This is a genomic window from Schaedlerella sp. (assembly GCF_056796775.1).
Map to the genome: position 1 here is coordinate 1 of NZ_JBQIKP010000006.1, position 57671 is coordinate 57671.

The following is a 57671-nucleotide window of genomic DNA, read 5'->3' on the forward strand; positions in this document are numbered from 1 at the left end:
CTTTCTAAGCTTACGGTGTTTAAAATATCCATATAATATTCAATTAAAATACAGTAACCATGCGGGTTTCAGCAGTTGATGCCGTTATTCCGTGAATAATTCAGGTATAAGGAGACAAAAATATAAAATTTTTATAAACTCAAAACAGGTAAGAAAATACAACACTTCCATACATTTCAGAAATGCCCTGAACGCCACTATTTATGCGGTGTCCAGAGCATTTTTTACTTAATCCCTTGCAAAATTCAGGATATAGCGTGATTTGGCTGGTCTGTCAACAGTTTTTTCAATAATTCTATTTTTGTACGGAAAATAACATCATGAAGCCTGCGAAGTGTTTGAAAATACAGGCGTTCCTAGTAGTTAAGATGTAAGTATGATTGCTTTTTTAAAGGAAACTTAGTATAATATGAATGTGGCAGTATGGGTAATCGGTATAAAAGATCTATAGAGGTGATTGAATGGCTAAATTGGCTAATTTTATTTATTGCATAAGTGCAGACAGAGTTCCAGCAAATGATGGAAAAGGCGTTAGTATAAATGCAATGGGGGTTATGACTGCATTAACACCAGAATTTCTTCCGGGAACTTTTACTTTTTCTGTTATTTTTTCCGTGCTGGATATTGATGTTTCTGTAGATAATTCTATACGGATTGTTTTTTCAAAAGATGGAGAAGAAGCTGATCTGGTTAATACTGGCATTATTATGTTGCCTCCTATGCCAGAGCCGGATGAAGTTGAACTGCCAAAGGAATATAAAGGGGTATATATGAGCATGGATTTCCGTAATGTTGTTTTTGAAACAGAAGGCTTATATAACACAACCGTATTTTTTAACAGTCAATTAATAGGATCCAGTTCTATCTATGTCAAAGGAAAAAGGTAAATAAGATGAATGATGGGAACTTGATTACATTATCAAAAGTGGATGCGAAATCGAATAATCATGTTGAGAGGAAATCATTTACCAATGTGGGTATAGCTACTTCTGTTGCTTTTGCGCTTTTTGTTGGAACGACTGCATTGAAGAGTACGGCAGATTTAGACGCATTATTTGGATATGATTTTATAATGCCTTCATACATACAATATATTAACTTGAATACGAAAAAAGGGCATATAAATATGTATGTTGATAAAACAATAGACTTAATGAAGGTGGGAAATCTTAATAAGATAGAGAAAATGGCAGCGTTTGATGATGATTGGAATGGAACAGGAGGGAGTATTTTTTCGAAAAAGGCTATTAAGCTTTTTAAAATGATTATTGAGATGCTTGAAAAACAGCCGGAGATTGCGCCGACAGGACGTAATAGTTTGTTGATGCAATATGAATTGGACGATAAAAGTCTGCTCGTTTTTGAAGTTAGCGAAGAAAAAACAGAAAAAGTATATATACCGAAAGGCGATTATTCTATGGCACAAATGGAGTTGTTTACAGAGAATACAGGTTACAGGATAAAGGAGTGTGTGGAAAAATTTTATGGACTTGAATAATATTGCAGACTCAGAAATATTATATCGCATGGTTAAAAAATCTGATCCAAATGGTTTTATAAATGGAAAACCAACGGCTGCTTTATTTATGGATAAAAGTGGTGCATCTGTGGATCGTGACGGAGGAAGGTCAGAAGAAGAGATTATTGAAAATTTCAAGTGGCGGTTTAGAAAAAAGGATGATTATAAAACTTCGGTAAAAATAAGTGCCCGACAATGTAGAAATTCCGATACGTTTCCTAACCCGATTGGAAATCATAAAAACCCATATCATGCAGAAATATGGGATTCGGAAGATGAGCGGGTGATTAGTCTGTTTAAAGCGATGAAACTGGCGCAGCTATGCCGTGAAGTATAGATTTGATATGATTTCAAAGAAAGGACTTGACTTCCCCGCATCCTATGTGTTACAATTTTTCTGCGAATGGAAGTAGGTCTTTTTTTTATGCCTAAATTTGATGGCTTCGCAACCATCAGTAACATGTAGTGAATCAAGGGAGCATCCGGGGATTTTGGGCCGCGTCGGTCTTGGCGGCGGAGTCCTGAGAGGTGTTCTGAGAAAAAGCGAGGTGGAAGTTGTGCGCACAAGAATTACATTGGAATGTACGGAATGCAAGAACCGCAATTACAACATGACCAAGGATAAGAAAACACATCCGGAACGCATGGAGACCAAGAAGTACTGTAAGTTCTGCAGATCCCACACACTGCACAAAGAGACGAAATAGTCATTTTGGAAGGAAGTGGATGCTATGAGCGGAAAGACAGAAAAAACTCAGAAGAAAAGCTGGTTCAAAGGACTTCAGACAGAGTTTAAGAAGGTCATCTGGCCGGATAAGAATGCGTTAGTGAAGCAGACGACGGCAGTTGTGACTGTTTCCGTATTATTGGGTGTGATCATCACAGTGATCGACACGATCATGAAGTACGGGATTGACCTTTTGGTAAAGTGAGAAGCTTTTGTAGCTGTCTTCGGCAGATACGAAGCCATAACGGAAAGGTGATTTTATGTCAGAGGCAAGATGGTATGTGGTTCATACCTATTCCGGGTATGAGAACAAGGTAAAAGCAAACATTGACAAGACAATCGAAAACCGTCATCTGGAAGATCAGATCCTGGAAGTCCGGGTTCCCCTGGAGGAAGTGCTGGAACAGAAGAATGGCGTTCAGAAGGTCAGCATGAAGAAGCTGTTTCCGGGTTATGTCATGATCCATATGTATATGAATGACGATACCTGGTATGTTGTCCGCAATACCCGCGGCGTGACAGGGTTTGTCGGTCCCGGATCCAAGCCGGTCCCCTTAGAGGAGGACGAGATGGAGAGGTTCGGCATCCGTCAGGAAGTGAAGGTCAGCTTTGAGCAGGGCGACGCCGTGATTGTACTCAACGGGGCCTGGGAAGGCACCGTGGGCGTGGTGCAGAGCGTCAACGAGCAGAAGGAGAGCCTGTCGATCAATGTGGAACTGTTTGGCCGTGAGACACCGGTCGAACTCAGCTTTTCAGAAGTCAAGAAGATGGAATAAGAAGTGGGAGGGATTTTATCCCGCCAATACCACAAGGAGGTAATGAAAAATGGCAAAAAAAGTAGAAGGTTATATTAAGTTACAGATTCCGGCCGGCAAGGCAACTCCTGCACCGCCGGTAGGCCCTGCGCTTGGACAGCATGGCGTCAATATCGTTGAATTTACAAAGCAGTTCAATGCAAGGACAGCAGACCAGGGTGACCTCATCATCCCGGTTGTCATTACTGTATACAGTGACAGAAGCTTCAGCTTCGTTACAAAGACTCCTCCGGCAGCGGTCCTGATCAAAAAGGCATGCAACATCAAGTCCGGTTCAGGTGTTCCGAACAAGACCAAGGTTGCGAAGATCACGAAGGCCCAGGTAGAAGAGATTGCCAAGACAAAGATGCCTGACCTGAATGCCGCGTCATTGGAAGCTGCTATGAGTATGATCGAGGGAACCTGCCGTTCTATGGGCGTAACCGTAGAGTAAGCGCGTCTGCGGGCACTATACCCTGGTAACGAAGAAGAAATCAGTGGGAGGGGTTCGATCCCGCCAATACCACAAGGAGGTTATATAGAATGAAACGAGGAAAGAAATATATCGAAGCTGCAAAACAGATCCAGAGAGGCAATCTTTACGAGAAGGCAGAGGCTATTTCTCTGGTAAAGAAAGCAGCAGTTGCAAAATTTGATGAGACAATCGAAGCTCATATCAGAACCGGATGTGACGGCCGTCATGCTGACCAGCAGATCCGTGGCGCGGTTGTTCTGCCTCATGGAACAGGTAAGACTGTCCGTATCCTTGTATTTGCTAAGGACGCAAAGGCTGACGAGGCTCAGGCAGCAGGCGCTGACTATGTAGGCGGACAGGAACTGGTTCCGAAGATCCAGAACGAAGGCTGGCTGGATTTTGACGTAGTGGTTGCTACACCGGATATGATGGGTGTTGTTGGACGTCTTGGACGTGTGCTTGGACCGAAGGGCCTTATGCCGAACCCGAAGGCAGGTACCGTAACAATGGATGTTACAAAGGCGATCAACGATATCAAGGCTGGTAAGATTGAGTACAGATTGGACAAGACGAACATTATCCATGTGCCGATCGGTAAGGCTTCCTTTACCGAGGAGCAGTTAGCGGACAACTTCCAGACGCTTGTTGATGCAATTATAAAAGCAAGACCCGCAGCAGTAAAGGGACAGTTCTTAAAGAGCGTGACACTCACCTCCACGATGGGCCCTGGCATCAAGGTCAATCCGATGCGGCTGCAGTAAATTTGATAAAATTAAATAAAATGAGTTGACATCCCCCGGAATCGGTGTTATTATAATCAGGCAATTAGCTGCCGAAGACAGTAGGTGCCGCAAGGCATAAGCAGACCAACGCCTACCGAGGAATGCGAGATTCATTGAATTGGATTTTACCTCTGTGTCTTTGTGTACACAGAGGTTTTTATATACCATCGTATGCAGAAGGGCTGCCATGTCGGACTTTCTGTATTTACCCTGTATAATCCACTTTCCTTGTGGCAGTGCTTTTATAAATATATAAGGAGGTGCACCAGAACGTGGCAAAAGTTGAGTTAAAACAACCAGTTGTAGATGCTATCGCTGAGGAGATCAAGGATGCCCAGTCCGTAGTGCTTGTTGACTACCGCGGATTGACTGTGGCTCAGGATACGGAACTCCGTAAGCAGCTCAGAGAAGCCGGCATAGTATACAAGGTCTACAAGAATACTATGATGAAAAGGGCATTTGAGGGAACCGAGTTCGCAGGTCTGGATGATTGTCTGAAAGGACCCAGCGCGATTGCGATCTCCAAGGATGACGCGACAGCTCCGGCAAGGATCATCTGCAATTTCGCTAAGACCGCAGACAAGCTGGAACTGAAAGGCGGCGTAGTAGAGGGCAATGTATACGATGTCGCGGGACTGACAGAGCTGTCCAAGATTCCGTCAAGAGAAGTTCTTCTTTCCAGACTGCTTGGAAGCATGCAGTCACCGATCACGAACTTCGCGCGTGTCATCAAGCAGATTGCTGAGAAGGATGGCGAGACGGCAGAAGCTCCGGCTGAGACCGCAGAGGCTCCGGCAGAAGCAGCAGAATGATCAGAGTTTCATGCCCATAGAGTGTTGAATGGAAGCTGCGCCCGCGGGAATCGGCCGGTGCAGACGGCAGTATAGGACTGATGACAGATTGATATTAATATAAAAAATGGAGGATATGACAATGGCTAAATTGACAACAGCTGAAATGATCGAAGCGATCAAAGAATTATCAGTATTAGAACTGAATGAATTAGTAAAAGCATGTGAAGAAGAATTTGGTGTATCTGCGGCAGCAGGCGTTGTAGTTGCGGCAGCAGGCGGGGAAGGAGCAGCGGCAGCAGAAGAGAAGGACGAATTTGATGTAGAGCTTGTATCTGCAGGCGCATCTAAGGTTAAGGTTATCAAGGCTGTACGTGAGATCACAGGCCTTGGTCTGAAGGAAGCGAAGGAACTGGTTGACGGCGCTCCGAAGGTAGTGAAGGAAGCAGTTTCCAAGGCAGAAGCAGAAGAGATCAAGGCGAAGCTCGAAGGCGAAGGCGCAGAAGTAAACCTGAAATAATTGCTGCTGGCAATTATTTTCCACCTGTACGGTTGCAATCCGAGATATCTGTTCTATGCAACTTGTTGCAATAAAACAGATATTTCGGATTAGCAACCTACGCATAAATGAGCAAAATGCGGCTGCATTGCAGACGCAAGAGTGCGATAGCGTGGATTTTGCGAATGGATGCGTAGGTTGGATGATCTTTAGATCATCCAACCGTACAGATGGATTATTTTCCGTATGACAGAGATGATCTAATGAGGACCGCAGATGAAGAACGTTCGTCTGCGGTTCTCTGTTCTAACCCGCTTCTAATACCACATAAATCACAATTTGTCAAGAACTTTTTGAAAATGTGTTGACACCAAAAACCCATTTGTGTTATAGTTAAAAATGCGCTATTATGGATAGATATACCGTTTGCCACATATTTCCATTTCAGGGAATTGATGTACAGGCGGAATCTTGTTTCATGAATTGCCGCAGAACAGAGTGTAAATTAATGAGCTATGGTTACTGAAATATATTTTTAAGATGCGCTCTAAGGGGAATATACAGGGTAACTCGCAGCCCGGCAACGAATATTTTTGTTACATGTCACACTTCGAGCAATCACCACGCTGACTGGTCAGAAGGATGCACATAGAAGCTGGCATTTTCGCGCAGCCTTTACGGAGATATTCAGAAAACGAATAAGGAGTGAAACGTCCATGGAGAAAAACAGAATTCGTCCCATCACTAACGGAAAAAGTTCACGCATGAGCTATTCCAGGCAGAAAGAAGTATTGCAGATGCCGAATTTAATCGAAGTTCAGAAGGATTCGTATCAGTGGTTCCTGACAGACGGATTAAAAGAGGTATTCAGCGATATTTCTCCGATTGCTGACTACAGCGGTCACCTGAGTCTGGAATTTGTTGATTTCAGATTGTGCGAGAATGAAGTAAAGTACACGATCGAAGAGTGCAAAGAGCGGGATGCGACCTATGCCGCGCCTTTGAAGGTAAGAGTCAGACTTTACAACAAAGAGAATGACGAGATCAACGAACATGAAATCTTCATGGGAGATCTGCCCCTGATGACCAAGACAGGAACCTTCGTGATCAACGGGGCGGAGCGTGTTATCGTAAGCCAGCTTGTCCGTTCTCCCGGCATTTATTACGGGATTGCTCACGATAAGCTTGGTAAACGGCTGTTCTCCTCCACCGTGATCCCGAACCGCGGGGCATGGCTGGAATATGAGACCGACTCCAATGACGTATTTTATGTCCGCGTAGACCGGACAAGGAAGGTGCCGATCACTGTGCTGATCCGTGCCCTTGGGATCGGGACCAATCCGGAGATCTTAGACCTTTTCGGAGAGGAACCGAAGATTCTTGCCAGCTTTAGCAAAGACACTGCTGAGAACTATCAGGAGGGTCTGTTAGAGTTATACAAAAAGATCCGTCCCGGCGAGCCGCTTGCGGTGGACAGCGCGGAAAGCCTGATCACCAGCATGTTTTTTGACGCAAGGCGTTATGACCTCGCCAAGGTAGGACGTTACAAATTCAATAAAAAGCTGATGCTTAAGAACCGTGTCAAGGGACAGACCCTGGCAGAGACCGTGGTCAGCCCGGTGACGGGAGAGGTGATCGCTGAGGCAGGCACGGTGATCACCCGCGAGATCGCGGATGCCATCCAGAATTCCGCTGCTCCGTACCTGTGGGTGAACGGAGAGGACAGCTCCCGCAATATCAAGATCCTTTCCAATATGATGGTGGACCTGCAGGCCATCGTAGACATTGACCCGAAGGAAGTGGGCGTGACGGAGCAGGTATATTACCCGGTTCTGGAAGGGCTTTTGGAGGAGAGCGCGGGAGACATTGACGAGCTGAAGGTCCTGATCAAGCGCGACCTGCACGATCTGATCCCGAAGCACATTACCAAGGAAGATATCCTTGCTTCTATTAATTATAACATGCATCTGGAGTACGGCATGGGCAATGACGATGACATTGACCACCTGGGCAACCGGCGTATCCGCGCGGTTGGGGAACTGCTCCAGAATCAGTACAGGATCGGACTGTCCAGATTGGAGAGGGTAGTCCGGGAGCGTATGACGACACAGGATCAGGAGGGGATTTCACCCCAGTCGCTGATCAATATCAAGCCGGTGACAGCCGCGGTAAAGGAGTTCTTCGGTTCCTCCCAGCTGTCCCAGTTCATGGATCAGAACAACCCGCTGGGTGAGCTGACACATAAGAGACGTCTTTCCGCGCTGGGACCGGGCGGTCTGTCCCGTGAGCGTGCCGGATTCGAGGTCCGTGACGTACATTACTCCCATTATGGAAGGATGTGCCCCATTGAGACGCCTGAAGGACCCAACATCGGACTGATCAACTCTCTTGCATGCTATGCAAGGATCAATCAGTACGGCTTCGTGGAGGCTCCTTATCGTGTCATTGACAAGACCAATCCGGAGAATCCGGTGGTCACAGACGAAGTGGTTTACATGACTGCGGATGAAGAAGACAATTATCATGTGGCACAGGCCAATGAGGCGTTGGACACGGAAGGACATTTTGTCCGGAAAAATGTATCCGGCCGTTACAGGGAAGAGACTCAGGAATACGAGAGAAGCAAGTTCGACTTCATGGACGTATCCCCGAAGATGGTGTTCTCCGTGGCTACGGCGCTCATTCCTTTCCTGGAAAATGACGATGCCAACCGTGCGCTGATGGGTTCCAACATGCAGCGTCAGGCGGTGCCGCTGCTTACCACGGAAGCTCCGGTGGTCGGTACCGGTATGGAAGTGAAGTCCGCGGTGGACTCCGGTGTCTGTGTGGTTGCGGAGAACGCGGGCGTGGTAGAACGTTCCACATCCAAGGAGATCACGGTCCGCTCCGACGACGGAAGCAAGAAGACCTATAAGCTGATGAAGTTCCAGCGAAGCAACCAGAGTAACTGCTACAACCAGAGACCCATTGTCAATAAGGGCGAGCGGGTGGAAGAGGGACAGGTGATCGCAGACGGTCCGTCCACCTCCAACGGCGAGATGGCTCTCGGCAAGAACCCCTTGATCGGATTCATGACATGGGAAGGCTACAACTATGAGGATGCCGTTCTGCTGAGCGAGCGTCTGGTACAGGATGATGTATATACTTCCGTCCATATTGAGGAATATGAGGCGGAGGCCAGAGATACCAAGCTGGGACCGGAAGAGATCACGAGAGATATTCCCGGTGTCGGCGATGAGGCTTTGAAGGATCTGGACGAACGGGGAATCATCCGGATCGGCGCTGAGGTCCGTGCCGGGGATATCCTGGTAGGAAAGGTGACTCCGAAGGGAGAGACAGAGCTGACTGCGGAGGAGCGGCTCCTGCGTGCGATCTTCGGAGAGAAGGCGCGTGAAGTCAGGGATACTTCCCTGAAGGTGCCTCACGGAGAATACGGAATCGTTGTGGATGCCAAGGTATTTACCAGGGATAACGGCGATGAGCTGTCCCCGGGCGTGAACCAGTCCGTGCGTATCTACATCGCGCAGAAGAGAAAGATCTCCGTAGGAGATAAGATGGCAGGCCGTCACGGCAACAAGGGTGTGGTTTCCCGCGTGCTGCCGGTGGAGGATATGCCGTATCTGCCCAACGGACGTCCCCTGGATATTGTGCTGAACCCCCTGGGCGTGCCGTCCCGTATGAATATCGGGCAGGTTCTGGAGATTCACCTGAGCCTGGCTGCAAAAGCCCTCGGATTCAATATTTCCACACCGGTCTTCGACGGGGCCAACGAGGTGGACATCATGGACACGCTGGATCTGGCAAATGATTATGTCAATCTGGAGTGGGAAGAATTTGAGAAAAAGCATAAGGAAGAGCTGCTTCCGGAGGTTTTGAAATATCTGTATGAGAACCGGGATTATCGGGAGCTGTGGCATGGCGTACCCCTTTCCAGGGACGGAAAAGTGCGCTTGCGCGACGGACGGACGGGAGAGTATTTTGACAGTCCGGTTACCATCGGACACATGCATTATCTGAAGCTACATCATCTGGTAGATGATAAGATCCACGCGCGTTCCACAGGTCCCTACTCTCTGGTGACCCAGCAGCCGCTGGGAGGAAAAGCCCAGTTCGGCGGACAGCGTTTCGGAGAGATGGAGGTATGGGCGCTGGAGGCTTACGGCGCATCCTATACACTGCAGGAGATCCTGACCGTGAAGTCGGATGATGTAGTAGGGCGTGTGAAGACCTACGAGGCAATCATCAAGGGTGAGAATATCCCGGAACCGGGGATTCCCGAGTCCTTCAAGGTACTGTTAAAGGAACTGCAGTCCCTGGCACTGGACGTACGCGTGCTGCGCGACGACAATGTCGAGGTGGAGATCATGGAGACGGTGGACTATGGAGAAACCAATCTGAATTCCATTATCGAAGGAGACAGAAGATACGATGACGATGAATCTTATGGAGAGCATGGTTATACGGAACAGGAATTCGTGGACGGAGAACTGGAAGATGTAGATATGGAACCGGATGACAGTGAATTCGATGACGATGCGGAGATGGAATTTGACGAGTATTATGATGACGATATGGAATAGGAGGAGCCAACTATATGCCAACGAATAATGAACAACAACACGAACCGTTAACATTTGACGCAATCAAGATCGGCCTGGCTTCACCGGAAAAAATCATGGAGTGGTCCAGAGGCGAGGTGACCAAGCCCGAGACCATCAACTACAGGACGCTGAAACCGGAAAAGGACGGACTGTTCTGCGAGAGGATCTTTGGACCCAGCAAGGACTGGGAGTGCCACTGCGGAAAGTATAAAAAGATTCGCTACAAGGGTGTTATCTGTGACCGATGCGGCGTAGAAGTGACCAAGTCCGCTGTCCGCCGTGAGCGTATGGGGCATATCGCGCTGGCTGCGCCGGTATCCCACATCTGGTATTTTAAGGGGATCCCCAGCCGGATGGGATTGATCCTGGATATCTCTCCGCGTACATTGGAGCGGGTGCTGTATTTTGCGTCCTATATCGTGTTGGATAAAGGCGAGTCGGACCTGCAGTATAAGCAGGTGCTCTCCGAGGCGGAATACCAGGAACAGCGTGAAAGGTGGGGATATAAGGGGTTCCGTGTAGGCATGGGCGCTGAGGCCATTCAGGAGCTTCTTCAGGCCATTGACCTGGAAAAGGAATATGCGGAGCTGCAGGCTTCCCTGGAGAATACTTCAGGCCAGAAGCGGGCGCGTATCGTGAAGCGTCTGGAAGTGATCGAAGCCTTCCGGGAATCCGGAAATAAGCCGGAGTGGATGATCCTGAATATGATCCCGGTCATTCCGCCGGATCTGCGTCCCATGGTACAGCTGGACGGCGGGCGGTTCGCGACCTCCGACCTGAATGACCTGTACCGCAGGATTATCAACCGGAACAACCGTCTGAGAAGGCTTTTAGAACTGGGCGCGCCGGATATCATTGTACGCAACGAGAAGCGTATGCTCCAGGAAGCGGTGGACGCGCTGATCGACAACGGCCGCCGGGGACGTCCAGTGACAGGTCCCGGAAACCGGGCCTTGAAGTCACTTTCCGATATGTTAAAGGGAAAGAACGGCCGGTTCCGTCAGAACCTGTTAGGAAAGCGTGTAGACTACTCGGGACGTTCTGTTATCGTCGTAGGGCCGGAATTGAAGATCTATCAGTGCGGCCTTCCCAAGGAGATGGCGATCGAGCTGTTTAAGCCCTTTGTTATGAAGGAGCTTGTGGCAAATGGAACTGCCCATAATATCAAAAATGCGAAGAAGATGGTGGAGCGTCTCCAGCCGGAGGTGTGGGATGTGCTTGAAGAAGTGATCAAGGAGCATCCGGTCATGCTGAACCGTGCCCCTACCCTGCATAGACTTGGGATTCAGGCATTTGAGCCGATCCTGGTAGAGGGTAAGGCGATCAAGCTGCATCCATTGGTATGTACCGCGTACAACGCCGATTTCGATGGAGACCAGATGGCAGTCCATGTTCCGCTGTCCGTGGAAGCGCAGGCGGAATGCCGTTTCCTGCTGCTTTCCCCGAATAACCTGTTAAAGCCTTCCGACGGCGGTCCTGTGGCGGTTCCGTCTCAGGATATGGTACTCGGGATCTATTATCTGACCCAGGAGAGGCCGGGAGCCAAAGGCGAGGGCATGATCTTTAAGAGCGTCAATGAAGCGATCCTGGCCTATGAGAATGGATATATCACACTGCACTCCAGGATTAAGGTGCGTGTGAAGAAGAACATGGAGGATGGCACCCAGAAGCAGGGCATGATCGACGCGACACTGGGACGTCTGCTGTTTAATGAGATCATTCCCCAGGATCTGGGCTTTGTGGACCGGGAAGCAGAAGGAAACCAACTGCTTCTGGAGATTGATTTCCATGTAGGCAAGAAGCAGCTCAAGCAGATCCTGGAAAAGGTCATCAATACCCATGGCGCGACACAGACTGCAGAGGTGCTGGACAATGTGAAATCTATCGGCTATAAGTATTCCACTAGGGCGGCCATGACCGTATCCATTTCCGATATGACCGTGCCGCCGGAGAAGCCGCAGATGATCCGGGACGCGCAGGATACGGTGGACCGGATCACAAAGAACTACAAGCGTGGTCTGATCACGGAGGAAGAGCGTTACAAGGAAGTGGTGGAGACCTGGAAGAATACCGATGACAAGCTGACGGAAGCGCTGCTCGGAGGACTGGATAAGTACAACAACATCTATATGATGGCGGATTCCGGAGCCCGTGGTTCCGATAAGCAAATCAAGCAGCTTGCAGGCATGCGCGGGCTGATGGCCGATACGACAGGACGGACCATTGAGCTGCCGATCAAGTCCAACTTCCGTGAAGGTCTGGACGTATTGGAGTACTTTATGTCCGCCCACGGCGCTCGGAAGGGTCTGTCTGATACAGCTCTCCGTACCGCCGATTCCGGGTATCTGACGAGACGTCTGGTAGACGTATCACAGGAGCTGATCATCCACGACAGCGACTGTATCAACGAGGAAGAAAAAGAGATTCCGGGCATGTATGTAAAAGCATTCATGGATGGAAACGAAGAGATCGAAAGTCTGCAGGAGCGTATTACAGGTCGTTTCTCCTGTTATGACATCAAGGATAAGGAAGGCAATGTTCTTGTAAAGGCGAATCATATGATTACTCCGCGGCGCGCGGAGCGTGTCATGAAAAGAGGCGTGGATGAAAAGGGAAATCCGCTGGAGTGCGTGAAGATCCGTACGATCCTGACCTGCAAGTGCAAGGACGGTGTTTGCTCCAAGTGCTATGGCGCCAACATGGCGACCGGAGAAGCGGTCCAGGTCGGTGAGGCTGTCGGCATCATTGCGGCGCAGTCGATCGGAGAACCGGGTACACAGCTTACCATGCGTACCTTCCATACAGGAGGTGTGGCCGGTGACGATATCACACAGGGTCTTCCCCGTGTCGAGGAGCTGTTTGAGGCCAGAAAGCCGAAGGGTCTTGCGATCATTACGGAATTTGCGGGAACGGCGATTCTGAGCGATACGAAGAAGAAGCGTGAGGTTATTGTGACCAACGATCAGACAGGAGAATCCAAGGCGTACCTGATCCCATACGGCTCCAGGATCAAGGTTCAGGACGGACAGGTGCTTGAAGCCGGCGATGAGCTGACAGAAGGTAGTGTAAACCCACACGATATCCTGAAGATCAAAGGTCTGCGCGCGGCGCAGGATTATCTGCTGCGTGAAGTGCAGCGTGTATACCGTCTGCAGGGTGTGGATATCAATGATAAGCATATTGAGGTCATTGTGCGCCAGATGCTGAAAAAGATCCGTGTGGAGGAAAGAGGAGATACCGAATTCCTGCCGGGCAGCATGGTCGATGTACTGGAGTTCAATGAAGTGAATGAAATGCTGGAAGCAGAAGGCAAGACTGCCGCGACCGGGGAACAGATCATGCTCGGTATCACCAAGGCATCCCTGGCGACAGATTCCTTCCTGTCCGCAGCTTCCTTCCAGGAGACTACGAAGGTTCTGACGGAAGCGGCGATCAAGGGTAAGGTGGACCACCTGATCGGTCTGAAAGAGAATGTCATCATCGGAAAGCATATTCCGGCCGGAACCGGTATGAAGAAGTACCGGGATGTACATCTGAATACAGATAACAAGCCGGATGATGAGATCGACTTCGACGAGGACGAACTGCTGGACGATCTGGAAGAAGGCATGGATTCGGAAGCGGATGTAGATGCAGATGCGGACGCAGAGGGAGCCGAAGCAGATTTTGACGATCTGGATGAGGACGCAGCCGAAGCAGAGCTGGATGATCTGGAAGAAGCCGAAGCGGAACTGGATGACCTGAAAGAAGCCGAAGTAGGGCCGGATAACCTGGAAGAAGCTGAAGCAGATGCGGAGCCGGATGATACAGGCGAAGTGGAAGCAGACGCAGAAGAACCGGATACACTGGAATAAAGGAATAAAGGAATAAAGAACGGGCGGTCAGGTGAGTACACCTGCCGCCCGCTTTTTAAATTTCAATCTCCCGTTCAATCTCGCCACCGTTTTTGTAGACCTGCAGTACATGCTGTATCCGCTCATTGGGACTCAGCAGCGTGCTGATTGAACCGTCATGGTTGAGGGTATCGATCAGCAGGGCAATATATTTACTCATATCGCAGTCAATATAATAGGGCTTTGACAGCAGATTCGGAGTGCGGTAGATCAGATTCGTTGTCAGGACCCCGTGGATCAGACCCTCCTCGTAGGCTTTATCAAAACGGTCCAGACCATTCGTAAACAGTCCAAAGGTAGCGGCAGCAAAGATCCGGTTTGCCTTCCGGCGCTTTAACTCCTTTGCGACCTCTATGATACTGTCTCCCGAAGAGATCATATCATCAATGATGATGACGTCTTTTCCCTCCACGGAGCTGCCCAGAAATTCATGAGCCACGATCGGATTCCGCCCGTTGACAATACGGGTATAATCACGCCGTTTATAGAACATCCCCATATCCAGCCCCAGTACATTTGCCAGATAGATGGCGCGGTGCGTACCACCTTCGTCAGGGCTGATGGCCATCATGTGATCGCTGTCGATCTGCAGGTTCTTGACCGTGCCCAGAAGGCTCTTGATGAATTGATAGGTGGGGGAGACCGTCTCAAATCCGTTCAGCGGGATTGCGTTCTGCACACGCGGATCATGAGCGTCAAAGGTAATGATATTGTCCACGCCCATGCGTACCAGCTCCTGCAGGGCAAGGGCACAGTCCAGAGACTCCCTTCCATTGCGCTTATGCTGACGGCTCTCATAGAGGAACGGCATGATGATATTGATCCGCCTGCTCTTGCCGCCGATGGCCGCGATCACCCGCTTCAGATTCTGAAAATGGTCGTCCGGTGACATATGGTTTACATTGCCCGTGAGGGAATAGGTGACATTATAATTCAGAACGTCTACCATCAGGTACAGGTCCTTTCCGCGGACCGATTCCGTGATGATCCCTTTGGCTTCACCCGAACCAAACCGGGGAACATTCGTATTGATAATATAGTTGTCTCTTACATATCCGTTGAAAACCACATCTCCGATATGTTGGTTCTCACTTTCCTTTCTCCACTTCACAAGATACTTGTTGACTTGCTCACCGAGCTCCTCACAGCCGGTAATGGGAATCAGCCCCAGTGCACCTACCGGGATGTTCTCCAGGTTACGTTCGCTTCGACGCAGCATTACACTTCCTCCCTGTTCATCAGTTTTTTCTTGATCCGGATATCATCACCGATCAATTTCAGCATAATATAGTTGCTTGTAATTCTGGAAAAAGACCTTTCCGTATATAAGTCGGCAAGGGAATCCAGAGATAGATTGGTTGAGATGACCGTGGACTTTTTGTTCAGCAGCCTTTCGTTGACGCAGGTAAAAAGCTGAGACGCAATGAAGGAATTGGTGAATTCCGTTCCCAGGTCATCTATGATCAGCAGATCACAGTCAAAGGCATAATGCCGGATGTTCTGTGCATCTGTATCATCTTTGTGAAACGTACTGTGTGCAAACATATTAAACAACGCAGGCGCAGAATAATAGATTACGGAAAAGCCGGCATCCATCAATTCTTTTGCGATACAGTTGGACAGAAACGTCTTCCCCACGCCTACGCTGCCGTACAAAAAGAGACTTTTGTGCTCCTGATCAAAGGTTCGGATAAAATCCTTACAGACCGCAAGCGCATCCTTCATGACCGACAGAGAGGAGCGCCCGGACTTGGGGTCAATATAATTATCAGAATAGTATTTCATGGAAAAAGAATTAAAATTCTCGGTTTTGAGAATTTCCTTCAGGTTGGACTGCTCATAAAGGAGACGGCTGGCAGCCGCCTTAAAGCAGCGGCACTTCTGATTGTCGATATAGCCCGTATCCCTGCACTGGGAACACTCATAGGAGGGCTCCAGATAATCGGAAGGGAAGCCGCAGGACTGCAGCAGCTCATCCTTCTGCTTCCTGAGGATCGCAAGCTCGCTCTTTAAGGACTCCACCGCATGGTCGTCTCCGTTGAGCAGCCTCTTCCCATACTGGACGGAAAGGATGGAAATCGACTCATCCAGAGACTGAAATTCCGGAGACCTTGTATACACCTCAGCATAATGTCTGGCAAGGGTATCACGGCTGCGGAGCTGCTTCTGCTCGTATTCCCTCATGATCGCCTGGTACTGTGAATTTTTTAATCCCACGACAAACTCCTTTTAGGAACTGCAAATAAAGATACCCGGGCCGATAAAATCTGCCGCGGTTTTTCCACAGTTCCTTAATTGCTGTTTAATAGTTGCGCCTCCAAAGAGTCCATATCATAAGTGCGTCTCTCGAAATTATTCAGATTCTTTGTGACACTTTTAGGACTGGGGGCAGATGATTTTTTCGCGGCTTTTTCCTTTCGAAACGCAGCATCCAGATTATCGATGTCTTTTAAATGATGTACCTTTCCGTCATGCCATTTTGCCAGGATCGTATCCGCGTATTCAAAGCTGGGCTGGTGGATCGCGGCGATTGTGCGGCTGCATGCCTCCTGGATGATATCCAGTGTAAAGCCGAACTCATCCGTCCATTTTTGGATATATGTAACCTCTGAAACGGCGGGGCCGCGGTTCTTGATACCGAACGCATTGAGGACGGTATAGCAGTTCTTGTTATAATTCATGGAGCGCTGGCGGGCCTGGGCTACGGTCTCGATCCCGTCATCGGCCCAGGAAAGGGCGACCTTCTGAATATAGTGCATGTTCTTATGGCCGTTCTCCGCACAGGTCTCAAGCAGATATTCCACCAGATCGGCGGACATGCCCAAGGTATCATAAAAATACGTGATGGCGTCTGTGTCCGACTTGGTCAGAGTCTTGCCGAGATACTGTTCTGCAATAAAAAGCAGGGACTTCAGTTCCTTCTGTGCCTTAAAGGAATCCAGCGGGATTGCTTTTGCAGGTCTGGTGTCTGCCGCGGGACTGCCCGAGGAAGGAAGCGCATCGGGAAGAGGATCGGCCATTGCCTTGTCCGAAACAGGACCGGCGCTGCCGTCCGGGTTGTCCTCTGCCGCGGGGGCTGCTGCTGTGACCGCTCCTGCCTTTTTTTCTTCTTCTGCCGGAGCGGACAGAGAAGGCTGACTGCTTTTTTTCCGGACCTCGGTCTCTGCTGCCCTGCCTTCAGTTTCTCTGCCGAGACTTAAGACGCCAGCGGCTTCCCAATAACGGAACGCCCGCATGATGTCCTTTTCCGTATGGTTCAGGCAGTCGGCGATCTTGGATACCGTAAGCGTCGAAGAGGGATCCTCAAGATGACGCAGTAAAAACAGGTAGACCTTTACAAATTCACCGTTTGCCTGAGCCAGATGGTGATCTATGAAGTCGTTGGAGACCATGGTTGCGTTTGCCTGGAGCTTATTTTTGAGTTTTAAAGTTTTCATTTGCCCTTCCTACCTCTTAAATTCTTAAGATTCTTCGCCGATGTTTAGTATAGGTATTATAGCATTTTAACCCGGCAGGAAAAAGCATTTTTTTTCCTCATTTTCAACCTTTATGTCGATAACTCTGTGTGAAAACTGTGGATAACTCTTATTTCAGCAGGTCTTCTCCAATATCTACAACGTTTCCGGCTCCCATAGTTATCAACAAATCTCCGGAAACGCACTGTGCTTTTACGAATTCTTCAATCTCAGAAAAGGAAGGAAAATAGTGTGCGTCCGTTCCCAGCTTCCGGACCTCCTCGGCCAGATCCTTTGAGGAAATGCCCAGGGTGTCGGTCTCTCTTGCGGCATAGATATCCGCCAGCACCAGATGGTCCGTGTGGGACAGAGCCTCCGCAAATTCGTGGAAGAAGGCCTTGGTCCGGGTATAGGTATGGGGCTGGAAGATACACCAGAGCGACTTATGGGGATAATACTTCGCGGCCTTCAGGGTAGCCTGGATCTCCGTGGGATGATGCGCGTAGTCGTCAATGATCGTGATTCCGTCCAGCGTTCCCTTATACTCAAAACGGCGGTCTGTTCCGGTAAAGGACAGAAGACCCTTCTGAATGGACTCCATGGGGACATCCAGAAGCTCGGCGGTGGCAATGGAAGCCAGCGCGTTGGACACGTTGTGGTCGCCGGTCACAGAAAGCTGGATCCGTGTGACGGTCTCGCCATATTTTACAAGATCAAAGGAAACCCGCCCTTTTTCGTCGTGGAGGATGTTGGCGGCGCTGTAATCGTAATCCGGAGAACTTCCGTAGGTCGCTACATGGCATTCCAGATCCCGGTAGATCTCCGGGTAATCCGTGATGTCTCCGTTAATCACCAGAGTTCCGTCAGGAGGCAGCAGAGCGGCAAACTGATGGAAGGAATGCCGGATATCCTCCAGATCCTTGAAAAAGTCCAGATGGTCTTCTTCGATATTTAAGATCACTCCGATCTTCGGGAAAAAATTCAGGAAGCTGTTGGTATACTCACAGGCTTCGGTAATGAAGGTGCCCGAATTTCCGACCCGGATGTTGCCGCCGATGGCCTGCAGGATGCCGCCTACGGAGATGGTGGGGTCAAGGTTCCCCTCCAGAAGGATATGGGAGATCATGGAAGTCGTGGTGGTCTTTCCATGAGTTCCCGATACTGCGATGGGGGTGTCATAATTTTTCATGAGCTGTCCTAACAGCTCCGCGCGGGTGAGCATGGGGATCTTTCTGGCAACGGCCTCGATCAGCTCCCCGTTGTCCCGGCTGATCGCCGCCGTGTAGACCACGCAGTCGATGCCGTCGATGATGTTGGAGGCTTTCTGTCCATAAAAGATCTGAGCGCCGCTCTCTTCCAGCTGCTGTGTAAGCGCGGATTCCCTGGCGTCAGAACCGGATATGGTGAAGCCGTTCTGCAGGAGGATCCTGGCAAGGCCGCTCATGCTGATGCCCCCGATCCCGATAAAATGAATGTGGATTGGTTTCGTGAAATCAATCTTATACATATCTATTTTCCTTTCCTGACGAAACGATGATACATCGTTTAGAATACTTATAAATAAGGTTCAAATTGATTCTGCCTTATTTATTATACTATATATGATAAAAATTGAAAGAAGTTCTTTTTGTTTATTTCCAACAAAAAGAGAATATTTAGTTAGAAAAAATTGTAAAATCTGTGTACTTAACAATGAAATGATGCTATAATAAAATAGAATAACTAGAAATGGAGGTGACGGCATGATTAAAAAGGAAATGATCGCCATGCTGCTTGCGGGCGGACAGGGCAGCAGACTCGGAGTTCTTACCGCAAAGGTGGCAAAACCCGCAGTGTCTTTCGGCGGCAAGTACCGTATTATTGATTTTCCGTTGAGCAACTGCATCAATTCAGGAGTGGATACGGTAGGAGTCCTGACACAATATCAGCCGCTGCGGTTGAATACACATATAGGGATTGGGATTCCGTGGGATCTGGACCGGAATATAGGCGGGGTTTCGATTCTTCCTCCATATGAAAAGAGTGTGAACAGTGAATGGTATACAGGGACTGCCAATGCCATTTACCAGAATCTGGACTATATGGAAAGCTACCATCCGGATTACGTGCTGATTCTTTCCGGAGACCATATTTATAAGATGGATTATGAAGTGATGCTTGCCGCCCATAAGGCCAACAAGGCGGATGTGACGATCGCGGCGATGCCGGTGCCTATGGAGGAGGCGGGACGCTTCGGGATCCTGGTGACGGACAGAGAGGGACGGATCAGCAGATTTGAAGAAAAGCCGGAGAGGCCCAGCAGTAACCTGGCATCCATGGGAATTTATATTTTCAGCTGGCCGGTTTTGAAGGAAGCGCTGATCCGGCTTTCCAGCCAGCCGAACTGTGACTTCGGGAAGCATATCATTCCTTACTGCGGCGCAAAGGGAATGCGGATGTTTGCCTATGAGTACAACGGATATTGGAAGGATGTAGGGACGCTTGGTTCTTACTGGGAAGCCAATATGGAGCTGATCGATATTATACCGGAATTCAACCTCTATGAGGAATTCTGGAAGATCTATACCAACTGCATGAATCTTCCGCCGCAGTACATATCTCCGGAGGGCGTTGTGGACAAGTGTATTATCAGCAATGGCTCCGAGATTTTCGGAGAAGTACATTCTTCGGTGCTGGGCGCGGGAGTGAGCGTAGGAAAGGGAAGTGTCATCCGGGACTCGATCATCATGCGGGATGTGGTCATCGGGGAGGACTGTGTGATCGAAAAGGCGATCATCGCAGAGAATACGGTGATCGGCAGCAATGTTGTGATCGGGGTCGGGAGCGATGTGCCCAACCGCGCGCGGCCGGACATTTACAACGGAGGGCTGGCAACGATCGGAGAAAATTCCCGTATCCCTTCCGACGTACAGATCGGAAAGAATACGGCGATCAGCGGCGCGACGGCTGCGGCGGATTATCTGAACGGGATACTGGAGAGCGGTGAGACATTGATAAAGGCAGGTGATCGTGTATGAGAGCAGTAGGGATTATTCTGGCGGGAGGCAACAACAGACGGATGCAGGCACTGACGGCGAAGCGCGCGGTTGCGGCGATGCCGATCGCATCCAGCTACCGGGCCATTGATTTTGCGCTGAGCAACATGACGAACTCCCACGTTCAGAGAGTCGCGGTGCTGACACAGTATAATGCGCGGTCGCTGGACGAGCATTTGAATTCTGCCAAGTGGTGGGATTTTGGAAGAAAGCAGGGCGGCCTGTATATTTTTACACCGACCATTACGGCGGAGAATGGCTACTGGTACAGGGGGACAGCGGATGCCATTTACCAGAACCTGGACTTCCTGAGGCGGTGTCATGAGCCGTATGTGATCATCGCTTCCGGCGATGCGGTTTATAAGCTGGATTACAATAAGGTATTGGAATACCATATTGCAAAGAAGGCGGACATTACGGTGGTGGTGAAGGATCTGGAGGACGGCGACGACGCGACACGTTTCGGCACCGTGCGGATGAATGAATCGGCCCGGATCCAGGAATTTGAAGAGAAGCCGATGGTGGCCAGTTCGCAGACCATTTCCACAGGCATCTATGTGATGCGGAGGAGGCTTCTTATTGATCTGGTGGAGCACTGCGCAGAGGAAGAGCATTATGATTTTGTGACGGATATCCTGATCCGTTATAAGAATCTGAAAAAAATCTACGGGTATAAGCTGAGCGGTTATTGGAATAATATTTCCAGGATAGACGCGTATTATCAGACGAATATGGATTTCCTGAGACCGGAGGTTCGAAAGTATTTTTTCCGGGAGCTTCCGGCGGTGTATTCCAAGGTGAGCGACCTGCCGCCTGTAAAATACAACCCGGGCGCGGCGGTGAAGAACTGCCTGATCGGGAGCGGGAGCATCATCAACGGTACGGTTGAAAATTCCGTGCTGTTTAAGAAGGTATTTGTGGGGAATAACTGTGTGATCAAAAATTCGATCATCCTCAATGATGTTTATCTGGGAGATCATACATATATTGAGAACTGTGTCGTGGAAAGCCGGGGAACGATCCGCGCGAATACAAGGCATGTAGGAGAGGGTGAGATCAAAGTAGTTGTGGAACGGAACGAGAGGTATCTGATATAAAATCAGAATGAGACGCCGGGGACCTCCCGGACGGGGGAGTATAAAAAGTGCAGTCTGGCTGGCGGCTTTTGGGAGATCTGGCGGATGAACCACAGGTTCCGCCGGATGTGGATCTTGATTTTTGCCGGCCTGCAGATATAAAAATAATAAGAGATGAAGGTGTGTTAAAAAAGTCTTTTCGGTACGGATGATGGGATGAATGGACAGGCTTGCGAAGGGCTGTACCGGGGAATGCAGACAGAGAAAGGAGACTGGATATGCAGATCACAGATGTGCGTGTACGAAAAGTGGCGAAGGAAGGAAAATTAAAAGCGGTTGTTTCAATTACGATTGATGATGAATTTGTAGTTCATGATATTAAAGTGATTGAAGGAGAGAAGGGATTGTTTATTGCAATGCCGAGCAAAAAAGCGATGGATGGGGAATACAGGGATATTGCACACCCGATTAACTCTGACACGAGAGAGCGGATACAGGAAATGATTTTGGAAAAATATCAGGAGACTGCAGGGGGAGAGGAAGAAGTATCGTAATGGTTTATGAGGAACTATTGTAAATGACAGCAGCACCTGGCTGGTGAAAGAAACAGCCAGGTGCTGTTTTTATATGCTGCCGGCTGCAGAACTGCTGCCGTTTAGAACGGCAGCAGCGGCGTATGGGAAAAGGACAGCGGTTCTCCGGTCGCGGGATGGCAGAAGGATAATTTTACCGCATAAAGCCGGAGCGGTCCGGATATGGAACGGGTCTGTCCGGGGGACGTCGGCGTATATTTTGTATCCCCGGCAATGGGGCAGCCGATGTGCGCCATCTGGACACGGATCTGATGGTGGCGCCCGGTGTCCAGAATGATCTCGGCCAGGGCCAGGGAATCCCGGGTTCGGAGAACATGATAATGAAGCCGCGCGGGTTTGGCACCCGGCGTATCGGAGGTACAGACGCGGGAGGTGTTGGTCCGCCCGTCTTTTACCAGATAGTCTTCCAGGTCCGCTTCCGTTTGCTCAGGAACAGCACTTAAAACAGCGAGATAGTGCTTTCCGAAGCCGGAGGCCTGGAGCTGGCGGCTGAGCGATTTTGCGGCCGCGGGAGTTTTGGCAAATACAAGAAGCCCCTCCACGGGCTGATCCAGACGGTGGATCAGGGCAAGATAGGGTTCTCCGCTTTTGGCCTGACGGCTGTGCAGATGATTTTTCAGGATGCTTACCATATCGGGCGTACTGATCTGCCGGCTCTGCGTGGGGACGCCTGCGGGCTTGATACAGACAAGGATATGCCGATCTTCAAATAGGATTTCCGGTTTCATGGACATAGTCTCCTTAAAAAATTATAAATATCTTATTACTATCGTAGTATTTTACCGCAAAATTCAGGATTGCATTTAACTGGCTGTTTACATTGCGCTGTGTAGTAGGCTTCAAACCGTCCTGAATAAGCCTGTTTTGCCATTTCCGGATATCAGCCGGGGAAATCTCATTGATAGGCTTATTTTTGAAATAGGGCAGTATTCTGTGGCTTATATAACGCCTTTTTACTTCAATGGTGGACTCTTTCAGCCGTGAGCGGATATCTTCCAAGTACAGGTCATAGAGCGCCTGGAAAGTCATGTCAGGGTTTCCGGACTGTTTTTCTAGGAAAGAGCGCTCCCAGTCCTTCGCTTCACGCTGCAGCTTGAAGCCACGCTTCATCTTCTGGCGGCGGGTTCCTGTCCAGTCCACGTAATAGAATTTGCAGTACCAGGTACCGGTCTTTTCATCTTTATAAGCTGGCATTTTATCATCTTCCTTTCATTCCTGCACGTGGCGGTGCCTTTTGAAATGAATGGATTTTGGTTTGACAATGCGCATATTATTAGATATAATATATTTGACAAGAGAGCCGAAAGCTAGAGTACACCTAGCCGCCGGGAAAATAATTTGTTACATGAAGTAGCGCCTTATCTTACCAGGACGAGGGCGCTACTTTTTGCGTTTGATGTAAATAACAAGAGTTATAACAGCGCAAAGCATAATTACAAATGTGAATAAGTCTCCATATGTAACCATAAGCACCAGCCCCCTTTCTTTCGTCCGGTGGCTGACGTAATCGCCCATTCGGCTCCCTTGGCAGATATACTATTTTCAATGTGCGGATCCGGGAACAAATATGATCCGATATTTCAGTGTTGAAGGGACAGGGAGGATCTGATTAGACCCAGCCTCCTAAATGGAGGGAACCACGGCCCTGAATCAGGGCCCCATCCGGAAATTATGAGGGTCGTCCTATGAGTGCCACCTCACCACAGAAAAATCCCTGCGTCAATTTCCCGATTTGAAATCGGGAAAACAGGTACCATTTTAAATGGGCCATGCAGATTTTTGCAAGAGTAACATCAAATGCTATCTGGCCAGACTGAATAATTTTAAGAGTGTCTCTCCTTCCATTTACAAATCCCTTACTTCCCTAATAAAAGGAAATTGGTTATCTTTCTGAACGCAAAATCTGGCTACCAGCCTGTGCGCTCTTTTTATCTGCATACCAGACTGAAAATAAAGCAAGTGATGTTCCCGAGCAAAAAAACGATTGCTATGCAGAGAATCCTGAGTTTTATCACTGCAACCTCTCTTTTTCTCTTTCGGTACGATTCCTTTTTATACGCAGTGAATCCTCCCCCTCCTGTTCATCTTCCGGAAGCTTAAAATTGATTATCAACCCGTACTCATCAACAAATGCCTTCCTCATAAATTCAAACCCAGCTCGAATATCGAGCGTGCCGTTTACTTTTACGCCTTGCTGTCTCAGCCTTTCTTCTACACTCATGTTTCACCTCCCCGCAAAATAAATCACCATGTACAGAGCAACAAAACCAAAATTGGCCTTGGCTCCAATGGGGTACCCAAGATTAATCCTCCTGGGGTTCGTCTGGATCCTTCTGGTATTCCGGTATTTTTGCAATCATTTCGGCATGTTCAGCAACCTTTTCTTGTCCGATATCATTTAGCTTGCTATAAGCGGTTTGGAGTCGTTTTATAGTTGCAAGGCCTTCCTGAGCGACTTCTTTTAATTTTTTATACGAGTTTCTAAATTGTTCTGAACTGTAGTAATCGTTTAGTATTTCAAGTTCCTCTGGTGTTACATTTTCTCCAACTAGTAATTTGTTTTGTATTTTGTTTCGTTCTATTTGTTCTGGTGTAATTTCTGTACGAATACTTGCATCATATTTATGAGCATTGCCGTCTTTTTTGTTCGTAAGTTCTATTTGATTTTTATTAAAATCTTCTTCTGAGCTGGCATATGAATAGGAGTGATCATAATCTATGTTTCTCGATTCATTTTTTAGGAGTTCTTCAACTTGTTTTTGAGTATATTCTGGGTCGGGATCGGCATAAGTACGAATAGTGCGAGTAACTTGACCTTCCTCGAATTTGATAAGACGGTGTTGGCGAGAATCGTGGTCATAATATATCATAGCATCCAATGCTTCTGCTATTTTATCTAGTGTCTCCGCCTTGGGGTTTTGTTTTCCGTTTTCATATTTTCTAATATTCGATTCAGCAATTCCGCATAACTCGCCTAATTTTTTTTGAGTTAGTTTTCTTTCTTTCCTGATACGTTTGATATCGTTACTTGTTTCTGACATCTTTTCACCTACCTTAAAATTAGTATAGCACAGTTATAAGAAAAATAACAGCGCAAAAAAAATCTTTTTTGCATATTGACAGCGCAGTAACAAGCTGTTATGATATAAAAACAGCGTGGTATTGCGCTGAATATTGTAAGTGAGGTGAACAAGATGGAAACAATGACTAACTTAAAAGTCAGTCAAGATAAGGTGCAATTGAGGATGGCAGAACTTTGTATGAATCCATATGAATGATATGAATAGTTTATTGATACATAGAGAGAATCAGAAAGGAGAACATATGAACGAACAACTATTAACCCGTCTGGCAGAATCCCTGGAAGGGATCAACCTCAGCCTGGCAGACATCACCCAAAAGCTGGACAAGATCGGAAATTCAGTGGAACTTTTAGAGAAGCTGTCCGACTGTGTTTATGAGCCGGAACCGTTCGTTGGTGACAGTATGCTGTGTGTCAGAGGGATGCCGGTGCAGAGCAGGAATGAAAAAGCCGGGAAAATGAAGATTATGACGCAAGCCCGTGATGGAATTATAGATTATCCAAAGCAAATGTGGGCGGTGCAAGCATTCAGGGATGATCCGGATCGTTTCGTTGGTTATATCCTGTGCAATTCACACCCGAATCCTACGCTGGGAGAATATCCAACAGTTGAGAGAGCAAAGGAAGTTTTGATGGAAATCTTTGAAGCCCAGAGACGGAGAGAATGCAGCTATTATATGACGAAGGAATGAAAACGCCCTCACCGGCGCAGTAACACCAGTGAGGACAAATACAGCCGGAACTGTACAACCACAATTACATAATATCACGGAATCCGGCGGAAAGGTAGAGTGAACTGTGAAAAATAACATAATGCTTTCTGAGCAATCAGAAATTGAGCGGACACTTATAGAGAAGCCGTATCTTCTGGAATTTATGAAAAAGGCTTTAGCCTATACAGAAGAGAAAATACAACTTGCGGTTGCATTGCTGAGTGAATTGAAAAGAAAAGGAGAGTGACATTATGTATGAAATTATTGACGAATCTTTGAAACTGGCAAGTTGCGGCATTAACGATTTAACGCTTGAACAGGCATCCTCTTTTCTCTCAGAATGGGAGGATGGATTGACGCTTGGAAACCTGACATTGTTTATTGATTCAGAAAAAGGATATCTTGTTTTGAATAGGGACCATGATCAGTATGAGCTTAATTTGAAATTGGCAAAGGCTTATCTGCCGGCAAGCGCAAGGGAACGGGAAGAATACAGGGAGCGATTCGGGGAGAAGTTCAAAATAAACCTGCGCATTATGGATGCATTTAAAATACAGATGCGGGTTCAGGAAGATATGTTTAAGATTGAGCATCAAAGTTTAGATTCCGCAATGCCTGATGATTCATTTGCTAAATGGGTATTAATTGCGTTGGAAAAGAAACATCTTCCAACTTGTATTGCAATTTCTCAGGCGTACTTTTATGGTGTGATGGATGGGAAACGGATGGACAGAGCAAGGAGGAAGGCAGGTGCAATGGCATGAATCCAGATATCAATGAAATCATCCTGAGAAGCCGCAGAAACAAGGAACCCATGGATTTTGAAAGACTCAAATTTCTATGCTGGTTTGTGGCTGGCATGGTTGCGGAGGTTCTCGGGTTTATCCTGGCTCTTATAGTTGTGCTTTGCATGGCCGGGGCCATTGGGTAAGCCAGATATGACTTATTTTGATCTTTATGCCTTCCGGGGAACGGTGCCCCACACCGGAACCCGGCGGCATAATGAATATGACCAGATGGATCGGAAAATGAAATGAGGATAACTTACACTCTTTGATGAAGCTGTTACCAGCAGCAGATTCAAAATGTATAGGCGAGCAATGAATAAGCGGAAAATAACCGGTACGGTTTCGGTGAAAGGGGGTGAGCCAAATGTTTATACCAGAGTTTGTGTGCGGAGCGCTTGCGGTTCTCATTGTAGAGATCGTTGCGCTGGTCATTGCGGCAGTGGTACATATGAAGAAAAAGTAATGTGGACGGAGGCGGGGAGTTATCAGACTTTTCGCCTCTATCTGCCGGGTGGATGGCGCTGAAAAAGCCGTTAAAGATGGTACAAATCAAGTCTTGGTTTATAGTACGATAAAAGAAAAAGACGAAAGAATGGAAGATTATGGAGGCATAGTATGAATGAGCCGAAGTGGAGGATTGAAGCACATATATGGTTTCTGAAATTTGATGAATATACAGAACGGGAAAAAGAGTTGCTTGAACTTCTGGGTAGGATTCAAGGTTGCGGAAGCGTAACGGTATTCTTTAGGACAACGGAAGAATATCTGGAAATCCCAGGGGCTTCCTATGATTACATAGACGATAAGAAAGTTGATGAATTAATTGAGTTCTGTGGAAGGAGCAATATAGACTTTGTTGTGCATATTTCGCAGAATATAGAGCGGGAATTGGGGTGTATTCGTGGCAAGGCCAAGAAAAGAAATTGACCAGGAAGAATTTGAAAAGCTGTGTGCTCTGCAGTGTACAGAAAGCGAAATCGCATTCTTTTTTAATGTATCTGTTGATACGATTTAACGCTGGTGCAAGCGTACATATCAGGAGGGTTTTGCGGACATTTTCTCTAAAAAGCGGAATGGCGGCAAAATAAGACTTCGAAGGGCTCAGTTTCAGCTTGCGGAGAAAAACGCATCTATGGCGATCTGGCTGGGGAAGCAGTATCTTGACCAATGCGAGCCGATGGAAGTGAGAAGGCTGGAATTTGAATTGCAGAAGTTTGAAAGCAAGCTGAATGAGCAGGAGCAAGAAGCTGATCTGGATAATTCTTTACTAGATGCATTGAGCAGTGCGGCAGTTGAAGTATGGGGAGGTGGCAACGATGGCGGCACGTCTGACGGATAAGCAGAAAAAGAAAATATTATTGCAGAAAAACTGAATAGTCTTCGCATAGATATTCCGGACTGGGTTCCTAAAGTTGGTGGCAAAAAATTAGGCTTCAATATTCCAACATGGACACCCGGCCAGATACCATACCTTGCCACAGGCGCCGTTATCCCACCAAACCGTGAATTTATGGCTGTGTTAGGCGACCAGAAGCACGGAAACAACATTGAAGCGCCGGAGTCTCTCCTGAGAAAGATTGTACGGGAGGAAGCGAAAGGAAATCAGTCAGGCGGTGGAAACTATCGTTTTACAGCGAACCTGAACCGCAGAGTAATCTTCGATGAAATCATTGAGGAAGCAAAGCTGCGGCAAACGGTAAGCGGCCGGAATCCGTTTGAGATGGCGTAAAAATTAGAGGTAAATTGATACTTGAATGATACTCAAAATAGAAACAAATGGGATAAATGGGTTGAAAATCATTAAAATCTATGACAAAATCAATAGAAAATAATGGTTTTGCATTGCGATAAAGTGATAGATATTTGTGTATATTTCTTGACTTTTTGCCGCAATCTGTCTAAACTGATTATGATATAAAACTTTTGTGAGGTCAAGCACTAAGTTTTTGTAAGAAAGCGGGAGGATAGGATGGATAACCGGGAGTGGGAAAGATTCGGAGAAGAGATCCGCAGGAATGTACAGGATGCGGTGGATTCCAGAGACTTCAGCAGATTAAATCAGACAATTACAGACGCGATCAACGGTGCGGCGGACGGAATCACCAGGGGCATGAAGGATGCCGCGGGAGAGATCACCAGAGGCGTGCGTCAGAACAGGAACCATTGGAACGGCAGCAGGAAAAAGCAGCAGGGCTCCTATAACGACAGATATCAGTACCAGGGACATTTCGGACAGCAGGATACCGGATGGCAGCAGGGCTCTACTATGAACTGGAACGGCCGGGAGACCGGGACGTTCGGAGGAATGAACGGCCAGCCTGGTCAGGGAGCGGGACAGGCCGACGGCGCTTCGTATGACCAGCCGGGGCAGGGAGCTGCCAGCGGTACATACGGGCAGACCGACCGGAGATATAACTGGAATAAGGCATACTATTCCAGGTTCGGCAACCGGGATAAGCCTGTAGAGGAGCGTGAGATGGATCATGGCCCATACCATCCGGAGACGAAGAAGCAGCTTCCGGCGCTGTATGCAGGAACTACTCCTGCAAAGGTCGGAGGAACGGTGCTCTATGGGATCGGATGTGCCGCGGGGAGTATTTCACTGATCGGGCTGGCAATGATCGTACTGGCCGGGATCGGAACCGGAGATATGAGTGCCGGCTTTTGGGCAGCCTGCGGGGGCACGGCAGTTTTCGCGGCAGGATTCGGCGGCATGGCGGCGGCAGGCAGCAGTATCCGCGGGAGAGTCAAGCGGTTCCGCGGTTACATCAGCAGCCTGGGCAGCCGGGAATACTGCAATATAAAAGAACTGGCAGAGCATCTGGGAAAATCTCGGCGGTACGTGGTGAAGGATCTGGAAAAAATGATCCAGAAGGGTTGGTTCCGCCAGGGCCATCTGGACAGACAGAAGACCTGCCTTATGGTCAGCGACGATGCTTATAAGCAATATACGGATCTGCAGCAGCAGAGGGAGCGGATCAACACAGAGACAAAAGAGCAGCAGGAGGCAGCTGCCAGAAAGCGGGCAAAGGAAGTGCAGAAGGAAGCGGAAGCGCCGGATTCGAAGCTTTCCCCCGAGGTTCGCAGGATCATTAAGACGGGGGAAAAATATATTCAGAATATCCATGCCTGCAACGATGCCATTCCGGGGGCGGAAATCTCCGCGAAGATTTCCCGGATGGAAATCCTGGTTGACCGGATCTTTGACCGGGTGGAACAGAATCCGGATTCCGTGTCGGATATCCACCGGATGATGGATTATTACCTTCCGACGACGGTCAAGCTTCTGGAGGCGTATCAGGATCTGGATGCCCAGCCGGTACAGGGGGAGAACATCATTTCCTCGAAGAGGGAGATCGAAAAGACGCTGGATACGCTGAACGCGGCATTTGAAAAGCTGCTGGACAGCCTGTTCCAGGATACGGCGTGGGATGTGTCCTCCGATATCTCTGTACTGCATACGATGCTGGCGCAGGAAGGGCTGACAGAAGGGGACTTTAAGGAAGTCCATTAAAGAATAGAAAATACGAAAAAGTGGGAGGCTGTTATGAGCAATGAATTAGACGCATTTACGACGACACCGACGCTGACGCTGGATCCTTTTGCGGAGGAGAAGGCGCCGGCAGCGCCGGTGATCACGGCGGAACCGGAAAAGCCGATTTTTGACGAGAATGTCCTGACAGCGGAGGAGCGTCATGCCGTAGAGCAGTTTGCGGAGAAGATTGATCTGACCAATTCACAGATGATCCTGCAGTACGGCGCGGGAACGCAGAAAAAGATGGCGGATTTTTCGGAGAGTGCCCTGGAAAATGTCAAGACAAAGGATCTGGGAGAGGTGGGAGACCTGCTCACAGGCGTCGTAAAGGAACTGAGAAGTTTTGATGAAGAGGAAGAGAAGGGCTTTCTGGGAATCTTCAAAAAGCCGGCCAATAAGATCAGCGCCATGAAGGCGAAGTACAGCAAGGCGGAGACCAATATCAACCATATCTGCAAGGTGCTGGAGTCCCACCAAGTCCAGCTTTTGAAAGATGTTGCCCTGCTGGATAAGATGTATGAGCTGAACCTGACTTATTTTAAGGAGCTGACCATGTACATCATGGCAGGAAAGAAGAAGCTCCATGAGATCCAGACCGGTCAGCTTCCGGCTCTGTTCCAGAGGGCCCAGGCCAGCGGACTGGCAGAGGACGCACAGGCGGCCAGGGACCTGGATTCCATGTGCAACCGGTTTGAGAAGAAGCTGCATGATCTGGAGCTGACCCGGCAGGTGTCCTTGCAGACAGCGCCTCAGATCCGGATGGTCCAGAGCAATGATACGCTGATGGTGGAAAAGATCCAGTCCACCATTGTCAATACGATCCCGCTGTGGAAGAGTCAAATGGTGCTGGCTCTGGGCGTGGAGCATTCGGCCCAGGCAGCGGCGGCTCAGCGGGAAGTGACGGATATGACCAACGAACTCCTGAAAAAGAATGCGGCCAAGCTTAAGATGGCTACCATTGATGCCGCAAAAGAGTCGGAGCGGGGAATCGTGGATATGGAGACTTTGAAGATGACCAACGAATCGCTGATCTCCACGCTGGATGAGGTGATGCGGATCCAGCAGGAAGGTCGGCAGAAGCGTCGGGAGGCGGAGACGGAGATGCACCGTCTGGAAGGCGAGCTCAAGCAGAAGCTCCTGCAGATGCGCGCCTGATCTGCAGCAAGATAAAAAAATAGAGGATAAGAGGAGAATTGTTATGGCAAAGGAAAAGAAACTGGTAGAGTCCATTACTTCCAGGGAGAAGGACTTTGCGCAGTGGTATACGGATGTTGTGCGGGAGGCAAAACTGTGTGATTATTCAGGGGTCAAGGGATGTCTGAATTATCTTCCCAACGGATATGCGATCTGGGAGAAGATCCAGGCAGATCTGGACAAACGCTTTAAGGATACTGGAGTAGAAAATGTCTATCTGCCGGTTTTGATACCGGAGGCGCTGCTTCAGAAAGAAGCAGACCATATTGAGGGCTTTGCGCCGGAGGTTGCGTGGGTCACACAGGGGGGACTGGAGCCTTTGCAGGATAAGTTCTGCATCCGTCCCACTTCGGAGACACTGTTCTGTGATGTGTGGAGCAAGACCGTACAGTCCTACCGGGATCTGCCCAAGGTGTGGAATCAGTGGTGTTCCGTACTGCGATGGGAAAAGACGACCAGGCCCTTCCTGCGTTCTCGTGAATTTTTATGGCAGGAAGGACACACGATCCATGCCACATTTGAAGAGGCGGAGCAGAGGACTCTGACCATGCGCGACGTGTACCGGGATTTCATCCAAGATGATCTGGCGATCCCGCTGGTATGCGGCCGCAAGACGGAGAGCGAGAAGTTTGCGGGGGCTCAGGACACCTATACGGTGGAAGCGCTGATGCATGACGGGCAGGCGCTGCAGTCCGCCACCAGCCATTTCTTCGGCAGCTCCTTCCCGGATGCGTTTGACATCAAGTATTCGGATAAAAATAATGAGCTGCACAGTGTATATGAGACTTCCTGGGGGCTGTCCACCCGGATCATCGGCGCCATCATCATGGTACACGGCGATGACAGCGGACTGGTGCTGCCGCCTAGGATCGCTCCGGTACAGACGAAGGTCATCCCCATCGCGCAGCACAAGGAAGGGGTACTGGACAAGGCGAGAGAGCTGCTGGATACCCTGAGGGCAGCAGGCTACGCGGCGAAGATTGATGATTCCGACAAGGCTCCGGGCTGGAAGTTCAGTGAGCAGGAGATCCAGGGGATCCCGACCCGGATCGAGATCGGCCCCAAGGATATCGAACAGGGACAGGTAGTCGTAGTGCGGCGCGACACGAGAGAGAAGACGGTCGTTGCCATCAGCGAGATCACTGAAAAATTGGGAGAAATCCTGGAGACCATGCAGAAGGACATGTTCGAACGGGCAAAAGCATTTTTGGATTCTCACATTGACTCCGCGGTGACCATGGAGGAAATGAATTCGAAGTTCAATGAGAGCCGCGGCTTTATCAAGGCAATGTGGTGCGGCGAGGAAGCCTGCGAGGATGAGATCAAAGCGCAGACAGGCGGCGCGTCTTCCCGGTGCATTCCGGATGAGGAGGAACACCTGTCAGACGTATGCGTCTGCTGCGGCAAGCCTGCGAAGCATATGGTTTACTGGGGGAAAGCATACTAAACAGCGGCCGTATCCGTGAGGGTACTGAGCGGATATATGTGGATTGAGGGCGGGGGTTTTTATGGCATTTCAGAATATGGTAAATATGCAGCTGATGATGTTCCTGCTTGTCGGAATCGGCTTTTTCGTGAGAAAAAAGGGGATCATCGGCGGTACTGCACGGAAAGAGCTGGTGAACTTCTGCCTGTATATTACATTGCCGTTCAATATTTTCCATTCCTTCCGGATGGATTGGGACTCCGGTATGCTTACGGCTTTTCTGGAAGTATTGCTGTTGTCCATTGGCTATAATGTGATCTCCATTTTTATAAGCTTTCTTTTCTATCACCGGAGCGAATCCCGGCGGCAGAAGCCGCTGAGGTACGGAACGATCGTGTCCAACGGCGGATTTTTGGGCAATCCGGTGATTGAAGGAATCTATGGTATGGAAGGCTTGTTTTACGCATCGGTATTTATGCTTCCGGTGCGTATTGTCATGTGGAGCATCGGGACTTCCTGCTTTTTGAAAGGCAGCCGGGAAAATCTGGTGAAAAAGGTGCTGACGCATCCCTGTGTCGCGGCGATCTATCTAGGACTTGCGGCCATGATTTCTGGGATTGGATTTCCAGTGTTCCTGGAAAATACAGTCAGCGCCATCAGCAGCTGCAATACGCCCCTGAGCATGATGCTGATCGGAATGATGCTGGCGGAGATGGAACCGAAGGGAATGCTGGACGGGACGATGGCATTTTATACGGCGGCGCGCCTGCTTCTGATCCCGGCGGTGATCTTCGGGATCACACGGTTTCTGCCTGTCAGCCCGCTTCTTCGGGGAATTACGGTGATTATCGCGGGAATGCCGGCCCCGGTGACGACAGCTTTGCTGTCCGCAAAGTATGACGGTGACGAGAAATACGCTACGGCGATGATCTTTGTGACCACGGTGCTGTCGCTGGTGACGCTTCCGGCATGGTGCTATCTGCTGGGAGCCGCATAATGGGAGGAAAGGAATGTCTGAGAGTATGAAAAAAAGGATCATTCTTGGCTCGGCTTCGCCAAGGAGAAGAGAACTGCTGGAGCAGATCGGGCTCGAGTTTGAGATTGTAGTCAGTGACGCGCGGGAGCATTACAAGAGCACCCGCCCGGAGGATATCGTCAGAGAGCTGGCGCTGATGAAGGCAGAGCATGTGGCAAAGGAAGTGGAGCGGCGCGAAAAGGAACGCGCGGAGCAGGCTTCTATTCCCGGGCTGGATACAGGAGAAGCGCATCTTCGCAATGTGGTGATCCTGGGCGCGGATACGATTGTTGTGCGGGACGGGCAGATTCTTGGAAAACCGTCTGACGAAGAGGCAGCATTTTCCATGCTGAAAAGTCTGCAGGGAAGGATGCATCAGGTTTACACAGGAGTTGCGGTGTTGGATTTTGACGGAAGCGGGAGTCTGCGTACGATCAGCCATGCCGAGGAAACGAAGGTCTATGTGCATGAAATGACAGATGAGGAGATTCGCCGGTATATCGCAGCCGGAGAATCCATGGATAAAGCGGGCGCTTACGGAGTCCAGGGACGGTTTGCGGCCTTTATTGACCGGATCGAAGGCGACTATTATAATGTGGTGGGACTGCCTGTGGCATACCTGTACCACACGGTGAAGGAATTGTAGAAAATAGAGAAGCCGGGATACATAAGTTATTTTTTTCAGTTCCAAGGGCGGCTGGAATCAAGAAGGCCCTGTGGATATATAGAAATAAATGGAGTGGATCATGGGAATATTGTCTTTTTTTAAAAATGAGGAAAAAGAGGCGGAGGAGCGCGCGTTCCGGCAGAAGACAGAGGAGATGCTTACGAAGCTTACTGAGGAAATGAAGAAAGGGCAGGAGCTTTCGGAAACCCTTTCCCAGGATGTCCGGCAGGTCGGTTCGGATGTCCGCCGGCACGATATGGCTCTGGAGGACTGTCTGGATGCTCTGGAAGAACAGCGGGAGGAGCAAAAAGAGAGCCGGAAACAGATCAGGAAGCTGGAAGCAGAGCAGGAGAAGCTATTAAAGCTGCTGTCGGTGTACCGGGAACAGCTCTGGGGAATGAAGCAGTATGCCCAACAGAATGCCCCGGAATGGCTCTCACAGCTTGAATTGATGGAAAAAGCGGCGGAAGGCGCCAGATTATCCAGCGGGATCACCTGGATTGAGGAGGCCGGAGTGCAGGTGGACTACGCGCTTCATGAGGTGATCGAGGCCAGGGCGGTCTCCGGGGAGGAGAAGGATATGCGCATTGCGCAGGTTTACAGCCCGGGTATGATCCGGCACGGAGAGGTCATAAAGAAAGCCCGGGTGGCGGCATACCGTCTGGAAAGATAAAAACAGGTTATACTGAGTACACAGCCGCATGAGGAATTATGCCGCTTTGCGGCTGCGGCCGGCGCGATACTCACGGCAGGACTGGCCGTGAACCGCGGCAAAGGGCAGGAAGCAGTTTTGAGAGAAAGAGTACGGAGGAGAAAAAAGGATGGGAGCAGACACGATTATAGGAATTGACCTGGGGACTTCGACAACCGAAGCGGCGGTAATCCGGGATGGCAAACCTGTGATGATCGTCAATTTTGACGGACAGGTCATCACACCTTCCGCGGCAGGCGTTGATAAAGACGGACAGCTTGTATTTGGGGAAAAGGCGAAGGCGCAATATCTTCTTGCGCCGGAGGATACGGTGATCGAGGCGAAACGGAAGATTGGTACAAAAGAAAAGCTACGTATGGGGAGTAAGGATTACACGCCGGTGGAAATCTCCTCTATGCTGCTCCAATATGTAAAGGACTATGTATCGGAATCCCTGGGCGAAGACATTTCCCGGGCCGTGATCTCGGTGCCGGCCTACTTTGACGACCTGCAGAGGCAGGAGACGGTAGAAGCGGGGAAGCGGGCCGGCTTTGAGGTGGAGCGGATCATCAACGAACCCACGGCGGCTGCCTTGAGCTACGGGATCGGACATATGGAGGAGGAAAGCCACATCCTGGTCTACGACCTGGGCGGCGGAACCTTTGATGTGACCCTTCTGGAAATGTTCGGCGGCGTAGTGGAAGTAAAGGCAAGCAGCGGAGACAACCGGCTGGGAGGAAAGGATTTTGATGAATGTCTGATCCGGTGGCTTGTGTCTCAGTTCCGGAAAAAATACGGAAAAGACCTGAGCAAAGACGCGGCGGCCATGGTCAAGCTGAAGGAACAGGCCGAATGGTGCAAAAAGGAACTGAGCACCCGGGATTCCTGCCAGATCGTGATTCCATTCATTGCGGAAAAGGACGGAAAACCGCTGGCTCTGGAGGAGAACGTGACACAGGAGCAGTTTGAGGAAATGACCCGGGAGCTGGTGGAGCGGACTCACGCTCCTATTGACGTGGTTCTGGCGGACAGTGGAGTGCTGGCTTCGGACATTGACCGGATCCTGCTGGTAGGCGGTTCCACCCGGATGCCGATGGTCCACAAAGATATTGAAGCTTATCTGCAGAAGGAGCCGTCAAAAGCAGTGAACCCGGATTACGCGGTGGCGGAAGGGGCGGCGATCCAGGCCGGCATCATCCAGGGAACATTGAGCCGGGAAGAGGGCATCATCATGACGGACGTGAACCCGTATACGCTGGGAATCCGGACGCTGTACGAGGATGCTTCCCATTATATGAGCATTGTGATCCCGAGGAATGTGACCATCCCTGTTGTCAGAAAGGGGATCTACTATACAAGCTACGACGATCAGACCTCTGCGAAAATAGAGGTTTACCAGGGGGAACACGATGACGTGCGGCTGAATCATTTCCTGGGAGAGTTCATTGTCTCAGGCATCCCCATGCGGCGGGCGGGGGAGGAGCAGATCGAAGTGGAATTTTCCTACAACCTGAACGGAATGCTGGAGGTCAGCGCGCGGATCCCGAGCTCGGGCGAGAAGGCGTCGGTTGAGATTAACATGATGGCATATGAGGAGGAGTTCTTTACGGAAGCGGCGACAGATGTCAGCAAATGGAAGGAATCCTCTCTTGCAAAGGAATTCCGGACGGTGATCCGCAGGGCCGAGCGCAGGCTGAAAAGCGAGACAGTCCAGAGCATGCCGATGTACAGAGAAGATCTGGAGGGCTGCCTGTATGACCTGAAGCTGGCATTGATCGAGGAGGATGAGGAACGGGCGGCAGAGCTGGAAGAGGATATTCTGGATATGCTGGAAGAGCTGGAGTGAGAGAACCTGCGGCGAAGGGAATTTCGAGAAACGAATCGGTTGGCTGTGAAAGAAAGGGACATGACAGGGAATGGACGATTACAGGACACTGGGATTGGAACAGGGAGCATCCCAGAAGGAAATAAAAAAAGCATATTTTTCCCTGGTCAGAAAATATTCTCCGGAGGAATCGCCGGAAAAATTCCGGGAGATCCGGGAAGCGTATGAGCGCTTAAAGGGACAGACGGAAGGCCAGGAACCCATGTTTCCCAGGCCCTCGGATCCTCTTGCGGGAAAATTTCTGGACTTGTATTGGAAATACCGGAATGCGCGGGATCTGCACAGAGCGCGGGATGTCTGCGAAGAAGCATGGAAGCGATTCCCGGAGGAGATCCAGTTTTTATATCATCTGGCGCTTGCCCAGCGCTGTGCGGGCAATTCCGGAAAGTCTGTGAAAAGCTGCGAAGAGCTTGTAAAACGGGAACCGGAAAACAAATGGTTTTGGAGAGAGCTTGCCATTTCCTATGATGAGCGGAGCTATACCCGGAAGGCCTATATGGCTTATGAAAAGGCTTATGAGCTGGGCTGTCGGGACAATGGGTTCTTACTGGATTTTTCCACATCCTGTGATAATTATGAGCAATATAGCCGCGGGATCCAGGTGCTGACAGAGCTGGTCAGAAAGGACAGGCGTTGGAAAAGGGAAGAGATAGAGGATGTGTTGAGCGCATATTGCGGAATATTGATGATGTCCTGCAGAAAGGGAGCGGATTTCAGCGGCATGCTGGCAGAATGCAGCCAGTTTATCCGTCAATATTCCATTTATATAGCGGATCATCTGAAGACTCTGTTGGGATTCTGCACGGCCATAAGCATGAATCTGGAGCTGTGCGGATCCTCACATGAGTTGATCCGGGATTTTTTTTCGGCAGTAGAAAAGGTATGCGTGTCAGAAAAGGATCAGGCTATGTTTGCTATAGTACAGGAGCAATATATGGATCACCGTATCTGGGCAGATCAGCGTCTGACAGAAACCGTGCAGCATGGAATGCAGGTATTCTTTCAGATGGATGATGAGCCGATGGATATCCGCTCATACGCGATGCTGGATCTGAAATTATGTATGATTGAGGAACGGCAGGAGGTGCTGCCGCAGCTGGAGATCTTGAAAGCGGAATACCCCGCGTATTATGAAAAGATCCGGGAATTCGCGGAACAGCTTCAAAATGGAAAGAACCTGGGATATCTGAAAAGCAGCATGATGAAACAATATATCCGTCACGCAAAATATATGAGCGGGGGGAAATATTTTGAAAAATATCCGGATGAAAAAAAGAAAGTGATGGGAACTGTGGTGCATCAGAATGACGACGAGAAGCCATTTGTGAGAAGCGGGAAAAAGATTGGGAGAAATGATCCCTGTCCCTGCGGGAGTGGGAAAAAATATAAGCACTGCTGCATGAAAAAAGAGCGTGCATAAGCATAAATTTTCCGGGAATACTAAGAAAAGGTCGCGCAAAACAGACTATGAAAAAAACTCTTAGGAGGAAGATTTATGAAAGCAAAGGTAAATGAAGGGTGTATTTCCTGCGGAGCATGCGTTTCCACTTGCCCGGAGGTATTTCGGTTTAATGAGGAAGACGTGGCGGAAGCTTACGCGGATGTTACGGAAGAGACAAAAGAAGCGGCGGAAGAGGCAAGGGACAGCTGCCCGGTGTCAGTGATCGACCTGATGGAATAATATGTTACAATTTAACCCCCTGCTGGTTATTGATTTTGATTGACGGGAGTGGTATACTATGGTTAATAAAACAGAGGAAGAAGATAGCGAAGATGTATTTAAAGTAATGGTTGCTAATATTGAGGCCAACAGAAGTCCTAAAAACGGTTTCAGGATGATATATTATGCAGTTAATAACGATAATGGATTTATATGTTAGCCGTATACGCTAAAAAAGAAGTCACAAATTTGAAGCAAAGTGAAGTGCTGGAATTGCTGAGAAAATATTGTAAATAAAAATAAGGCATATCAGGAGCTTTATCTGATATGCCTTACTTTTTCAACATAAATGTGTTTAGCGCAATTAGAAGAAGAGGGGCAATCTCGTGGAATACATAGACTCAAAATACAGAAAACTAAATCTGGTCCGCCGTTTCCTTGACGGATCGAAGGGGTACTTTGCTGCCGCTGCTGCTGCGTCTCTGGCGACTACGGTTTTAAACGCGCTGACGCCCCAGATCTTCCGGTTCAGCATAGATTCTGTTCTGGGCAGCGATCAATATGGATACCTGTCCGATCATCTCTGGATCCTGTCGCTTTTGCTCATCGCGGTGGCGGTGCTGTCCGGGATCTCGCAGTACATTTGCCGGTCCAATACAGCCATGGCAGGGGAGAATTTTGCAAAAAATATAAGAGACGCCCTGTTTGTCCATGTGCAGAAGCTGCCGATGGAGTGGCATGACCAGAACCAGACCGGGGACATCATCCAGCGGTGTACTTCGGATGTAGAGGTGATACGCAACTTTGTCGTTACCCAGTTGCTGGAAGTGTTCCGCACCGTGTTTCTGGTCGTGATCTCTTTTGTCATGATGCTGTACATGAATGTGAAATTGTCGCTGATAGTGCTGGCTTTTGTGCCTGTGGTCGTATTGTATTCCGCTGTGTTTTACCGCCTGATCGCCAAACGATTTGTGGACGCAGATGAGGCGGAGGGGGAATTGTCAACGGTGGTCCAGGAAAACGCGACCGGTGTGCGGGTGGTCCGTGCCTTTGGCCGGGAAAAGTTCGAGATGGACCGTTTCCGAGAAAAGAATGATATTTTCGCGAAGCTCTGGATCCGTCTGGGCACATTATCCGGCCTGTACTGGGGCGTGGGAGATCTGATCACGGGATTCCAGGTGGTCGCGGTGATCGTCCTTGGGACCATTGAGGCGGTACACGGAACGATTTCCGTAGGAGAGTTCATCGCCTTTGCATCCTATAATACGACGCTGGTGTGGCCGATCCGGGGGCTTGGGAGGATCCTTTCAGATATGAGCAAGGCCGGCGTATCATTTGAGCGTGTGGATTATATCATACGGGCGGAAGAAGAGGCGTATACATGTTCAGGCAGAAAGGAAGAATATAGTAATGCCAGTGTGCAGGCACAGGAATCAGAAAATGCCTTCGATATTCGGTTTGAGCATGTGAATTTTGCTTATGAATCCGGGAAGGAAGTCTTGTCGGATGTGCATTTTTCCATTCCGCAGGGGCATACCTTTGGGATCCTCGGAGGGACCGGAAGCGGAAAGTCTACCATCGTGCAGCTTTTAACCCGTCTTTATGAGCTGGAGGACGGGCAGGGCAGGATCTGCATCGGCGGAAAGGACATCAGAGAGATCCCGCTGGAACAGCTTCGGAAGTATGTAGGTATGGTATTGCAGGAGCCTTTCCTGTATTCCAGGACGATCCGGGAAAATATTGCGGCCTGCGCGCCGGATGCTTCCATGGAGGAAATTCGCCGCGCGGCAAAGATCGCCTGTGTGGACGAGTCGATCATGAGCTTTCCGGACGGCTATGATACCCTGGTCGGGGAGCGGGGAGTGACGCTTTCCGGAGGTCAGCGGCAGCGTGTGGCGATTGCCAGGATGCTGCTCCAGAAGGCGCCGATCCTGGTGTTTGACGATTCGCTCTCGGCAGTGGACTCGGAGACGGATTCTCTGATCCGAAAAGCTCTCGGCGACGAGATGGAACAGGCAACGGTCATCCTGATCTCCCACCGGATCACAACTCTCATGGGGGCGGACCAGATCCTGGTGCTGAACCAGGGACAGGCGGAAGAAATGGGAACGCATTATGAGCTGATCAGAAAGCAGGGGATCTACCGCAGGATCTACGAGATCCAGATGAGCCAGGATGACCGGGAACAGATGAAAACGGAGACGGATGCGGACGCAGAGACAGATTTGCGCAGGCGGCATGCGTCAGAAGAAAAGAACAATCTGCGATGGCAGGGAGGAGGCGCGGAGGATGGCGGCATATGAAGAGCAGGAGTATCATAAACCATTCAGCTTTCGGACATGGAAAAAGATGCTTCCATTTTTCCGCCCATATAAAAAGTATTTTGCAATCTCCTTTATACTGAATATTTTCCTGGCCGGCGTAGATGTGGTCGTGCCGCTCTTCCAGAGCTATGCCATCGACCGCTTCATTACGCCCGGAAGCCTGGACGGACTGCGGCATTTTGCGCTGCTTTACGGTCTGGTGATCGTTCTGCAGACAATCGCGGTCTATATTTCAGTCCATGCGGCGATCATCATTGAGATGAATCTGGGAAGGGATCTGAAGTGGGCCCAGTTTGAGCACCTGCAGACCCTGTCCTTTTCCTATTACAATACGACGCCGGTAGGCTATATCCATGCGCGCGTCATGAGCGATACACTGCGGATCGCCTCCATTGTTGCATGGGGGCTGGTGGATATGTTCTGGGCGCTGCTCTATGTGGTCAGCGTGTTTACGATCATGTTCCTGCTGAACGCCAGGCTGGCTGTAGTGATTCTGCTGATTGTGCCGTGTATTGCGGTTTTGACGGTATATTTCCAGAATAAGATCCTGCATTGGAACCGGAAGGTGAGGAAGATCAACGCCCAGATCACCAGTGCGTACAATGAAGGGATCACCGGAGTCAAGACATCAAAAAGCATGGGCATTGAAAAGGAAAATGAGAACGCGTTTTTTCAGCATACGCTGGAAATGCAGCGGGCAGCGGGGCGATCCGCGAAGCTGAACGCAGTTTATATTCCGGCAATCCTGCTGTTCAGCTCCGTGGCGGCGGCAGTGGTCTTGGCGCGGGGCGGCGTAATGGTACAGGAAGAGATCATGCGGCTGGGAACGCTGTCCGTATTTATTTCCTATGCAGTCATTATTTTTGAGCCGATCCAGCAGCTGGCAAGGCTTTTGGCGGATCTGATCTCCTGTCAGGCGAATATTGAGCGGGTGACGGATCTGCTGGAGCAGAAGCCGAATGTAGTAGACCGGGCGGATGTGATCCAAAAATATGGAGACGCATTTTCACCGAAGCAGAAGAACTGGGAACGGATCAAAGGCGATATTGTGTTCGAGGATGTCTCCTTTATGTATCCGGATGGAAAGGAATATGTGCTGGAGCGCTTCAACCTTCATGTGCCCGCCGGGATGAATGTGGCGATTGTAGGAGAGACGGGCGCGGGGAAATCCACGCTGGTCAATCTGATGGGGCGTTTTTTTGAGCCGACATCAGGGCGGATCCTAATCGACGGGGTAGATTATCGGGAGCGTTCTCAGCTCTGGCTCCACAGCCAGATCGGATATGTGCTGCAGAATCCCCATCTGTTCTCCGGAACCGTCCGGGAAAATATCCGGTACGGCAGGCTTTCGGCTACGGACGCGGAGATTGAGGAGGCAGCCAGAAGCGTGTCGGCGGACCAGGTTGTGATGAAGCTGGAAAAAGGCTATGAAAGCGATGTGGGAGAGAGCGGCGGGAAGCTTTCCACCGGGGAAAAGCAGCTCATATCTTTCGCAAGGGCGATCCTTGCGGATCCGGCCATCTTCGTGCTTGACGAGGCGACATCCTCCATTGACACCCAGACCGAGCAGCTCATCCAGCAGGCGACCGGAAAGCTTCTGAAAGGGCACACGTCGTTTATCATTGCGCACAGATTGTCTACGATCCGGCAGGCGGACCTGATCCTTGTGGTGAAGGATGGGAAGATCATTGAACAGGGGACGCACCGGGAGCTGCTGGAGGAAAGAGGGTATTATTATGAACTGTATTCCAGGCAGTTTGAGGAAGAGGCGTCCATGAAGGTATTTGCGGAGGGAGGCCGGGAAGGATCGTGAGTTTACGGCCAAAAAGAAATGACCTCAAAAATTATGAAAAAAGTACTGATATTTTTGGGGGAATGTGGTATACTGTTACAACTATATAAGATTATGAGAAGGAGGTTGCTATGGAAAATTTAATGAATATTGCTTCCTATATCTGCAGCAGATATGAAAGTGAATATGGCACAAAGATTGATGAGATGAAGCTTCATAAGCTCCTGTACTTTGCACAGAGAGAATCTTTGATACAGAACAGAGAACCTCTTTTCGATGCTGTTTTCTGGGGGTGGAAATATGGACCCGTAATTAAGGAAATCCGTTCTGCATATCGGGATGATACCTTTTACAGTACGATTCCGCAGGATGTGATTGAGCGTACAGCATGTATCATGAATAAAGTATTTGAGGGATATGCATGGAAGGATTCATGGAGCTTGAGCCGACTGACACATGGAGAATATGCATGGAAGCATTCCCGGGAGGGGATTTCAGAGAGCGACAACAGTGATAATCCGATGTGTCTGGAGGACATGAGAAAGGATGCCGATCGGATTCGGGAACGAAGAGAGATGCGTGCCAGGTTAGGACTGAGCTGACACGGGTTATACCAGGAAAGTGTGACAAATGAAAATATCAGTTGAACAGGAACGGATATTGGACAGCTTTGTATGCGAGAGATTATCAGCCAATGAAGAGAATGAAAGCCTTATTAATTCATTCGCAAGTAAGAGGGGATCATCTCTCGTATCTTATTTTGAGAAATACGGGCCGTCCGAAGATAAAGACGGAAAAACTACATATTACGTTATCAAAACAAAAGAAAACGAGATTTTAATGTTCTTTTCTCTGAAATGCGGGGCTTTGTTTGAACCACTGCAGGATGAAGCCGAGATTAAGCAGGATTTTCAGCGTCTCCTGACATTACTGCAGGCGATTGAAAATGTAAACGGAGAAGGGGAAGCGGCTGACGAGGCAAATGCAATTTTATTAAAATATCAGGTGGGAGACCGGATTTCGGCAGAGGATTTTAATAAGCTGATCCTAAAGAAAGCACGCAGCAAAAAAGAATTCTTAGAACATTTATTCCATGAGAAAGAGACGGAAGAAAATGAAAAAATCTTTAGAGTACAAAGTACACATCCAGGGATAGAATTGGTTCATTTTTGCACAAATGATAATATGAAAGAAAAATGGAAAGATTATCATATGGGGCATCCCATGGGAGAGGTTTTGTACTGGAAATTCATTGCGCCTAAATTTTTTGAAGTTCAGGAGATCGCAGGTTGCGAATATGCGTTCTTATTTGCGGCAGATTTGTCAGAGGACGGTTCGCTTGTGAATTATTACGATGTCTCTTTGAAATTTCAGAAAAAACAGGATGTAGGAACGAATAAGCCTTTTTACGATTTTTGCTGTGAGTTTATGTGTCAGGAAGTGAACCTGATCAGGACGAAAAGAAGGGAGTTCTTTGAAAACTTTAATATTGATGAGGATGATGTGATCGCGTAAAGACAGTTTCGGAGGGAGGCCGGGAAGGATGCTGACAGAGAGGCAGGAGATCATAGAGCTGTGTTTAAAATATCCGGGAGTATATGAGGATTATCCATTTCATGATCCCAACTGGTGTGTGATGCGGCATCAGGAAAATAAAAAAGTATTTGCCTGGATATTCGAAAAGGACGGGTATATATGGGTCAATGTAAAATGCGACCCGGAATGGACCTCATTCTGGCGTAATGCGTTTGAGTCGGTCATTCCGGCATACCATCTGAACAAGACCTATTGGAACTCGATCATTCTGGACGGAAGCATTCCGGATAAAGAGATTCGGATCATGATTGGAAACAGCTATGACCTGACAGCAAAAAAGTGTAAGAAGGCTTAGAAACTGTACTGAGCATGTGTTTTACTGTACGGATTAGCTGCATAAAGTTAGGGGGAAGCGTGATGAAATTGAAAAATATTTTACTTGTTGTGGATGATATTGACCGGTCTATAGAATTCTACCACAATCTGTTTGGACTGGATATTGCGGTGCGTTTTGAAGGCAATGTAATCCTGACGGAGGGGCTGGTCCTCCAGGAGAGGAAGATCTGGGACAACCTGATCGGGAAACAATCCGTCCGGGGGGACGGCGATGCGGAACTGTACTTTGAAGAAAATAATCTGGATCATTTTCTGGAAAAGCTGGAGCATTATCCGAAGCTGGTCCGTTATCTGACCCCGCTTACAGAATATGAATGGGGAAAGCGGGTGGTCAGGATCTATGATCCGGACGGGCATGTGATCGAGATTGGAGAGAATAATTCTTACAAGAAACAATGATTTTCTGACAATTCCTAATAAAAATTTCATCAAGTTCGGTTTGAGTAAGAACCAGAAAGAAGGGATTACCATGCTAGCATACACATATGTTTCTCAGGGCAATTTTCAATTAAAGCAGAAACCAAAACCAGAATTAACAGACCCAAAGGATGCTATTGTCAAAGTCACTTTATCCAGCATCTGTACCAGTGATCTTCATATCAAGCATGGCGCGGTTCCGAAAGCTGTGCCGGGCATTACGGTGGGCCATGAGATGGTTGGGATTGTGGAATCGACAGGGGCGGAGGTTAAGTCCGTAAAGCCGGGCGACCGGGTTGCGGTCAATGTGGAGACCTTTTGCGGAGAATGCTTCTTCTGCAGGCATGGATACGTCAACAACTGTACGGATGAAAACGGCGGCTGGGCACTGGGATGCCGGATCGACGGCGGACAGGCGGAATATGTCCGGGTTCCCTATGCAGACCAGGGCTTGACGGTCATTCCGGAAGATGTATCCTTTGAGCAGGCCCTCTTTGCGGGAGATATTCTGGCAACCGGGTTTTGGGCAGCGAGGATATCTGAGATTAAAGAAGAGGATACGGTATTGATCCTTGGCGCAGGACCTACCGGAATCTGTACGCTGCTCTGCGTGATGCTGAAACGTCCGAAACAGATCATTGTATGTGAAAAGGACCCGGACAGACTGGATTTTATCCGAAAGCACTATCCGGATGTGATCACAGTGGATCCGAATCGCCTGGAGAAAGCAATCCAGGAAAATTGTCCAAATGGCGGCGCGGATGTGGTGCTGGAAGTGGCCGGGACAAAAGATACATTCCGGATGGCATGGCATTACGCAAGACCCAATGCGGTGGTTACGGTAGTGGCCCTATATGAGGAGGACCAGGTTCTTCCGCTGCCGGAAATGTACGGGAAAAACCTGACCTTTAAGACCGGAGGGGTGGACGGCTGCGACTGTGAGGAGATTCTACGGCTGATCGCGGAAGGGAAGATAGACACCACGCCGCTGATCACTCATACATATTCGCTGGATCGGATAGAAGAAGCATATGAGTTATTTGAAAATCGGAAAGACCATGTAATCAAGGTTGCGCTTAGAGGAAAGAAGGGAAGCATATGACAGAAATTTTAACCATGGGAGAGATGCTCGTTGAGATTATGCGGGAGCAGGAGGACGTACCGCTTGATCAGGCCGGAACATTTCGGGGTCCCTATCCCAGCGGCGCGCCGGCCATCTGCATTGACGCTGCTGCACGGCTCGGCTGCAGGACGGCGATCGTCGGCGGTGTGGGAAAGGATGATTTTGGAAAATGCATTTTGGAGCGACTGAGAAAAGATGGTGTGGATGTCAGCCATGTGATCGAAAGTAAAGAGCGGGCTACGGGCTGCGCTTTTGTCACTTATTTTAGTGACGGTTCCCGAAAATTCATTTTCCATATGGGAAATACACCGGCTGTAGAGGCGAAGGCTCCGGGGCAGGGAGAATTTGAAGGCGTGAGGTATATGCATATCATGGGATGCTCCCTGATGTCAAGCCCGGTATTTGCCCGGGAAATCCTGAAGGCCATGCGTATGCTTGCCGGAGAGGGATCGAAAATCTCCTTTGACCCGAATATTCGGAAGGAGCTTTTTACGGATGCGTCAATCCATGAGGTGATCCGGGAGGTGATGGAGCATACCAGCATCTTTCTGCCGGGAGTCGAGGAACTGCTGCTGATCACCGGAAAGGAGAATGTGGAGGAGGCGGTAAAGACCTGCTTTACATACCCGCGGATGGAGATTTTGGTACTGAAAAATGGATCAAAGGGAAGCCGGATCTATCAGCGAAGCAGTGTGGAAGAGGTGGGCGTTTATCAGGTGGAACAGGCAGACGCGACCGGAGCGGGGGACTGCTTTGACGGGGCATTTCTGGCGGGGCTTGTCCAGGGAAAGAGTGTGAAGGAAGCCGCGCAGATGGGAGCGGCAGCAGGGGCGCTCAATGCGGCGGCATTCGGCCCAATGGAGGGACGGATCAATCCTGCTTCGATAAAGGAAATGATGGAAAGTGGCTGATAAGGAATGGGTGCAGTATAATTTGGCTGCTAACAGATCAAAAGTTGAGCAAAGAGAAAGATCGTTAATACCGTGAAAATGCGAAAACGATCTTTCTCAAAATAATATAAAATTTCCTGATTTAAGCAATTCATTTTTACTTTAAATATCTCCATTCGCTGTACTTTTTAAATCGAATCTTTAGATGCTCTGGTATTTCTAAAGCTTCGAAGGATTGCCCATTTTCTTCATAATAATTTGCCAGGCTTTCCGTAATGACCTGCTCATCTCCATCTTGCTCAAGTAAATTAATGAGTGTCTGATTAACAGTAGTGCAAAGAAGCCCATGATATTCCTGACATTCAATCTGTTCGAAAGAATCAATTTTTATCTGCTCTGTGCCTTCTATATTTTGCTTTTTCGTAACAAATATCTGAGCGGCAGAACGGTATCCGCCATTTGTCAGACCTAAAAAATCGGCAGCTGTATCAAAAGCAAGAATACATTCATATTTACTCAATAATTGTCTTAGATAATTATTGTATGTTAAAACAGCCATCGGTACCCTCCTGATGCGATTCTTTGTTAACGCACTCATTATAACTTGGAAAGTGTAGTCCGTCAATGCTGTATTCTGGCTGTTGTATGTCACAGCTGGTCAAGGTGTGTCATGCAACTTCTGGCTATAGGGCTTGCTTTTCTTTTTGATTTTTTGTATTATTTTAAATGTATGTTTGTATTATACTTACGAATGTAGCTGGTAAAGTCTAAGAAGAGATATATTTGTCATTTCCTTATTGACAGGCAATTCTTTACGTGATATATTTATCTCATAAAGAGATAAATATATCACGTAAAGGAGAGCTTAATTATGAAACGAACAAAAATTAGATTCCTTATGATTTTTGGACTGATATGCATACTCATTAACATTGCTGCTTCGTGGTATTCTGCTATGTATAATGAAGGAAGGATTGTTGCGCCTATGGACTATTCTGCCTATGTTTTTCGGATTCAAGATCTGCCGATGATTGCTTCTGTGTTTCTTACATGGATCTACGTGCTGTATTTGTTCATACTCCTTGTAAAAGCAATCATAAAAAATAACCGGAGGGACAGGCGGTCATCTACATCCAGAAAGATTAATCCGAAGCTGGGATTTTTGGGCTTTCTGGGATTCTTGGGCTTTTTAGGTTTTTGGAATTATGGCTTTAATAAAAATATGTCCGCATTTGTATTTTTTGCATTTTTTGGTTTTTTCGGCTTTTTCTTCGAAGGCAAAATGTCTAATACATTTCGGGATGAACGGTATAAGGAGAATAAAGTAAAAGCTCAGTTTGCTTCGATGGAAATTGTGATGTCCATTTTGTTTATCCTCACATTGCTTTTGGGGCGGGGGGATCTTATGGGAAATCCGGAATATACGCTGATCGCAGTGCGGATCATTCTGTCACTCACGATTGGCCTATATCTGCTTCTCAGTGAATATCTGCTGTATCGCTACGATCATGATGACGAGACTGCCGAAAGCGAGGATTGAGCTATGCCGGATTTTGAGTGTAAACTGAAAAAATACAGACAGCGAAAGGAGTTGACGCAGGAGCAGTTAGCTGTCCAGGTCGGGGTAAGGCGGGAGACCATCATGCGTCTGGAAAAGGCGCGGTACAATCCGTCTTTAAAGCTGGCGATTGACATTTCCAGGGTGGTGGAGGCCCCGATTGAGGAAATTTTTATATTCAAGTAGAGTTGTGAGAAGATTGTTGGAGGATCTTAAACGAGAATGGATGCGAGAGAGGTTTTAGAGCAGGTGAGATCCGGCGGGATGTCGGTGGAAGACGCGGAGCGGTATTTTCAGAAGCAGTCCTATGAAGAGATGGGGTATGCCAAGCTGGATACATACCGGGAGATCCGTTCCGGGTTCCCGGAGGTCGTATTTTGCAGCAGAAAAGCGGATGTTCATCTGAAAAATATTTATAAAAGGTTATATGAGGAGAATGGAGAAGTATTCGGAACCCGTGCTTCGCAGCGTCAGTACGAGGTAGTGCGGGAGGTGCTGCCGCAGGTGGCTTACGATGAGGTCTCTCATATCTTGAAAATTGAAAAGCAGGATAAGCCGCGGATCGGAGAGATCGCGGTCTGTACGGCAGGCACGGCGGATATCCCGGTGGCTGAGGAAGCAGCACAGACGGCGGAATACTTCGGGGCAAATGTAAACCGCATTTATGATGTGGGTGTCAGCGGCATCCACAGGATGCTCTCCCACCTGGATGTGATCCAGCGGGCCAACTGTGTGGTGGCCGTTGCAGGCATGGAAGGGGCGCTGGCAAGTGTTCTCGGCGGTCTGGTCAGCCATCCGGTTATAGCGGTCCCAACCTCTGTCGGCTACGGAGCAAGTATGAACGGACTGTCCGCGCTGCTTACCATGATCAATTCCTGTGCAAATGGAATTGCAGTGGTCAACATTGACAATGGTTACGGCGCAGGCTATATTGCCACCCAGATCAATCGGCTGGCAGTGAAAGGAGAATGAAAAAAATGGGAAGTACATTATATCTGGAATGTTCGTCCGGCATCAGCGGGGACATGACGGTTGCCGCGCTGCTGGACCTTGACGCGGATCAGGAGGTTATGAAAAAAGCGATTGCGAGCCTTCCTGTAGAAGGATTTTCAATCGAAGTCAGCCGGGTAAAAAAATCCGGGCTGGACGCCTGCGATTTCCTGGTACGGCTGGACGAAGAGCATGAGAACCATGACCATGATATGGAATATCTGCATGGGGAGGGAGGACATGTGCACAGCCACTTACATCACCATAACGATGCGGAAAACCATGAACATTCTCAAGAAGGCATACACAGCCATTCACATTTTCATGATCCGGCGGAGACACATGCTCACGGCGATGCAGCCGGCCATCACAGCCACCCACATATCCACCGCGGCTTAAATGATATACTGGAAATCATCAGCCAGGCGGATCTCAGCAGCAGGGCAAGAGCTCTGGCAGTCCGTATCTTTACCATCCTTGCGGAGGCAGAGGCGAAAGCCCACGGTGTTCCTTTGGATCAGGTGCATTTCCATGAAGTGGGCGCGGTGGATTCCATTGTGGATATTGTTGCGGCCGCTGTGTGTCTGGACAATCTGGACATCACGGAGGCGGTCATCCCCAGGATTTACGAAGGGCGGGGCTTTGTACGCTGCCAGCACGGCGTGATTCCGGTGCCGGTTCCGGCGGTGGTCCATATCGCGCAGGCCAGTCAGCTTCCTCTGCGCCTGACCGAGACGGAGGGCGAACTGGTAACGCCTACCGGGGCGGCCATTGCGGCGGCGATCCGGACAGCACAGCAGCTGCCGGAGTCATTTGTAATAAAAAAGACCGGGATCGGCGCGGGAAAACGTACCTATGACAGACCCAGCCTGCTCCGCGCGATGCTGATCGAAAGCGCGGAAAAATCCGCGGACGCGGGAACGGATGGTCAAAAAAGCCAGAAGGAAGCCTGCATACCAAAAGATGTGGTTTACCGTCTGGAAACGAACATTGACGACTGCACCGGCGAAGCTCTCGGATATGTCATGGAACGCCTCTTTGACGCAGGGGCGAGGGATGTACATTACACGCCTGTTTATATGAAGAAAAACCGCCCGGCATATCAGCTCAATGTAATCTGTGACCGGGAAACTGTGCCGGAGATGGAGACGATCATTTTCCGGGAAACCACGACCATCGGCATTCGGAAAATGGAGATGGAGCGGACCGTGCTGGAACGGTCTGCGGGAAAGATCACTACATCATTGGGAGAGGCAGAGGTCAAGGTCTGCATCCTGCCGGACGGAGCGAGACGCGGCTACCCGGAATATGCTTCGGTAGAACGTCTGGCAAAAAAGAACGGTATCAGTTTTCGGGATGCATTTGAAATCATAAAAAGAGAAGCGCAGGAACAATATCAATGACAGAATACGAAGAGAAAAAGATCAGGCTCAAAGACCAGATACAGGCTTATGCAGAAGAAGGCTGTATCGTGGCATTTTCCGGCGGCGTGGATAGCAGCCTGCTGTTAAAGCTTGTATGTGAGGCGGCAGGAAAGTCCGACAGAATCTATGCGGTGACAATGCAGACCCGCCTTCATCCGGTCTGTGAGATTGAACATGCAAAAAAAGTGGCGGAAGAGATTGGGGCCTCCCATCTGGTCATCCCGGTGGATGAACTGGAGGAAGCAGGAATCCGCCAGAACCCGCCGGACAGATGTTACCTCTGCAAGAAGAATCTGTTTACAAAGATACTGCAAAAAGCCGAAGAACTGGGGATCCAAAATATCCAGGAAGGGACCAATGAGGACGACCTCCATGTCTATCGTCCGGGATTAAAAGCAATCCGGGAGCTGGGAGTGATCAGCCCTTTGGCTGAGGCCGGTTTTACGAAAGAAGATGTACGCCGTCTGGCAGAAGAATATGGCCTGTCCGTTTCGGACCGGCCTGCCGCGCCCTGCCTGGCGACCAGATTTCCATATGGAGCGGCCCTTTCTTACGAAGAGATACAGAAGGTGGAACAGGGAGAGGCCTATTTGAAAGGCTTTGGACTATATAACGTCAGACTTCGGATCCACGGCGAGATTGCGAGAATTGAGGTGGATACCGGAGAATTTCCTGTTTTACTCCAATACCGTTCGCATATTATCAATTACATCAGGCATTTGGGATATCCATATATCACTCTGGATCTGGAAGGTTTCCGCTCCGGCAGTATGGATGTTGGGATTCCCACATGATAAAGGAATTCACCAATGAACAAACGAACCATTTCCATCATACATGAGCTCTGCGCCCCGGAAAAGCCCATCAGCATTTCCGGGCTTGCAGGGCAGTTCGGCGTATCCCAGAGGACAATACGCAATGATCTGAATACGATCAATGATATTTTAAATGAAAACGAACTTTTGAAACTGAAGCTGAAAAGCGGAGGCCAGATCATACGAGATCCTTCATTTGACCAGATCCTTTCCTTCGTTTCAGATGGGGATTTTTACGCCTACAAGCTGTCCAAAGGGGAACGGATCCGGATTGCGTCTGCTTTGCTGGTCACTTCGTCGGAATATACCACATTGTCTGCAATCGCCGATACCCTGTTCGTGAGCCGGGCGACCGTGATCAATGACCTGGAAGAGATCAAGACATGCGTAAAAGAAGGCGGCCTGGAGGTAGTGTCCCATCCGAGCCGGGGCTTACGCATACAGGGGACGGAGAGTGACAAAAGAGTCTTTTTGCTGAAAGCCGCGGATTCCGGTCAGAGTATGGCTGAGCAGGAGCTTATGACCGGGCAGATCCATGTACCCGAGGAAACCCGAACCATGCTCCAGAAGATCATCACGGAGCAGGAGCACATTCACAAATGCTACCTGACGGACGATTCTTTCAAAAAGGTACTGCTTTATCTGGAAATTATGATCAACCGGAACCTGATGGGAGAATATATAGAGGTACGCAGAAAAAATGTCAGCGGCAAACACCAGATGGCACAGGATATCCTGGAGCTGATCTCACAATACTGTCATTTCCGTACAACAGAGGATGAGATACAGTTTTTCAGCGAGCTGCTTTCCATGGCCAGGTACACCCGGCAGAGAACCGGCGAGGGGGATGCAGTAAAGCTGCAGTTTATCACCCGGCAGTTTATCTGGCAGATTTCAGAGGAGCTGCGGGTCAATCTGAACGGAGATTATGACTTTTTCGAAAATCTGTCCGCGCATCTGGAATCCGTATATTCCGCCGCGTCTCCGGTCTATCCGGACAATCCGATTATCGAGGAGATCTTAGAGGAAAATGCGGAGGTGGCTGCCGCGGTCCGGAAAAAACTGCCGATCCTCCAGCAGTATACCGGCGAGCCCATTGAAGAGATTGAACTGGGGTACATTACGGTCCACGTATGCGCCGCTCTGGAACGAAAAAAGAACAAGGAGATCGCGTTCCATGTGATCGTGGCCTGCCATGCGGGTATCGGGACGTCTCAGCTTCTGCTGGAAAGGCTGAAAAAGCATTTTAATTTCCAGATCGTGGATATCATTTCCGTCCATGAAGCGAAAAACATGGATCCCGGAAAGGCGGATTTTATTATTTCCACGGTTCCGCTGGAAGGCTGCGGCCTGGATCATGTGATTGTCTCTCCGCTGTTAAACGACGAAGATTATATCCGGGTGGGCAATAAGATCGACAGCCTGCGGGACAGCCGGAATCTCCCTGTCCGCGGAGAGGAGCATGAGATCACGGCTAAGGGCCTTCTGGAAAAGTTGGATCCGGTCATCCGGGAATCGGTTCCCGATGCCGCTCCGGAGCTGATCCGGAAAATCCGGAAGATCGTGGGAGAATATTTTAATCAGACCATGGACACGGAATCGGAAGCCGAGCCGCCGTATCTCCATGAACTGCTGCCGCACACCCGAATCATGCTTGATGTGGAATGCGGAGACTGGAAGGAGGCAGTGCGCAGATCCGGAGAAATCCTGCTGGATATGGGATACATTGAGGCGCGCTACATTGATGCCATGATCGCCAACATTGATGAAAACGGTCCCTACATCGTCCTGTCTCCCGGATTCGCGGTCCCCCACGAAGGGGTGGAGCAGGGCAGCATCCGAGTCGGCATGAGCCTGATCCGCCTGAAAGATCCGGTGCCCTTCGGCGTGGAGGAGCTGGATCCGGTGGAATTTGTCTGCTGCCTGAGCGCGGTTGACCACAAGACCCATCTGCGGGCGTTTTTCAATCTGGTCAATCTGCTCAGAGACGAGAACTTTAAGCAGAGTCTTCACCAATGCAGGACGCCGGAAGAGGCGGCGGGGATCATCGAAAAATATGAATATGAGACTGCCGAATAGGCCGGGAATACCAAAGGTATGGACAACGACTTGGTTGAATCCATTTCAAAAATCTTGCAAACAATTATTCTTTTCCAATCCGCCACAGAGTGTTATGATGATAACCAGAGAAGGATAAGCGGCTAAAAGGCGGCAGGTATCATCTGAAAACCGTATGCTCTGCCCCGCTGTTTCCCTAAACATACATATTAGGAGGATTTATCATGAAGACATTTAGCTATGAGATTAAAGACGCAATTGGAATCCACGCAAGACCGGCAGGACTTCTGGCAAAGGAAGCGAAGAAGTATGAGAGCAAGATCGTGATCAAAAAAGAAGGGAAATCCGCAGAGGCGACCAAGCTGATGGCGATCATGGGAATGGGCGTAAAATGCGGCAACGTTGTAGACGTAGAGATTGAGGGCGCGGACGAAGAAAAGGCATACGAAGACATCAAGGCATTCTTCGAGGCAAACCTGTAAAAACGATTACAGTTGTACGGTTGGATCATCCAAGGATGTTCCAGCCGGCTCATTTCATAGGAGTATATTGTTATGTTAAAATTTTCAGGAAAATCCGTATACAAGGGAATCGTCCTCGGCCCGGCGGCCGTATTAAAGAACAATGATTTCCAGGTGAAGCGGGAAAGGTCCGAGGATCCGGAGGCAGAGATCGCCAGAGTAGAGGCGGCGGCGGGAAAAGCACAGGAGCAGCTCCAGAAGTTGTACGATAAAGCCGTGATCGAGGTGGGCGAAGCAAGCGCCGCTATTTTTGAGGTCCATCAGATGATGCTGGAGGACGACGATTACCGGGACGCAATCAGCAGCATGATCCGCACGGAGCAGATCAATGCGGAATATGCCGTGGCAGTGACCGGAGACAACTTCTCCGAGATGTTCGCCAACATGGATGATGATTATATGAAGGCCAGGGCTGCGGATATCAAAGACATTTCCAACCGCCTGGTACGCAACCTGTCCGGACAGGAGGATGTGGATTTCAGCTCCATGGAGCCGTCCATCATCATTGCGGACGACTTAAGTCCCAGCGAGACGGTGCAGATGGATAAGAGCAAGATCCTGGCATTTGTCACGGTCCATGGCTCCACCAATTCCCATACGGCAATCCTTGCGCGTATGATGAACATTCCGGCACTGATCGGTGTGCCGATGAACCTGGATGAGATCCATACCGGCCAGACCGCAATCGTGGACGGCTTCAAAGCGGAAGTGGTATTCGACCCGACAGAAGAGCTGTGCCGGGAGACACAAAGCCGGATGAAAGAGGAGCAGGAGAAGGCAGAGCTTCTGCAGACTTTGAAAGGAAAGGAAAATGTGACCCTTTCCGGTAAAAAGATCAATATCTATGCAAATATCGGAAGCGTCGGCGACGTGGGATATGTATTGGAAAATGACGCGGGAGGCATTGGCCTCTTCCGAAGCGAGTTCCTGTATCTGGGGCGGAATGATTTTCCGACGGAGGAGGAGCAGTTCCAGGCATACCGGCAGGTGGTACAGACCATGGCAGGCAAGAAGGTCATCATCCGGACGCTGGATATCGGCGCGGATAAGCAGGCGGATTATCTGAACCTGGGAAACGAAGACAATCCGGCCCTTGGCTACCGGGCGATCCGCATCTGCTTAAAGCAGCCGGACATTTTCAAGACACAGCTCCGCGCCCTTTTGCGGGCGGCAGCATACGGCAACCTTTCCATCATGTATCCGATGATCATTTCCACAGAGGAAGTGCGGCAGATCTACAGCATCGTGGATGAAGTGGAATGCGAGCTCAACGACGCGGGAATCCCCTACAAGATACCGGAGCAGGGGATCATGATTGAGACACCGGCCTCTGTCATGATCAGCGACGAGCTGGCGGAGATGGTAGATTTCTTCAGTATCGGAACCAACGATCTGACCCAGTATACGCTGGCCATTGACCGTCAGAATGAAAAGCTGGATGATTTTTACAATCCTCACCACAAGGCGATCCTTCGGATGATCCAGATGGTTGTGGACAATGCCCATAAGCATGGAAAATGGGCAGGCATCTGCGGCGAGCTGGGAGCGGACCTGGAGCTGACTCAGGAATTTGTACGGATGGGGCTGGATGAGCTTTCCGTTGCGCCCTCCATGATCCTCAAGGTCAGAAAAAATGTCAGAGAAATGGAATAGTGAACCGCAGCAATATTTGTTCTTGCTTTTTTTAGCCGTATTGAGTATAGTATACCCGAAAGGCTGAGGGATATTATGGAAAAAGTAAGGGCATATATAGAAAAACAGCATATGATCTCGGCAGAAGATCATATTATAGCAGGTATATCGGGAGGAGCAGACTCGGTATGCCTGTTTTTCGTGCTTCTGGATCTTCGGGACCGGATGGGGATTTCCTTTACGGCAGTCCACGTCAATCATGGCCTGCGGGGGGAAGCGGCGAACCGGGATGAGGAGTTTGTGCGGGAGCTGTGCGGACAATATGGCATTCCTCTGGAAGTTTTTCGGGTGGATTTGGAATCAATTTCCAAAAAAAGGAAACAATCTCTTGAGGAGTGTGGCAGAAACATCCGCCGGGAAGCCTTTGAGCAGATCCGGGAAAGGTGCGGGGGAACGAAGATCGCCCTGGCGCATCATCAGAATGACAATGCGGAGACACTCCTGTGGAACCTGGCAAGAGGGACCGGACTGACAGGACTGGGCGGGATCCGGCCTGTCAACGGGAGGTACATCCGTCCGCTGCTCTGCCTGGACCGAAATGAGATCGAGGATCTCCTGAGACAAAGGGGGCAGGGGTACTGCACGGACGATACCAACGGCGATACAGAGTATACACGCAATAAGCTGCGGCATCTGGTGATCCCTGTTCTGGAAAAGGAGGTCAATTTTCAGGCTGTCCGGCATATGAATGAAGTAATGGAACAGCTCCGGGAAGTCCGGGATTATATGGAGCTGCGCGCGGAGGAAGCATTTCGGGAATATGTCAAGATCCAGGCTGCGCCGGGACATTTCCTGATCACAAAGGAGCTTCGGGAAAAAGAACCGGATATCCTCTGTACGATGGTGATCCAAAAGGCTATGGAGCTGGCGGCGGGGCAGATGCGGGATGTAGGCAGAATCCATATCCGCGGGGTTCTGGACCTGTTTCAGAAGCAGTCCGGCAGGAGCCTGGACCTTCCACTTTTCATACGTGCGGTCCGTACTTACGAAGGGGTGGAATTGTACCGGAAGCAGGAAAACAAAGCAGATGCTTTGTCTGAGTCTTCCGGAAGGGCTGAGGAAGCTTGGCGTGCCGACGGAGACGGAAGTCCGGATCCACGCAGGCTGCCAAAGGGGCAAAACCCTGGATATCCGCTGCGGATTCCGGGGGAGACCTGCCTTCGGAATATGGGGCTGACCATCCGATGCAGGATTTTCCCGAAAACAATGTGCTTTTCTATGGAGGAAATCCCACAAAAA

At 49.3% G+C, this 57671-nt stretch carries 58 protein-coding genes and 1 other annotated feature (1 of these 59 running past the window's edge); of the genes, 49 read left to right on the forward strand and 9 right to left on the reverse strand.

Annotated features, from left to right (window positions below):
- Positions 1–461: 461 nt before the first annotated feature.
- The 12 genes from ACTOY7_RS04505 (at position 462) to rpoC (ending at position 14042) form a co-directional block, all read left to right on the forward strand.
- Positions 462–887 carry a hypothetical protein gene (locus ACTOY7_RS04505; protein ID WP_160283625.1) on the forward strand — a complete coding sequence of 142 codons (426 nt, stop codon included), beginning with the start codon at positions 462–464 and terminating at the stop codon, positions 885–887.
- Positions 888–892: 5 nt separating this feature from the next.
- Positions 893–1498, forward strand: a complete 606-nt coding sequence (locus tag ACTOY7_RS04510; RefSeq protein WP_160283626.1) for a hypothetical protein — start codon at positions 893–895, stop codon at positions 1496–1498.
- Positions 1485–1856, forward strand: coding sequence for a hypothetical protein (locus ACTOY7_RS04515; protein ID WP_160283627.1), 372 nt, complete (start codon positions 1485–1487; stop codon positions 1854–1856). Before ACTOY7_RS04510 ends, ACTOY7_RS04515 begins: the two co-directional genes overlap by 14 nt.
- A gap of 220 nt (positions 1857–2076) precedes the next feature.
- Positions 2077–2226: a 50S ribosomal protein L33 gene (rpmG, locus tag ACTOY7_RS04520; RefSeq protein ID WP_044984812.1), complete on the forward strand. Its 150-nt coding sequence runs from the start codon at positions 2077–2079 to the stop codon at positions 2224–2226.
- Between the two features lie 24 nt (positions 2227–2250).
- The gene (gene secE / locus ACTOY7_RS04525; protein ID WP_160283628.1) at positions 2251–2451 is read left to right on the forward strand and encodes a preprotein translocase subunit SecE; all 201 of its coding nucleotides are present in this window, start codon (positions 2251–2253) and stop codon (positions 2449–2451) included.
- Positions 2452–2506: 55 nt separating this feature from the next.
- Complete coding sequence (gene nusG / locus ACTOY7_RS04530; protein ID WP_160283629.1) at positions 2507–3022, forward strand: transcription termination/antitermination protein NusG; 516 nt, start codon at positions 2507–2509, stop codon at positions 3020–3022.
- A 49-nt stretch (positions 3023–3071) separates the two neighbouring features.
- Positions 3072–3494 carry a 50S ribosomal protein L11 gene (gene rplK, locus ACTOY7_RS04535; RefSeq protein ID WP_004075024.1) on the forward strand — a complete coding sequence of 141 codons (423 nt, stop codon included), beginning with the start codon at positions 3072–3074 and terminating at the stop codon, positions 3492–3494.
- A gap of 89 nt (positions 3495–3583) precedes the next feature.
- Entirely contained in the window at positions 3584–4276 is a 693-nt protein-coding gene (gene rplA / locus ACTOY7_RS04540; RefSeq protein ID WP_160283630.1) for a 50S ribosomal protein L1, read from the forward strand.
- A 53-nt stretch (positions 4277–4329) separates the two neighbouring features.
- Positions 4330–4466 (forward strand) — a sequence feature (ribosomal protein L10 leader region).
- Positions 4467–4569: 103 nt separating this feature from the next.
- Positions 4570–5109, forward strand: a complete 540-nt coding sequence (gene rplJ / locus ACTOY7_RS04545; protein WP_160283631.1) for a 50S ribosomal protein L10 — start codon at positions 4570–4572, stop codon at positions 5107–5109.
- Between the two features lie 121 nt (positions 5110–5230).
- Positions 5231–5608, forward strand: a complete 378-nt coding sequence (gene rplL / locus ACTOY7_RS04550; RefSeq protein ID WP_160283632.1) for a 50S ribosomal protein L7/L12 — start codon at positions 5231–5233, stop codon at positions 5606–5608.
- A gap of 695 nt (positions 5609–6303) precedes the next feature.
- Positions 6304–10167 carry a DNA-directed RNA polymerase subunit beta gene (rpoB, locus tag ACTOY7_RS04555; protein ID WP_160283633.1) on the forward strand — a complete coding sequence of 1288 codons (3864 nt, stop codon included), beginning with the start codon at positions 6304–6306 and terminating at the stop codon, positions 10165–10167.
- 14 nt (positions 10168–10181) lie between these two features.
- A complete protein-coding gene (gene rpoC, locus ACTOY7_RS04560) occupies positions 10182–14042 on the forward strand; it encodes a DNA-directed RNA polymerase subunit beta' (protein ID WP_482670358.1) in 3861 nt (1286 codons plus the stop codon).
- A gap of 55 nt (positions 14043–14097) precedes the next feature.
- On the opposite strand, the gene ACTOY7_RS04565 is transcribed toward rpoC, so the two are convergent.
- From ACTOY7_RS04565 to murC, 4 genes are all read right to left on the reverse strand, one after another.
- On the reverse strand, positions 14098–15300 hold the full coding sequence (locus ACTOY7_RS04565; RefSeq protein WP_482670359.1) for a ribose-phosphate pyrophosphokinase: 1203 nt from the start codon (positions 15298–15300) through the stop codon (positions 14098–14100).
- A complete protein-coding gene (locus ACTOY7_RS04570; RefSeq protein ID WP_300885576.1) occupies positions 15300–16298 on the reverse strand; it encodes an ATP-binding protein in 999 nt (332 codons plus the stop codon). The genes ACTOY7_RS04565 and ACTOY7_RS04570 overlap by 1 nt, the downstream gene beginning before the upstream one ends.
- 74 nt (positions 16299–16372) lie before the next feature.
- A complete protein-coding gene (locus ACTOY7_RS04575) occupies positions 16373–17518 on the reverse strand; it encodes a DnaD domain protein (RefSeq protein WP_482670360.1) in 1146 nt (381 codons plus the stop codon).
- Between the two features lie 148 nt (positions 17519–17666).
- Positions 17667–19043: a UDP-N-acetylmuramate--L-alanine ligase gene (gene murC, locus ACTOY7_RS04580; protein ID WP_300825330.1), complete on the reverse strand. Its 1377-nt coding sequence runs from the start codon at positions 19041–19043 to the stop codon at positions 17667–17669.
- A 235-nt stretch (positions 19044–19278) separates the two neighbouring features.
- Here murC and ACTOY7_RS04585 point away from each other — a divergent pair, with 235 nt between their 5' ends.
- The 3 genes from ACTOY7_RS04585 to spoVG all read left to right on the forward strand — a co-directional run bounded on the left by ACTOY7_RS04585 (position 19279) and on the right by spoVG (position 22201).
- Positions 19279–20553, forward strand: coding sequence for a glucose-1-phosphate adenylyltransferase (locus ACTOY7_RS04585; protein WP_160283639.1), 1275 nt, complete (start codon positions 19279–19281; stop codon positions 20551–20553).
- Complete coding sequence (glgD, locus tag ACTOY7_RS04590) at positions 20550–21668, forward strand: glucose-1-phosphate adenylyltransferase subunit GlgD (RefSeq protein ID WP_160283640.1); 1119 nt, start codon at positions 20550–20552, stop codon at positions 21666–21668. The genes ACTOY7_RS04585 and glgD overlap by 4 nt, the downstream gene beginning before the upstream one ends.
- Positions 21669–21925: 257 nt before the next feature.
- Positions 21926–22201, forward strand: coding sequence for a septation regulator SpoVG (spoVG, locus tag ACTOY7_RS04595; RefSeq protein ID WP_160283641.1), 276 nt, complete (start codon positions 21926–21928; stop codon positions 22199–22201).
- Between the two features lie 101 nt (positions 22202–22302).
- Here spoVG and ACTOY7_RS04600 read toward each other — a convergent pair whose 3' ends face one another.
- The 4 genes from ACTOY7_RS04600 to ACTOY7_RS04615 all read right to left on the reverse strand — a co-directional run bounded on the left by ACTOY7_RS04600 (position 22303) and on the right by ACTOY7_RS04615 (position 25281).
- On the reverse strand, positions 22303–22968 hold the full coding sequence (locus tag ACTOY7_RS04600; protein WP_300885580.1) for an RluA family pseudouridine synthase: 666 nt from the start codon (positions 22966–22968) through the stop codon (positions 22303–22305).
- A gap of 13 nt (positions 22969–22981) precedes the next feature.
- Positions 22982–23434: a tyrosine-type recombinase/integrase gene (locus ACTOY7_RS04605; RefSeq protein WP_482670361.1), complete on the reverse strand. Its 453-nt coding sequence runs from the start codon at positions 23432–23434 to the stop codon at positions 22982–22984.
- 817 nt (positions 23435–24251) lie between these two features.
- On the reverse strand, positions 24252–24461 hold the full coding sequence (locus ACTOY7_RS04610; RefSeq protein ID WP_482670362.1) for a hypothetical protein: 210 nt from the start codon (positions 24459–24461) through the stop codon (positions 24252–24254).
- Between the two features lie 82 nt (positions 24462–24543).
- Complete coding sequence (locus tag ACTOY7_RS04615) at positions 24544–25281, reverse strand: helix-turn-helix domain-containing protein (RefSeq protein ID WP_482670363.1); 738 nt, start codon at positions 25279–25281, stop codon at positions 24544–24546.
- A gap of 283 nt (positions 25282–25564) precedes the next feature.
- On the opposite strand from ACTOY7_RS04615, the gene ACTOY7_RS04620 reads away from it, so the two are divergent.
- The 25 genes from ACTOY7_RS04620 to ACTOY7_RS04740 all read left to right on the forward strand — a co-directional run bounded on the left by ACTOY7_RS04620 (position 25565) and on the right by ACTOY7_RS04740 (position 47395).
- The gene (locus ACTOY7_RS04620) at positions 25565–26014 is read left to right on the forward strand and encodes a hypothetical protein (protein ID WP_482670364.1); all 450 of its coding nucleotides are present in this window, start codon (positions 25565–25567) and stop codon (positions 26012–26014) included.
- Between the two features lie 106 nt (positions 26015–26120).
- A complete protein-coding gene (locus tag ACTOY7_RS04625; RefSeq protein ID WP_160283652.1) occupies positions 26121–26282 on the forward strand; it encodes a hypothetical protein in 162 nt (53 codons plus the stop codon).
- Between the two features lie 4 nt (positions 26283–26286).
- Entirely contained in the window at positions 26287–26799 is a 513-nt protein-coding gene (locus ACTOY7_RS04630; protein WP_482670365.1) for a hypothetical protein, read from the forward strand.
- Positions 26796–26966 carry a hypothetical protein gene (locus tag ACTOY7_RS04635; protein WP_160283654.1) on the forward strand — a complete coding sequence of 57 codons (171 nt, stop codon included), beginning with the start codon at positions 26796–26798 and terminating at the stop codon, positions 26964–26966. The genes ACTOY7_RS04630 and ACTOY7_RS04635 overlap by 4 nt, the downstream gene beginning before the upstream one ends.
- 472 nt (positions 26967–27438) lie before the next feature.
- Positions 27439–27750: a hypothetical protein gene (locus ACTOY7_RS04640; protein ID WP_482670366.1), complete on the forward strand. Its 312-nt coding sequence runs from the start codon at positions 27439–27441 to the stop codon at positions 27748–27750.
- 205 nt (positions 27751–27955) lie between these two features.
- Positions 27956–28162: a hypothetical protein gene (locus ACTOY7_RS04645; protein WP_300884549.1), complete on the forward strand. Its 207-nt coding sequence runs from the start codon at positions 27956–27958 to the stop codon at positions 28160–28162.
- Between the two features lie 171 nt (positions 28163–28333).
- Positions 28334–28552 carry a hypothetical protein gene (locus ACTOY7_RS04650; protein WP_300884548.1) on the forward strand — a complete coding sequence of 73 codons (219 nt, stop codon included), beginning with the start codon at positions 28334–28336 and terminating at the stop codon, positions 28550–28552.
- A 240-nt stretch (positions 28553–28792) separates the two neighbouring features.
- A complete protein-coding gene (locus ACTOY7_RS04655) occupies positions 28793–30337 on the forward strand; it encodes a 5-bromo-4-chloroindolyl phosphate hydrolysis family protein (RefSeq protein ID WP_160281346.1) in 1545 nt (514 codons plus the stop codon).
- A gap of 33 nt (positions 30338–30370) precedes the next feature.
- Positions 30371–31513 carry a toxic anion resistance protein gene (locus tag ACTOY7_RS04660; RefSeq protein ID WP_160281347.1) on the forward strand — a complete coding sequence of 381 codons (1143 nt, stop codon included), beginning with the start codon at positions 30371–30373 and terminating at the stop codon, positions 31511–31513.
- A gap of 43 nt (positions 31514–31556) precedes the next feature.
- Entirely contained in the window at positions 31557–32999 is a 1443-nt protein-coding gene (gene proS, locus ACTOY7_RS04665; protein ID WP_482670367.1) for a proline--tRNA ligase, read from the forward strand.
- A gap of 61 nt (positions 33000–33060) precedes the next feature.
- Positions 33061–33975 (forward strand): AEC family transporter, encoded by a 915-nt coding sequence (locus ACTOY7_RS04670; protein ID WP_394682655.1) that lies wholly within the window; start codon positions 33061–33063, stop codon positions 33973–33975.
- A 25-nt stretch (positions 33976–34000) separates the two neighbouring features.
- Positions 34001–34639 carry a Maf family protein gene (locus ACTOY7_RS04675; RefSeq protein WP_482670384.1) on the forward strand — a complete coding sequence of 213 codons (639 nt, stop codon included), beginning with the start codon at positions 34001–34003 and terminating at the stop codon, positions 34637–34639.
- A gap of 100 nt (positions 34640–34739) precedes the next feature.
- On the forward strand, positions 34740–35333 hold the full coding sequence (locus ACTOY7_RS04680; RefSeq protein WP_482670368.1) for a hypothetical protein: 594 nt from the start codon (positions 34740–34742) through the stop codon (positions 35331–35333).
- Positions 35334–35481: 148 nt separating this feature from the next.
- Complete coding sequence (locus ACTOY7_RS04685) at positions 35482–37197, forward strand: Hsp70 family protein (protein WP_394682657.1); 1716 nt, start codon at positions 35482–35484, stop codon at positions 37195–37197.
- 70 nt (positions 37198–37267) lie between these two features.
- Positions 37268–38656 carry a DnaJ domain-containing protein gene (locus tag ACTOY7_RS04690; RefSeq protein WP_160281352.1) on the forward strand — a complete coding sequence of 463 codons (1389 nt, stop codon included), beginning with the start codon at positions 37268–37270 and terminating at the stop codon, positions 38654–38656.
- Between the two features lie 75 nt (positions 38657–38731).
- Complete coding sequence (locus ACTOY7_RS04695) at positions 38732–38917, forward strand: ferredoxin (protein ID WP_160281353.1); 186 nt, start codon at positions 38732–38734, stop codon at positions 38915–38917.
- Between the two features lie 58 nt (positions 38918–38975).
- Positions 38976–39116 (forward strand): hypothetical protein, encoded by a 141-nt coding sequence (locus ACTOY7_RS04700; protein ID WP_160281354.1) that lies wholly within the window; start codon positions 38976–38978, stop codon positions 39114–39116.
- A 166-nt stretch (positions 39117–39282) separates the two neighbouring features.
- Positions 39283–41199: an ABC transporter ATP-binding protein gene (locus ACTOY7_RS04705; RefSeq protein ID WP_482670369.1), complete on the forward strand. Its 1917-nt coding sequence runs from the start codon at positions 39283–39285 to the stop codon at positions 41197–41199.
- Positions 41186–43033, forward strand: coding sequence for an ABC transporter ATP-binding protein (locus ACTOY7_RS04710; RefSeq protein ID WP_482670370.1), 1848 nt, complete (start codon positions 41186–41188; stop codon positions 43031–43033). Before ACTOY7_RS04705 ends, ACTOY7_RS04710 begins: the two co-directional genes overlap by 14 nt.
- 110 nt (positions 43034–43143) lie before the next feature.
- Positions 43144–43614 (forward strand): Panacea domain-containing protein, encoded by a 471-nt coding sequence (locus ACTOY7_RS04715; RefSeq protein ID WP_160281356.1) that lies wholly within the window; start codon positions 43144–43146, stop codon positions 43612–43614.
- 28 nt (positions 43615–43642) lie between these two features.
- Positions 43643–44527, forward strand: a complete 885-nt coding sequence (locus ACTOY7_RS04720) for a hypothetical protein (protein ID WP_160281357.1) — start codon at positions 43643–43645, stop codon at positions 44525–44527.
- A gap of 28 nt (positions 44528–44555) precedes the next feature.
- Positions 44556–44903 (forward strand): MmcQ/YjbR family DNA-binding protein, encoded by a 348-nt coding sequence (locus tag ACTOY7_RS04725; protein WP_482670371.1) that lies wholly within the window; start codon positions 44556–44558, stop codon positions 44901–44903.
- A gap of 62 nt (positions 44904–44965) precedes the next feature.
- The gene (locus tag ACTOY7_RS04730; protein ID WP_160281358.1) at positions 44966–45343 is read left to right on the forward strand and encodes a VOC family protein; all 378 of its coding nucleotides are present in this window, start codon (positions 44966–44968) and stop codon (positions 45341–45343) included.
- Positions 45344–45413: 70 nt separating this feature from the next.
- Positions 45414–46463 (forward strand): alcohol dehydrogenase, encoded by a 1050-nt coding sequence (locus tag ACTOY7_RS04735; protein ID WP_482670372.1) that lies wholly within the window; start codon positions 45414–45416, stop codon positions 46461–46463.
- Complete coding sequence (locus ACTOY7_RS04740; RefSeq protein WP_482670373.1) at positions 46460–47395, forward strand: sugar kinase; 936 nt, start codon at positions 46460–46462, stop codon at positions 47393–47395. The genes ACTOY7_RS04735 and ACTOY7_RS04740 overlap by 4 nt, the downstream gene beginning before the upstream one ends.
- A gap of 136 nt (positions 47396–47531) precedes the next feature.
- Here the strand turns inward: ACTOY7_RS04740 and ACTOY7_RS04745 are convergent, their stop codons facing one another.
- A complete protein-coding gene (locus tag ACTOY7_RS04745) occupies positions 47532–47933 on the reverse strand; it encodes a hypothetical protein (RefSeq protein WP_160281361.1) in 402 nt (133 codons plus the stop codon).
- Between the two features lie 396 nt (positions 47934–48329).
- Here ACTOY7_RS04745 and ACTOY7_RS04750 point away from each other — a divergent pair, with 396 nt between their 5' ends.
- The 9 genes from ACTOY7_RS04750 to tilS form a co-directional block, all read left to right on the forward strand.
- Positions 48330–48914: a DUF2178 domain-containing protein gene (locus tag ACTOY7_RS04750; RefSeq protein ID WP_482670374.1), complete on the forward strand. Its 585-nt coding sequence runs from the start codon at positions 48330–48332 to the stop codon at positions 48912–48914.
- Between the two features lie 3 nt (positions 48915–48917).
- Entirely contained in the window at positions 48918–49118 is a 201-nt protein-coding gene (locus ACTOY7_RS04755; protein WP_160281362.1) for a helix-turn-helix transcriptional regulator, read from the forward strand.
- A gap of 36 nt (positions 49119–49154) precedes the next feature.
- On the forward strand, positions 49155–49904 hold the full coding sequence (larB, locus tag ACTOY7_RS04760) for a nickel pincer cofactor biosynthesis protein LarB (RefSeq protein ID WP_160281363.1): 750 nt from the start codon (positions 49155–49157) through the stop codon (positions 49902–49904).
- Positions 49905–49909: 5 nt separating this feature from the next.
- Positions 49910–51325 carry a nickel pincer cofactor biosynthesis protein LarC gene (gene larC, locus ACTOY7_RS04765; protein WP_482670375.1) on the forward strand — a complete coding sequence of 472 codons (1416 nt, stop codon included), beginning with the start codon at positions 49910–49912 and terminating at the stop codon, positions 51323–51325.
- Entirely contained in the window at positions 51322–52140 is an 819-nt protein-coding gene (gene larE / locus ACTOY7_RS04770) for an ATP-dependent sacrificial sulfur transferase LarE (protein ID WP_482670376.1), read from the forward strand. Before larC ends, larE begins: the two co-directional genes overlap by 4 nt.
- Before the next feature lie 15 nt (positions 52141–52155).
- Positions 52156–54240, forward strand: a complete 2085-nt coding sequence (locus ACTOY7_RS04775) for a BglG family transcription antiterminator (protein WP_300884535.1) — start codon at positions 52156–52158, stop codon at positions 54238–54240.
- Between the two features lie 203 nt (positions 54241–54443).
- Entirely contained in the window at positions 54444–54701 is a 258-nt protein-coding gene (locus ACTOY7_RS04780; RefSeq protein ID WP_004075097.1) for an HPr family phosphocarrier protein, read from the forward strand.
- A gap of 72 nt (positions 54702–54773) precedes the next feature.
- The gene (ptsP, locus tag ACTOY7_RS04785) at positions 54774–56393 is read left to right on the forward strand and encodes a phosphoenolpyruvate--protein phosphotransferase (protein WP_160281367.1); all 1620 of its coding nucleotides are present in this window, start codon (positions 54774–54776) and stop codon (positions 56391–56393) included.
- A 75-nt stretch (positions 56394–56468) separates the two neighbouring features.
- Positions 56469–57671, forward strand: the 5' portion of a protein-coding gene (gene tilS, locus ACTOY7_RS04790) for a tRNA lysidine(34) synthetase TilS (RefSeq protein WP_394683919.1). 282 nt of this gene lie beyond the right edge of the window; the window shows 1203 of its 1485 coding nt (coding positions 1–1203); the start codon lies at positions 56469–56471; the stop codon falls past the right edge of the window.

What these genes read in the sequence shown, in the direction of transcription:
- larE (WP_482670376.1), top strand. Translation starts at nt 51,322, where the DNA reads ATGACAGAATACGAAGAGAAAAAGATCAGGCTCAAAGACCAGATACAG.
- glgD (WP_160283640.1), top strand. Translation starts at nt 20,550, where the DNA reads ATGAGAGCAGTAGGGATTATTCTGGCGGGAGGCAACAACAGACGGATG.
- ACTOY7_RS04675 (WP_482670384.1), top strand. Translation starts at nt 34,001, where the DNA reads ATGAAAAAAAGGATCATTCTTGGCTCGGCTTCGCCAAGGAGAAGAGAA.
- ACTOY7_RS04510 (WP_160283626.1), top strand. Translation starts at nt 893, where the DNA reads ATGAATGATGGGAACTTGATTACATTATCAAAAGTGGATGCGAAATCG.
- ACTOY7_RS04640 (WP_482670366.1), top strand. Translation starts at nt 27,439, where the DNA reads ATGAATGAGCCGAAGTGGAGGATTGAAGCACATATATGGTTTCTGAAA.
- ACTOY7_RS04750 (WP_482670374.1), top strand. Translation starts at nt 48,330, where the DNA reads ATGTATAATGAAGGAAGGATTGTTGCGCCTATGGACTATTCTGCCTAT.
- ACTOY7_RS04710 (WP_482670370.1), top strand. Translation starts at nt 41,186, where the DNA reads ATGGCGGCATATGAAGAGCAGGAGTATCATAAACCATTCAGCTTTCGG.
- larB (WP_160281363.1), top strand. Translation starts at nt 49,155, where the DNA reads ATGGATGCGAGAGAGGTTTTAGAGCAGGTGAGATCCGGCGGGATGTCG.
- ptsP (WP_160281367.1), top strand. Translation starts at nt 54,774, where the DNA reads ATGTTAAAATTTTCAGGAAAATCCGTATACAAGGGAATCGTCCTCGGC.
- rpoB (WP_160283633.1), top strand. Translation starts at nt 6,304, where the DNA reads ATGGAGAAAAACAGAATTCGTCCCATCACTAACGGAAAAAGTTCACGC.
- ACTOY7_RS04635 (WP_160283654.1), top strand. Translation starts at nt 26,796, where the DNA reads ATGAATCCAGATATCAATGAAATCATCCTGAGAAGCCGCAGAAACAAG.
- ACTOY7_RS04585 (WP_160283639.1), top strand. Translation starts at nt 19,279, where the DNA reads ATGATTAAAAAGGAAATGATCGCCATGCTGCTTGCGGGCGGACAGGGC.
- ACTOY7_RS04700 (WP_160281354.1), top strand. Translation starts at nt 38,976, where the DNA reads ATGGTTAATAAAACAGAGGAAGAAGATAGCGAAGATGTATTTAAAGTA.
- ACTOY7_RS04515 (WP_160283627.1), top strand. Translation starts at nt 1,485, where the DNA reads ATGGACTTGAATAATATTGCAGACTCAGAAATATTATATCGCATGGTT.
- ACTOY7_RS04660 (WP_160281347.1), top strand. Translation starts at nt 30,371, where the DNA reads ATGAGCAATGAATTAGACGCATTTACGACGACACCGACGCTGACGCTG.
- spoVG (WP_160283641.1), top strand. Translation starts at nt 21,926, where the DNA reads ATGCAGATCACAGATGTGCGTGTACGAAAAGTGGCGAAGGAAGGAAAA.
- ACTOY7_RS04670 (WP_394682655.1), top strand. Translation starts at nt 33,061, where the DNA reads ATGGCATTTCAGAATATGGTAAATATGCAGCTGATGATGTTCCTGCTT.
- murC (WP_300825330.1), bottom strand. Translation starts at nt 19,043, where the DNA reads ATGTATAAGATTGATTTCACGAAACCAATCCACATTCATTTTATCGGG.
- ACTOY7_RS04720 (WP_160281357.1), top strand. Translation starts at nt 43,643, where the DNA reads ATGAAAATATCAGTTGAACAGGAACGGATATTGGACAGCTTTGTATGC.
- rplL (WP_160283632.1), top strand. Translation starts at nt 5,231, where the DNA reads ATGGCTAAATTGACAACAGCTGAAATGATCGAAGCGATCAAAGAATTA.
- ACTOY7_RS04755 (WP_160281362.1), top strand. Translation starts at nt 48,918, where the DNA reads ATGCCGGATTTTGAGTGTAAACTGAAAAAATACAGACAGCGAAAGGAG.
- ACTOY7_RS04745 (WP_160281361.1), bottom strand. Translation starts at nt 47,933, where the DNA reads ATGGCTGTTTTAACATACAATAATTATCTAAGACAATTATTGAGTAAA.
- ACTOY7_RS04615 (WP_482670363.1), bottom strand. Translation starts at nt 25,281, where the DNA reads ATGTCAGAAACAAGTAACGATATCAAACGTATCAGGAAAGAAAGAAAA.
- ACTOY7_RS04610 (WP_482670362.1), bottom strand. Translation starts at nt 24,461, where the DNA reads ATGAGTGTAGAAGAAAGGCTGAGACAGCAAGGCGTAAAAGTAAACGGC.
- ACTOY7_RS04685 (WP_394682657.1), top strand. Translation starts at nt 35,482, where the DNA reads ATGGGAGCAGACACGATTATAGGAATTGACCTGGGGACTTCGACAACC.
- ACTOY7_RS04725 (WP_482670371.1), top strand. Translation starts at nt 44,556, where the DNA reads ATGCTGACAGAGAGGCAGGAGATCATAGAGCTGTGTTTAAAATATCCG.
- ACTOY7_RS04605 (WP_482670361.1), bottom strand. Translation starts at nt 23,434, where the DNA reads ATGCCAGCTTATAAAGATGAAAAGACCGGTACCTGGTACTGCAAATTC.
- ACTOY7_RS04630 (WP_482670365.1), top strand. Translation starts at nt 26,287, where the DNA reads ATGTATGAAATTATTGACGAATCTTTGAAACTGGCAAGTTGCGGCATT.
- rpoC (WP_482670358.1), top strand. Translation starts at nt 10,182, where the DNA reads ATGCCAACGAATAATGAACAACAACACGAACCGTTAACATTTGACGCA.
- ACTOY7_RS04715 (WP_160281356.1), top strand. Translation starts at nt 43,144, where the DNA reads ATGGAAAATTTAATGAATATTGCTTCCTATATCTGCAGCAGATATGAA.
- proS (WP_482670367.1), top strand. Translation starts at nt 31,557, where the DNA reads ATGGCAAAGGAAAAGAAACTGGTAGAGTCCATTACTTCCAGGGAGAAG.
- ACTOY7_RS04695 (WP_160281353.1), top strand. Translation starts at nt 38,732, where the DNA reads ATGAAAGCAAAGGTAAATGAAGGGTGTATTTCCTGCGGAGCATGCGTT.
- ACTOY7_RS04780 (WP_004075097.1), top strand. Translation starts at nt 54,444, where the DNA reads ATGAAGACATTTAGCTATGAGATTAAAGACGCAATTGGAATCCACGCA.
- larC (WP_482670375.1), top strand. Translation starts at nt 49,910, where the DNA reads ATGGGAAGTACATTATATCTGGAATGTTCGTCCGGCATCAGCGGGGAC.
- secE (WP_160283628.1), top strand. Translation starts at nt 2,251, where the DNA reads ATGAGCGGAAAGACAGAAAAAACTCAGAAGAAAAGCTGGTTCAAAGGA.
- rplA (WP_160283630.1), top strand. Translation starts at nt 3,584, where the DNA reads ATGAAACGAGGAAAGAAATATATCGAAGCTGCAAAACAGATCCAGAGA.
- ACTOY7_RS04650 (WP_300884548.1), top strand. Translation starts at nt 28,334, where the DNA reads ATGGCTGTGTTAGGCGACCAGAAGCACGGAAACAACATTGAAGCGCCG.
- rplK (WP_004075024.1), top strand. Translation starts at nt 3,072, where the DNA reads ATGGCAAAAAAAGTAGAAGGTTATATTAAGTTACAGATTCCGGCCGGC.
- ACTOY7_RS04775 (WP_300884535.1), top strand. Translation starts at nt 52,156, where the DNA reads ATGAACAAACGAACCATTTCCATCATACATGAGCTCTGCGCCCCGGAA.
- ACTOY7_RS04740 (WP_482670373.1), top strand. Translation starts at nt 46,460, where the DNA reads ATGACAGAAATTTTAACCATGGGAGAGATGCTCGTTGAGATTATGCGG.
- ACTOY7_RS04690 (WP_160281352.1), top strand. Translation starts at nt 37,268, where the DNA reads ATGGACGATTACAGGACACTGGGATTGGAACAGGGAGCATCCCAGAAG.
- ACTOY7_RS04680 (WP_482670368.1), top strand. Translation starts at nt 34,740, where the DNA reads ATGGGAATATTGTCTTTTTTTAAAAATGAGGAAAAAGAGGCGGAGGAG.
- ACTOY7_RS04645 (WP_300884549.1), top strand. Translation starts at nt 27,956, where the DNA reads ATGGCGATCTGGCTGGGGAAGCAGTATCTTGACCAATGCGAGCCGATG.
- ACTOY7_RS04505 (WP_160283625.1), top strand. Translation starts at nt 462, where the DNA reads ATGGCTAAATTGGCTAATTTTATTTATTGCATAAGTGCAGACAGAGTT.
- ACTOY7_RS04655 (WP_160281346.1), top strand. Translation starts at nt 28,793, where the DNA reads ATGGATAACCGGGAGTGGGAAAGATTCGGAGAAGAGATCCGCAGGAAT.
- ACTOY7_RS04575 (WP_482670360.1), bottom strand. Translation starts at nt 17,518, where the DNA reads ATGAAAACTTTAAAACTCAAAAATAAGCTCCAGGCAAACGCAACCATG.
- ACTOY7_RS04565 (WP_482670359.1), bottom strand. Translation starts at nt 15,300, where the DNA reads ATGCTGCGTCGAAGCGAACGTAACCTGGAGAACATCCCGGTAGGTGCA.
- ACTOY7_RS04600 (WP_300885580.1), bottom strand. Translation starts at nt 22,968, where the DNA reads ATGAAACCGGAAATCCTATTTGAAGATCGGCATATCCTTGTCTGTATC.
- ACTOY7_RS04620 (WP_482670364.1), top strand. Translation starts at nt 25,565, where the DNA reads ATGAACGAACAACTATTAACCCGTCTGGCAGAATCCCTGGAAGGGATC.
- nusG (WP_160283629.1), top strand. Translation starts at nt 2,507, where the DNA reads ATGTCAGAGGCAAGATGGTATGTGGTTCATACCTATTCCGGGTATGAG.
- ACTOY7_RS04730 (WP_160281358.1), top strand. Translation starts at nt 44,966, where the DNA reads ATGAAATTGAAAAATATTTTACTTGTTGTGGATGATATTGACCGGTCT.
- ACTOY7_RS04735 (WP_482670372.1), top strand. Translation starts at nt 45,414, where the DNA reads ATGCTAGCATACACATATGTTTCTCAGGGCAATTTTCAATTAAAGCAG.